Annotated in this window: 59 protein-coding genes (2 of these 59 cut by a window edge); 23 read left to right on the forward strand and 36 right to left on the reverse strand. The window is 64.1% G+C overall.

What is annotated here, in order from left to right:
* Both ABEA18_RS08870 and ABEA18_RS08875 read right to left on the reverse strand, forming a co-directional pair.
* Positions 1-56: the 5' portion of a pentapeptide repeat-containing protein gene (locus tag ABEA18_RS08870; RefSeq protein WP_345448981.1), read on the reverse strand. Its footprint begins 604 nt before the window's first position; the window shows 56 of its 660 coding nt (coding positions 1-56); it begins with the start codon at positions 54-56; its stop codon lies beyond the left edge, outside the window.
* On the reverse strand, positions 56-514 hold the full coding sequence (locus tag ABEA18_RS08875) for an SRPBCC family protein (RefSeq protein ID WP_345448982.1): 459 nt from the start codon (positions 512-514) through the stop codon (positions 56-58). Before ABEA18_RS08875 ends, ABEA18_RS08870 begins: the two co-directional genes overlap by 1 nt.
* Positions 515-587: 73 nt before the next feature.
* Between ABEA18_RS08875 and ABEA18_RS08880 the strand changes: the two genes are divergently transcribed.
* On the forward strand, positions 588-1328 hold the full coding sequence (locus ABEA18_RS08880; protein WP_345448983.1) for a dienelactone hydrolase family protein: 741 nt from the start codon (positions 588-590) through the stop codon (positions 1326-1328).
* Between the two features lie 127 nt (positions 1329-1455).
* Here ABEA18_RS08880 and ABEA18_RS08885 read toward each other — a convergent pair whose 3' ends face one another.
* Entirely contained in the window at positions 1456-2934 is a 1479-nt protein-coding gene (locus ABEA18_RS08885) for an amino acid permease (RefSeq protein ID WP_345448984.1), read from the reverse strand.
* 201 nt (positions 2935-3135) lie between these two features.
* Here ABEA18_RS08885 and ABEA18_RS08890 point away from each other — a divergent pair, with 201 nt between their 5' ends.
* The 5 genes from ABEA18_RS08890 to ABEA18_RS08910 all read left to right on the forward strand — a co-directional run bounded on the left by ABEA18_RS08890 (position 3136) and on the right by ABEA18_RS08910 (position 7442).
* Entirely contained in the window at positions 3136-3864 is a 729-nt protein-coding gene (locus ABEA18_RS08890; RefSeq protein WP_345448985.1) for a CPBP family intramembrane glutamic endopeptidase, read from the forward strand.
* A 67-nt stretch (positions 3865-3931) separates the two neighbouring features.
* Positions 3932-4369 (forward strand): VOC family protein, encoded by a 438-nt coding sequence (locus tag ABEA18_RS08895; RefSeq protein WP_345448986.1) that lies wholly within the window; start codon positions 3932-3934, stop codon positions 4367-4369.
* Positions 4370-4390: 21 nt separating this feature from the next.
* Entirely contained in the window at positions 4391-5356 is a 966-nt protein-coding gene (locus tag ABEA18_RS08900) for a 1,4-dihydroxy-2-naphthoyl-CoA synthase (protein ID WP_345448987.1), read from the forward strand.
* Between the two features lie 9 nt (positions 5357-5365).
* A complete protein-coding gene (locus ABEA18_RS08905) occupies positions 5366-6499 on the forward strand; it encodes an AMP-binding protein (protein WP_345448988.1) in 1134 nt (377 codons plus the stop codon).
* A 61-nt stretch (positions 6500-6560) separates the two neighbouring features.
* Positions 6561-7442: a 1,4-dihydroxy-2-naphthoate polyprenyltransferase gene (locus tag ABEA18_RS08910; RefSeq protein WP_345448989.1), complete on the forward strand. Its 882-nt coding sequence runs from the start codon at positions 6561-6563 to the stop codon at positions 7440-7442.
* A gap of 194 nt (positions 7443-7636) precedes the next feature.
* On the opposite strand, the gene ABEA18_RS08915 is transcribed toward ABEA18_RS08910, so the two are convergent.
* Positions 7637-7945, reverse strand: coding sequence for a DUF4229 domain-containing protein (locus tag ABEA18_RS08915; protein WP_345448990.1), 309 nt, complete (start codon positions 7943-7945; stop codon positions 7637-7639).
* Positions 7946-8026: 81 nt separating this feature from the next.
* Here ABEA18_RS08915 and ABEA18_RS08920 point away from each other — a divergent pair, with 81 nt between their 5' ends.
* Positions 8027-8404: a PLD nuclease N-terminal domain-containing protein gene (locus ABEA18_RS08920; RefSeq protein ID WP_345448991.1), complete on the forward strand. Its 378-nt coding sequence runs from the start codon at positions 8027-8029 to the stop codon at positions 8402-8404.
* A 134-nt stretch (positions 8405-8538) separates the two neighbouring features.
* On the opposite strand, the gene ccsB is transcribed toward ABEA18_RS08920, so the two are convergent.
* The 5 genes from ccsB to ABEA18_RS08945 are packed head-to-tail and all read right to left on the reverse strand — an operon-like array spanning position 8539 to position 13451.
* A complete protein-coding gene (gene ccsB / locus ABEA18_RS08925; protein WP_345448992.1) occupies positions 8539-9603 on the reverse strand; it encodes a c-type cytochrome biogenesis protein CcsB in 1065 nt (354 codons plus the stop codon).
* A complete protein-coding gene (gene resB / locus ABEA18_RS08930) occupies positions 9603-11366 on the reverse strand; it encodes a cytochrome c biogenesis protein ResB (protein WP_425550498.1) in 1764 nt (587 codons plus the stop codon). The genes ccsB and resB overlap by 1 nt, the downstream gene beginning before the upstream one ends.
* Positions 11366-12121, reverse strand: a complete 756-nt coding sequence (locus ABEA18_RS08935; RefSeq protein ID WP_345448993.1) for a cytochrome c biogenesis CcdA family protein — start codon at positions 12119-12121, stop codon at positions 11366-11368. The genes resB and ABEA18_RS08935 overlap by 1 nt, the downstream gene beginning before the upstream one ends.
* A gap of 14 nt (positions 12122-12135) precedes the next feature.
* Complete coding sequence (locus tag ABEA18_RS08940; protein ID WP_425550499.1) at positions 12136-12786, reverse strand: TlpA family protein disulfide reductase; 651 nt, start codon at positions 12784-12786, stop codon at positions 12136-12138.
* A 2-nt stretch (positions 12787-12788) separates the two neighbouring features.
* Positions 12789-13451 (reverse strand): histidine phosphatase family protein, encoded by a 663-nt coding sequence (locus ABEA18_RS08945; protein ID WP_345448994.1) that lies wholly within the window; start codon positions 13449-13451, stop codon positions 12789-12791.
* A 203-nt stretch (positions 13452-13654) separates the two neighbouring features.
* On the opposite strand from ABEA18_RS08945, the gene ABEA18_RS08950 reads away from it, so the two are divergent.
* The 3 genes from ABEA18_RS08950 (at position 13655) to ABEA18_RS08960 (ending at position 16142) form a co-directional block, all read left to right on the forward strand.
* Positions 13655-14203, forward strand: a complete 549-nt coding sequence (locus ABEA18_RS08950; RefSeq protein WP_345448995.1) for a YceI family protein — start codon at positions 13655-13657, stop codon at positions 14201-14203.
* A gap of 199 nt (positions 14204-14402) precedes the next feature.
* Entirely contained in the window at positions 14403-15077 is a 675-nt protein-coding gene (locus tag ABEA18_RS08955; protein WP_345448996.1) for a hypothetical protein, read from the forward strand.
* Between the two features lie 243 nt (positions 15078-15320).
* A complete protein-coding gene (locus ABEA18_RS08960) occupies positions 15321-16142 on the forward strand; it encodes a hypothetical protein (protein ID WP_345448997.1) in 822 nt (273 codons plus the stop codon).
* A 71-nt stretch (positions 16143-16213) separates the two neighbouring features.
* On the opposite strand, the gene ABEA18_RS08965 is transcribed toward ABEA18_RS08960, so the two are convergent.
* Positions 16214-16921 (reverse strand): redox-sensing transcriptional repressor Rex, encoded by a 708-nt coding sequence (locus ABEA18_RS08965; RefSeq protein WP_425550500.1) that lies wholly within the window; start codon positions 16919-16921, stop codon positions 16214-16216.
* A 51-nt stretch (positions 16922-16972) separates the two neighbouring features.
* Positions 16973-17227: a glutaredoxin family protein gene (locus tag ABEA18_RS08970; protein WP_345448999.1), complete on the reverse strand. Its 255-nt coding sequence runs from the start codon at positions 17225-17227 to the stop codon at positions 16973-16975.
* Between the two features lie 77 nt (positions 17228-17304).
* On the opposite strand from ABEA18_RS08970, the gene ABEA18_RS08975 reads away from it, so the two are divergent.
* Complete coding sequence (locus ABEA18_RS08975) at positions 17305-18123, forward strand: HAD family hydrolase (protein WP_345449000.1); 819 nt, start codon at positions 17305-17307, stop codon at positions 18121-18123.
* A 330-nt stretch (positions 18124-18453) separates the two neighbouring features.
* Here the strand turns inward: ABEA18_RS08975 and ABEA18_RS08980 are convergent, their stop codons facing one another.
* The 3 genes from ABEA18_RS08980 to ABEA18_RS08990 form a co-directional block, all read right to left on the reverse strand.
* The gene (locus tag ABEA18_RS08980; RefSeq protein ID WP_003792170.1) at positions 18454-18552 is read right to left on the reverse strand and encodes a 30S ribosomal protein bS22; all 99 of its coding nucleotides are present in this window, start codon (positions 18550-18552) and stop codon (positions 18454-18456) included.
* 173 nt (positions 18553-18725) lie between these two features.
* Positions 18726-18938, reverse strand: a complete 213-nt coding sequence (locus ABEA18_RS08985; protein ID WP_078107672.1) for a helix-turn-helix domain-containing protein — start codon at positions 18936-18938, stop codon at positions 18726-18728.
* Between the two features lie 158 nt (positions 18939-19096).
* Positions 19097-20239: a 3-deoxy-7-phosphoheptulonate synthase gene (locus ABEA18_RS08990; protein ID WP_345449001.1), complete on the reverse strand. Its 1143-nt coding sequence runs from the start codon at positions 20237-20239 to the stop codon at positions 19097-19099.
* A gap of 324 nt (positions 20240-20563) precedes the next feature.
* On the opposite strand from ABEA18_RS08990, the gene ABEA18_RS08995 reads away from it, so the two are divergent.
* Complete coding sequence (locus ABEA18_RS08995; protein ID WP_345449003.1) at positions 20564-21577, forward strand: LacI family DNA-binding transcriptional regulator; 1014 nt, start codon at positions 20564-20566, stop codon at positions 21575-21577.
* Here the strand turns inward: ABEA18_RS08995 and ABEA18_RS09000 are convergent.
* Complete coding sequence (locus ABEA18_RS09000) at positions 21567-22271, reverse strand: FadR/GntR family transcriptional regulator (protein ID WP_345449004.1); 705 nt, start codon at positions 22269-22271, stop codon at positions 21567-21569. The two genes, ABEA18_RS08995 and ABEA18_RS09000, sit on opposite strands and share 11 nt — an antisense overlap.
* A gap of 79 nt (positions 22272-22350) precedes the next feature.
* Here ABEA18_RS09000 and ABEA18_RS09005 point away from each other — a divergent pair, with 79 nt between their 5' ends.
* The gene (locus tag ABEA18_RS09005; protein WP_345449005.1) at positions 22351-23655 is read left to right on the forward strand and encodes an alpha-hydroxy acid oxidase; all 1305 of its coding nucleotides are present in this window, start codon (positions 22351-22353) and stop codon (positions 23653-23655) included.
* Between the two features lie 28 nt (positions 23656-23683).
* Here ABEA18_RS09005 and ABEA18_RS09010 read toward each other — a convergent pair whose 3' ends face one another.
* Together ABEA18_RS09010 and ABEA18_RS09015 are read right to left on the reverse strand one after the other, a co-directional pair.
* Positions 23684-24265, reverse strand: a complete 582-nt coding sequence (locus tag ABEA18_RS09010; RefSeq protein WP_345449008.1) for an ArsR/SmtB family transcription factor — start codon at positions 24263-24265, stop codon at positions 23684-23686.
* Between the two features lie 96 nt (positions 24266-24361).
* A complete protein-coding gene (locus ABEA18_RS09015; RefSeq protein WP_345449009.1) occupies positions 24362-25510 on the reverse strand; it encodes an acetoin utilization protein AcuC in 1149 nt (382 codons plus the stop codon).
* A 175-nt stretch (positions 25511-25685) separates the two neighbouring features.
* Here ABEA18_RS09015 and ABEA18_RS09020 point away from each other — a divergent pair, with 175 nt between their 5' ends.
* Both ABEA18_RS09020 and ABEA18_RS09025 read left to right on the forward strand, forming a co-directional pair.
* Positions 25686-27119, forward strand: coding sequence for a TrkH family potassium uptake protein (locus ABEA18_RS09020; protein ID WP_345449010.1), 1434 nt, complete (start codon positions 25686-25688; stop codon positions 27117-27119).
* A gap of 40 nt (positions 27120-27159) precedes the next feature.
* Positions 27160-27798, forward strand: coding sequence for a potassium channel family protein (locus tag ABEA18_RS09025; protein WP_171983496.1), 639 nt, complete (start codon positions 27160-27162; stop codon positions 27796-27798).
* 44 nt (positions 27799-27842) lie between these two features.
* Here ABEA18_RS09025 and proC read toward each other — a convergent pair whose 3' ends face one another.
* The 8 genes from proC to ABEA18_RS09065 all read right to left on the reverse strand — a co-directional run bounded on the left by proC (position 27843) and on the right by ABEA18_RS09065 (position 36889).
* On the reverse strand, positions 27843-28673 hold the full coding sequence (gene proC / locus ABEA18_RS09030; protein WP_345449011.1) for a pyrroline-5-carboxylate reductase: 831 nt from the start codon (positions 28671-28673) through the stop codon (positions 27843-27845).
* A gap of 252 nt (positions 28674-28925) precedes the next feature.
* Entirely contained in the window at positions 28926-29762 is an 837-nt protein-coding gene (locus ABEA18_RS09035) for a sugar phosphate isomerase/epimerase family protein (RefSeq protein WP_059389509.1), read from the reverse strand.
* A gap of 1 nt (position 29763) precedes the next feature.
* Positions 29764-30828 carry a Ppx/GppA phosphatase family protein gene (locus tag ABEA18_RS09040; protein ID WP_345449012.1) on the reverse strand — a complete coding sequence of 355 codons (1065 nt, stop codon included), beginning with the start codon at positions 30826-30828 and terminating at the stop codon, positions 29764-29766.
* A 71-nt stretch (positions 30829-30899) separates the two neighbouring features.
* Complete coding sequence (locus ABEA18_RS09045) at positions 30900-31391, reverse strand: SseB family protein (protein WP_345449013.1); 492 nt, start codon at positions 31389-31391, stop codon at positions 30900-30902.
* A gap of 177 nt (positions 31392-31568) precedes the next feature.
* The gene (topA, locus tag ABEA18_RS09050; protein ID WP_345449014.1) at positions 31569-34298 is read right to left on the reverse strand and encodes a type I DNA topoisomerase; all 2730 of its coding nucleotides are present in this window, start codon (positions 34296-34298) and stop codon (positions 31569-31571) included.
* A 119-nt stretch (positions 34299-34417) separates the two neighbouring features.
* The gene (locus ABEA18_RS09055; protein ID WP_345449015.1) at positions 34418-35059 is read right to left on the reverse strand and encodes an ArsR/SmtB family transcription factor; all 642 of its coding nucleotides are present in this window, start codon (positions 35057-35059) and stop codon (positions 34418-34420) included.
* Between the two features lie 36 nt (positions 35060-35095).
* Positions 35096-36757, reverse strand: coding sequence for a DUF7059 domain-containing protein (locus ABEA18_RS09060; protein ID WP_345449016.1), 1662 nt, complete (start codon positions 36755-36757; stop codon positions 35096-35098).
* Positions 36758-36766: 9 nt separating this feature from the next.
* Positions 36767-36889 (reverse strand): hypothetical protein, encoded by a 123-nt coding sequence (locus ABEA18_RS09065; protein WP_345449017.1) that lies wholly within the window; start codon positions 36887-36889, stop codon positions 36767-36769.
* On the opposite strand from ABEA18_RS09065, the gene ABEA18_RS09070 reads away from it, so the two are divergent.
* Entirely contained in the window at positions 36888-37325 is a 438-nt protein-coding gene (locus ABEA18_RS09070) for a hypothetical protein (protein ID WP_345449018.1), read from the forward strand. The genes ABEA18_RS09065 and ABEA18_RS09070 overlap by 2 nt on opposite strands.
* A 43-nt stretch (positions 37326-37368) precedes the next feature.
* Positions 37369-37905: a hypothetical protein gene (locus tag ABEA18_RS09075; RefSeq protein WP_345449019.1), complete on the forward strand. Its 537-nt coding sequence runs from the start codon at positions 37369-37371 to the stop codon at positions 37903-37905.
* Between the two features lie 9 nt (positions 37906-37914).
* Here the strand turns inward: ABEA18_RS09075 and trhO are convergent, their stop codons facing one another.
* Positions 37915-38808, reverse strand: a complete 894-nt coding sequence (gene trhO, locus ABEA18_RS09080; protein WP_345449020.1) for an oxygen-dependent tRNA uridine(34) hydroxylase TrhO — start codon at positions 38806-38808, stop codon at positions 37915-37917.
* 125 nt (positions 38809-38933) lie between these two features.
* Between trhO and ABEA18_RS09085 the strand changes: the two genes are divergently transcribed.
* Positions 38934-39629 carry a GNAT family N-acetyltransferase gene (locus ABEA18_RS09085; RefSeq protein WP_345449021.1) on the forward strand — a complete coding sequence of 232 codons (696 nt, stop codon included), beginning with the start codon at positions 38934-38936 and terminating at the stop codon, positions 39627-39629.
* Between the two features lie 85 nt (positions 39630-39714).
* Positions 39715-42039, forward strand: coding sequence for a DEAD/DEAH box helicase (locus tag ABEA18_RS09090; RefSeq protein ID WP_425550505.1), 2325 nt, complete (start codon positions 39715-39717; stop codon positions 42037-42039).
* A 17-nt stretch (positions 42040-42056) separates the two neighbouring features.
* On the opposite strand, the gene ABEA18_RS09095 is transcribed toward ABEA18_RS09090, so the two are convergent.
* From ABEA18_RS09095 to ABEA18_RS09105, 3 genes are all read right to left on the reverse strand, one after another.
* Positions 42057-42434: an Rv3654c family TadE-like protein gene (locus ABEA18_RS09095; protein ID WP_345449024.1), complete on the reverse strand. Its 378-nt coding sequence runs from the start codon at positions 42432-42434 to the stop codon at positions 42057-42059.
* Positions 42431-42949, reverse strand: a complete 519-nt coding sequence (locus ABEA18_RS09100; RefSeq protein WP_425550506.1) for a TadE family type IV pilus minor pilin — start codon at positions 42947-42949, stop codon at positions 42431-42433. Before ABEA18_RS09100 ends, ABEA18_RS09095 begins: the two co-directional genes overlap by 4 nt.
* A 122-nt stretch (positions 42950-43071) precedes the next feature.
* A complete protein-coding gene (locus ABEA18_RS09105) occupies positions 43072-43434 on the reverse strand; it encodes a DUF4244 domain-containing protein (RefSeq protein WP_345449026.1) in 363 nt (120 codons plus the stop codon).
* 478 nt (positions 43435-43912) lie between these two features.
* Here ABEA18_RS09105 and ABEA18_RS09110 point away from each other — a divergent pair, with 478 nt between their 5' ends.
* Positions 43913-45271, forward strand: a complete 1359-nt coding sequence (locus ABEA18_RS09110) for a hypothetical protein (RefSeq protein ID WP_345449027.1) — start codon at positions 43913-43915, stop codon at positions 45269-45271.
* Positions 45272-45318: 47 nt separating this feature from the next.
* On the opposite strand, the gene ABEA18_RS09115 is transcribed toward ABEA18_RS09110, so the two are convergent.
* The 4 genes from ABEA18_RS09115 to ssd are packed head-to-tail and all read right to left on the reverse strand — an operon-like array spanning position 45319 to position 49231.
* Positions 45319-45969 carry a type II secretion system F family protein gene (locus ABEA18_RS09115; protein ID WP_345449028.1) on the reverse strand — a complete coding sequence of 217 codons (651 nt, stop codon included), beginning with the start codon at positions 45967-45969 and terminating at the stop codon, positions 45319-45321.
* Between the two features lie 3 nt (positions 45970-45972).
* A complete protein-coding gene (locus tag ABEA18_RS09120) occupies positions 45973-46761 on the reverse strand; it encodes a type II secretion system F family protein (RefSeq protein ID WP_345449029.1) in 789 nt (262 codons plus the stop codon).
* Complete coding sequence (locus ABEA18_RS09125) at positions 46758-48023, reverse strand: TadA family conjugal transfer-associated ATPase (protein WP_345449030.1); 1266 nt, start codon at positions 48021-48023, stop codon at positions 46758-46760. The genes ABEA18_RS09120 and ABEA18_RS09125 overlap by 4 nt, the downstream gene beginning before the upstream one ends.
* The gene (gene ssd / locus ABEA18_RS09130; protein ID WP_345449031.1) at positions 48020-49231 is read right to left on the reverse strand and encodes a septum site-determining protein Ssd; all 1212 of its coding nucleotides are present in this window, start codon (positions 49229-49231) and stop codon (positions 48020-48022) included. Before ssd ends, ABEA18_RS09125 begins: the two co-directional genes overlap by 4 nt.
* Positions 49232-49460: 229 nt before the next feature.
* Between ssd and ABEA18_RS09135 the strand changes: the two genes are divergently transcribed.
* The 3 genes from ABEA18_RS09135 (at position 49461) to ABEA18_RS09145 (ending at position 52473) form a co-directional block, all read left to right on the forward strand.
* Positions 49461-51155 carry a bifunctional 3'-5' exonuclease/DNA polymerase gene (locus ABEA18_RS09135; protein WP_345449032.1) on the forward strand — a complete coding sequence of 565 codons (1695 nt, stop codon included), beginning with the start codon at positions 49461-49463 and terminating at the stop codon, positions 51153-51155.
* 44 nt (positions 51156-51199) lie between these two features.
* Complete coding sequence (locus ABEA18_RS09140; protein WP_345449033.1) at positions 51200-52063, forward strand: CHAD domain-containing protein; 864 nt, start codon at positions 51200-51202, stop codon at positions 52061-52063.
* 209 nt (positions 52064-52272) lie between these two features.
* A complete protein-coding gene (locus ABEA18_RS09145) occupies positions 52273-52473 on the forward strand; it encodes a YegP family protein (RefSeq protein ID WP_345449034.1) in 201 nt (66 codons plus the stop codon).
* A 47-nt stretch (positions 52474-52520) separates the two neighbouring features.
* Here ABEA18_RS09145 and ABEA18_RS09150 read toward each other — a convergent pair whose 3' ends face one another.
* The 3 genes in view from ABEA18_RS09150 to ABEA18_RS09160 are tightly spaced (at most 11 nt apart) and all read right to left on the reverse strand, a layout consistent with a single transcriptional unit that may run on beyond the window.
* Positions 52521-53201 (reverse strand): NUDIX hydrolase, encoded by a 681-nt coding sequence (locus ABEA18_RS09150; RefSeq protein ID WP_345449035.1) that lies wholly within the window; start codon positions 53199-53201, stop codon positions 52521-52523.
* A complete protein-coding gene (gene nth / locus ABEA18_RS09155) occupies positions 53198-53989 on the reverse strand; it encodes an endonuclease III (protein ID WP_345449036.1) in 792 nt (263 codons plus the stop codon). The genes ABEA18_RS09150 and nth overlap by 4 nt, the downstream gene beginning before the upstream one ends.
* 11 nt (positions 53990-54000) lie before the next feature.
* Positions 54001-55080, reverse strand: partial view of an MFS transporter gene (locus ABEA18_RS09160; protein ID WP_345449037.1) — the 3' portion only. The gene runs 90 nt beyond the window's last position; only the last 1080 of its 1170 coding nucleotides appear in the window; the start codon falls outside the window, past its right edge — the gene reads right to left on this strand; it ends in the stop codon at positions 54001-54003.

Here is a 55080-nt window from a genome sequence, read left to right on the forward strand (position 1 = left end):
TCGTCGAGCCTGATCGGGGAAATGCGGGGCGCCGTCACTTTGGCGACAGCCGCCATCAGAGGGCCTCCGCTTTCGCCGCGATCTCGGCGAGATCCTTCGCGAGCGCCTTCCGCGTGACGCTCATCCCGAGCTTTCCGAACGCGGCCATCATGAGCTTGCTGAAGAAAGTCGGCTTGAGGACCTCCGCGCCGAAGAACAACACCAGTTCGGTCCCGCCGTCGCGCTCTTCGAGGGTGAAGCGGGTCGTGTAGTCGGCACCGCCCCGCCGCGCCTTGACCGTGGTGCCGCGCGGCGGTTCGCTCTGGGAAACGTGCATGACCACGGTTTCCTCCCTGCCCATCATGGAGCGGGTTTCCTTCCACCGCGTGCCCTCACCGTAGGGTCCCTCGCTGAGCATCTGAATGGCTTTGACGCCCGAGAGCGTCCTGGCCGAGCCCGGAATATCGCTGATGACGGCCCAGACTTTCTCCCGGGAGGCGTTGACGTGCTGGCTGAGAGTGGTGCTGTGGTCCATGCATCGAGCCTAGCCGCGACCGCCGACAAAAACAGCCGACAAGACACTTGCGGGGTCTGGCAGGATTGCACCCATGGTGCACATCGACTTGAGCGCGGACAGCGTGGCGGCAGGAGGCTCGCGGACCCTGCAGGGGTACCTTGCCGAGCCCGACGGCGACGGGCCGTTTCCCGGCGTCGTACTCATCCATGAGGCCTTCGGGCTCGACGACGTGATGCGGCGGCACGCAGACCGGCTCGCCTCGGCCGGTTACTTGACGCTCGCCGTCGACCTCTACAGCGACGGCGGCGCGAGGCGCTGCCTCGTGGCGACCATGCGCTCCCTGGGGTCGGGCACGGGCCGGGCATTCACGGATGTGTCCACTGCGCGGACCTGGCTCCGCAACGATGCCCGGTGCACCGGAAAAGTAGGGGTCATCGGTTTCTGCATGGGCGGAGCATTCGCCCTGCTGGCGGCCCACGACGACTTCGACGCCGCCTCCGTGAACTACGGCCAGTTGCCGCGGCATCTGGAGCAGGCTTTGGAGGGGGCGTGCCCGGTGGTGGCCAACTACGGAGGCAATGACCGGACGATGCCGGGAGCGGCCGCGAAGTTGGAGGCTGCTCTGACGAACCTCGGGATCGAGCACGACGTCAAGGAATTCCCGACGGCGGGCCACGCCTTTATGAACGACGTTCCGGTGGGGCCCCGGCCACTGCGGCCGTTGATGCGGGTGATGGGCATCAAGCCCGATCCGGTTGCAGCACCGGAGGCCTGGCAGCGGATCGAGGACCACTTCGCGAAGCACCTGAAGGGGTCATCGACTGCTCCGTAACTGCCGTTCTGAGCGCTCAAAACGGCAGTTACGGGGGCCCACGCCGGCGAGGGCCCCGGCCTGAGCTTGCGAAGGCTGGGAGCCGGTGGGGAGCAACGGATCGCGGGTGGGTGGGAGCCGGTGGGGACTAGCTAAAAAGCTCGCTCTTCGGCTCGTTGTTCTTGACCTTCTGCCAGCCCAGCCACAGCACCAAGGCGAAGAACGGAATGGTGGCCAAGGTCCAGAGGCCAAGGAGGAACACCTCGCCCGTGGCCTTGTCCGTCATGGTGTCCATGCCGATCAGCACGGTGATGGCCAAGAGGGCGACCAGGCCAACCCAGCTGGTCCACGGGGAACCCGGCATCGGCAGGCTGGAAACGTTGCCCTTCTTCTTGCGCAGCGCGATCTGGCTCGCGAAGATCGAACCCCACGTGAAGATGACGCCGATCGAGGCCGTGTTCAGCGCGAGGTCGAAGGCGTGCGAACCGCCCAACCAGATGTTGAGCAGGATGCCCACGAGGTAGACAGCGCCGATTGCCAGGATGGCCGCGTACGGCACGTGGCGGGTGGACATCTTGGTGAGCCATTTGGGGGCATGTCCGTTGTTGGCCATGGTGCGGAAGATGCGGCCGATCGAGTACAAGCCCGAGTTGCATGAGGACAGTGCGGCGGTGATGACGACCATGTTCATGACGTCGCCCATCCACGGCAAGCCCATCTGGCCGAAGACCGTGACGAACGGGGAGGTTCCCGCGTGATACTGGTCCGAAGGCAGCAGCATCGCCAGCAGCATGACGGAACCGACGTAGAAAACCACAATGCGGATCACGACGGCGCGGATCGCCTTGGGCACTTCGCGTTCCGGGTTCTGCATCTCGCCAGCGGTAATGCCGACCAGTTCAATGGCGTTGTAAGCGAAGATCACGGCGTTGAGGACCAGGATCATCACCAGGCCGCCCTTAGGGAACATGCCGCCGTCGGCAGCGAAGAGGTTCCCCACGGAAGCATGACCGGTGCCGACCTGTGCGTTCGTGACCACCATGAAGGTGCCCACGGCCAGGAAGATCAGGATCGCGGCGACCTTGAGGCAGGAAGCCCAGAACTCGAACTCGCCGAAGGCCTTGACGCTGAACAGGTTCACGGCCACCAGCAGCACCAGCGCGGCGATGGCGGACAGCTCAACGGGAACGTTCGGGAAGAAGAACTGGAAGTACAGGCCGATGGCAATGAGTTCGGCGATGCCCGTCATGGCCCAGTTGATGAAGTACATCCAACCGGAGAGGAAGGCGCCCTTTTTGCCGAACATTTCACCGGCGTAGCTGACAAAGGAGCCGGAGGTCTGGCGGTACATGATCAGTTCGCCAAGGGCCCGCATCAGCAGATAGGCAATGACGCCGGCAATGGCGTAGGAGAAAATGAGGGCCGGGCCGGTTGAGGCGAGGCGTCCACCCGCACCCATGAAGAGGCCAACGCCGATCGCGCCGCCCATCGCGATCATCGTGACATGGCGGCGGCTCAGGGTCTTCTGGTAGCCCTCGGCGCTGAGGTTTTCGGAAGTTGTAGAGGTACTGGGCGCAGCCAGGGTTCCCGGCTCACGCTGAAGGTCGGTTGTGGTGTTTTGAGGCACAGCTGTTCCTTGTGGGTTGAGGATATGCCGGTCCTGGCTTCACGCGCATCGGCACAAGCAATTCGAGCTTTTGGCTTGTTGGCAAGTCGAATCAGTGGCGAAAACACGGAAGCGTCGAAGGTAAATCCGGCAAAACCATCGTACCCGGTGATTTCGGCGGAGCGTGACGCGGGCAACAAACCGGGGCGCTACGCTGGACATATGGGCACCATTCCGCCAGCCGGCAGGCTATACCGTTTCACGGGCTTGGACGCTGCGGCTTTCGGACTCTATGTGTCATTGGCGGTTGTCCTGAGCCTCGCCACGGGCCCGGTGACGGGTTTCGTGCAGCAGGTCTTCCCCGACCCCGCAACCGCCGTCTTCGCCATCAACCTCGCTTTCTACGCTTCGGTGGGCCTGTTCGCCGTAGCCGCTGCGTGGCGCGTCATAGCCCGCGACCTCTTGATCCTGGCCACCCGTCCGTGGTTCACGCTTGCGATGATTCCGCTGTCCATCGTGGCAATGCTGGTGATCACCGCCATCCTGATGACAGTTACGGGCTCGGCCAAGGAGTCACAGAACCAACTGGGCCTGCAGTCCCTGGTCCTGCAACTGCCGGCCTGGTTCGTGGTGCCTTTGCTGGTGGTGTTGGGTCCCTTCGTGGAGGAGTACCTGTTCCGGCACCTCCTGATCGGCAAGCTGTCCCGTCGCGTCAATATTTGGCTTTGTTGCGTCCTGTCCGTACTTTGTTTCGCCGCTATCCACGTGGTGGGACGTGAAGGCCTGGTGCTTCCCGCCCTGGCGCCGTACCTCGGAATGGGAGTTGTCCTGGTGGCCGTCTACGTCTGGACGGGCAAGAACGTGATGTTCTCCTACTTCGTTCACGCCGCCAAGAACCTGTTGGCCGTGGTGCTGATCTACGCGATCCCGCCGCAACTCCTCGGCGGCTAACCAACCCGGACCGGAACTGTCCGCCAGGCACTTCCCCGGCCAAGCGCCGTCGTCGTAGGTTCAGTCCATGGCACTGAACTTTCAGGTAGTGATCGACTGCAAGAATCCGCACGTCCTCGCCGATTGGTGGGCCGAGACGCTCGAGTGGATCGTGGAACCCCAGGACGAGGCGTTCATCCGGTCCATGGTGGATCAAGGCTTCGCCACGGAGGAAGAAACCACCACCCACAACGGCAAGCTCGTATGGAAAGACGGTGCGGCCATCGGCCCCGAAGAAGACCAGGACAAGGACACCCGCCGCCGCTTCCTGTTCCAGACCGTTCCAGAGGACAAAACCGTCAAGAACCGGGTTCACTGGGACGTGCGCCTCAACGGACAGGACAAGGACGAGGCGCGCGCCGCCCTCGAAGCCAGGGGCGCAAAATACCTGTGGACGGCCAAGCAAGGGCCGCACGAATGGCACACCATGGCGGATCCCGAAGGCAACGAGTTCTGCATCAGCTGAGGGGATTACTAGACTCTGAGGGTGAGCAACGACTTCCCCGCCAAGGTATCCGACGTCTTTGACCCGTCCCGCTGGCGTACAGTGTCCGGTTTCGACGATTTCCAGGACATGACGTACCACCGGCAGGTCGAGCGGGACGCAGACGGAAAAGTGACGAGGGATCTTCCAACGGTCCGGATTGCCTTCAACCGCCCGGAGGTCCGCAACGCCTTCCGGCCCGGCACCGTTGACGAGCTCTACCGTGCCATGGACCACGCCCGGATGACTCCGGATGTCGCCACAGTGCTCCTCACCGGGAACGGCCCCTCCCCCAAGGACGGCGGCCATTCATTCTGTTCCGGCGGGGACCAGCGGATCCGCGGGCGCGATGGCTACCGCTACGCAGTAGCGAATGCAACCAACGAGACGCAGGAGAGCATCGACCCCGCCCGGGCCGGGCGCCTGCACATCCTGGAAGTCCAGCGGCTCATGCGGACCATGCCCAAGGTGGTCATCGCCGTCGTGAACGGTTGGGCCGCTGGCGGCGGACACTCCCTTCACGTCGTGAGCGACCTCACCATCGCCTCGCGCGAGCACGGCAAGTTCAAGCAGACAGACGCCACCGTGGGAAGTTTCGACGCCGGTTACGGCTCGGCGCTGCTCGCCCGCCAGATCGGGCAGAAAGCCGCCCGCGAGATCTTCTTCCTGGCCCGCGAGTATTCCGCGGAGGACATGGTCCGCATGGGGGCCGTCAACGAAGCCGTGGACCACGAGCGACTCGAGGAAGTCGCACTGGAGTACGCCGCGGACATCGCGCGCCAATCCCCACAGGCCATCCGCATGCTCAAGTTCGCCTTCAACCTGGCCGACGACGGCCTGGCCGGCCAACAGGTCTTCGCCGGGGAGGCCACGCGCCTGGCCTACATGACGGACGAAGCCGTCGAGGGCAAGGAAGCCTTCCTCGAGAAGCGCGATCCGGACTGGTCCAACTTTCCGTACTACTTCTAGGACTCGCCCGTGAACATCGATCCCGTTCTCAAAGCCCTGGCCGCCGCCCTCCACGATGAGGGCCCCGCCGTCGAAATCGTCGTCCCGGAGGACGGCACCCCGGTGGCGGTCCCCGTTGAAACGCCCGGTTTCGAGGACGCCGCGGTGGTGGTCCGCACGTCCGGTTCCACCGGTACACCCAAGGCCACGGTGCTCACGGTCGATGAGCTCGCCGCTTCTTCCATGGCCACCGCCATCGCGCTCCGGGGCGAGGGCCAATGGCTCCTGGCCCTGCCGCTGCAATACGTTGCCGGGGTCCAGGTGCTGGTCCGCTCGCTCTTCGCGGGCACGCGTCCGTGGGCCATGGACCTTTCGAACGGCTTCACTCCGGAGGCCTTCACCGCCGCCGCCGAAGAGCTGACCGACACGATCCGCTTCACCTCCTTGGTGCCGACGCAGCTGCAGAGGCTCCTGGACTCACCATCGCCGCAGACCCTCGCAGTACTTCGCCGTTTCAACGGCATCCTCCTGGGCGGCGCGCCTGCACCCGCCTCACTGCTGGACGCCGCCAGGGAGGCCGGACTGAAGGTCGTGACCACCTATGGCTCCGCCGAGACGTGCGGCGGTTGCGTGTACGACGGAAGGCCGCTTGAGGGCGTCCAGGTCATGCTCGACGACGACGGCCGGGTCCTGCTGGGCGGCGACACTGTGGCTTCCGGTTACCTGGACGCGCGGGAGGCGAACGCCGAAGCGTTCTTCGAGGAAGACGGCACCCGCTGGTACCGCACCAACGATCTCGGCGAGCTCGCCGACGACGGAACCCTCACGGTGCTGGGGCGCGCCGACGACGTCATCATCACCGGTGGCGTGAAAGCCTCTGCGGCGTTCATCCAGGCGGAGCTTGAAAAGTTCGACGGCGTCACGGCGGCTTTCGTGGCCGGGGTGCCTTCCCGCGAGTGGGGCCAGGCGGTGGCCGCCTATGTTGCCGTCGAGGACAGCTCCCCGGAAAGCATCGCGGACTACAAGGCCCGCTGCCAGGAATCGCTGGGCACCCTCGCTCCCAAAACGGTGCTGACGACGGATGGCCTCATCATGCTCCCCAATGGAAAGCCGGACCGGCTGGCGATGATCGAGCTGCTCACCGAGGTGCATCAGGGAGAATAGACACGTCCTCCCTGACCGTCATTTGCCTTCCCCCAACGCGAAACAACACGAGGTACTGAACGTGGCAACAGCTGCACAATGGATTCAAGGCGCCCGCCTGCGCACCCTGCCGGCGGCGATCGCTCCGGTGCTGATCGGCACAGCGGCCGCCTACGAGCTGCAATCTTTCCGGCTCTTGAATGCCATCCTCGCCGCCCTCGTGGCGCTGCTCCTGCAGATCGGGGTCAACTACGCCAACGACTACTCGGACGGTATCCGTGGCACCGATGAGGACCGCGTGGGTCCGCTCCGGCTGGTCGGCTCCGGTGTAGCACGCCCGGCACAGGTCAAGTGGGCTGCCTTCGGTGCGTTCGGCCTGGCCATGATTTTCGGCCTGGTACTGGTGCTCATCACGCAGAGCTGGTGGCTGATCCTGGTGGGAATCGGCTGCGTCCTTGCTGCGTGGGGGTACACCGGCGGCAAGAATCCGTACGGCTATATGGGCTTTGGCGACCTGTTCGTGTTTGTTTTCTTCGGCCTGGTGGCAACGCTCGGCACCACCTATACGCAAGCCGGTCAAGTGAGCCTTCCGGCCGTCATCGGCGCCATCGGCACGGGATTGATTGCGTGTGCCTTGCTGATGGCCAACAACGTGCGGGATATCCCCACGGATACGGCGGCGGGCAAGCGGACGCTGGCCGTGCGGCTAGGCGACCGCCACGCCCGCGAGAGTTACGTCCTGATGCTGGCCGTGGCGATCCTGTTGGTCGTGGTGCTTGCGCCCACGAAGCCTTGGATGCTGATAGTGCTGCTGCTGATTCCCGCCTGCCTCATGCCGGCCTGGCTCATGGTCAACGGCCGGAAGCGCAAGAGCCTTATCCCGGTGCTCAAGCAGACCGGAATGATAAACCTTGGCTACAGCGTGCTGTTCTCACTGGGCCTCATCCTGAGCCACGGATTCTAACCCTCGCTCACATATAGCCCGGTTTCCCCGAACGCCCGCTCACTTATAGCCCGGTTTTCGCCAGCCCTCGCTCACATATAGCCCGGTTTCCCCAAACCCTCGCTCACATCATGTGAGCCGGCGTCGGTCGAAAGTGCCACATATGTGAGCGGGCGTCCTCCCCCAACCCTCGCTCACATCTGGGCTTTGGGTTTCTAGGCTTCCTTGGGGCGGCGGTCGTTCTCGACCTTTACCGCGGGGTTTTCATCGACCAGTCTGTCCTCGATCGAGGCATCTTCAATCTCCAACGCAGAGCGGATGGGCTTGGCCCGCCCGGAGAAACGTTCGCGCATGGCGGCAGTGGCGGCGTCGCGCTGCTTCTGGAAGAACAGGTAGCTGAGGGCGAACGCGATGAGGCCCGCGAAAATCGCCGCCAGGAACAAGCCCGTCTGCAGGAGGGCGAAGAGGACGAAGAGCGGTACGAAGATCGCCAGACGGATCAGGGAGTATTTGAGGAAAGCCACGGATCAAGTTTAGCCTCACAGCCTGATTGCACCCTGATCGCGCAGCTATCACCAGGCCCGACGGCGACTAGACTTGACGGTATGCTCCGCGTTGTTGCAGTAGTCGCCGTCCTGCTTGTGTTCGTCTATGGGCTGGTGGACGTCATCCGCACCGACCGCCGCTCTACCCGGGGAATTTCCAAAACCGCATGGATTGTGGTGATGATCCTGTTGCCGGTTCTCGGCGCGGTTCTCTGGTTCCTTATCGGCCGCCCGTACAACATCCGGCCCACCCCGCAGCCTGCGAACCATCCCACCGCGCCCGACGACGACCCCGACTTTCTCCGCAACCTGGAGGTCCGCCGTCGCAACCAGGCCGAAGCCGAACGGCTGAAGAAGCTCAAGGCCGAACTCGAAGCCAAGGAACGCAAGCTCAAGGGCGAATCCAAGGCCGACGACAGCGGCGACGTCAACAGCTGACCGCTTTGAAGGCCGCCCTTCCTGACCTCTTTTGAAACGCGAACGACGGCGACACGCCCGCAAGTGCGGAGTGTCGCCGTCGTCGTCAATTCAAAAAGGGTCAGGACGGCACGGCGCCCTTCGGAAGAGCAGCCCTACTGCGAGAGACCCGAGTAAGAGTGCAGGCCGTTGAAGAATACGTTGACCACCGTGAAGTTGAAGATCACGCACAGGTAGCCCGCAATCGACAACCAGGCCGCACGGGTTCCCGTCCAGCCGCGGGTCGCGCGCGCGTGCAGGTAGCCGGCGTAGACCACCCAGATCACGAAGGTCCAGACTTCCTTGGTGTCCCAGCCCCAGAAGCGGCCCCAGGCTTTCTCGGCCCAGATGGCGCCGAACATGAGGGTGAAGGTCCAGCCCACGAATCCCACAGTGTTGATGCGGTAGGACAGGTTTTCCAGGCTCAACGCGTTCGGTACGAGCCGCATGAAGCCCAGTTTGTCCACGCCGCCGGCCGCCAGAGTCTTCTGCCGGTGCGATTGCAGCAACTGCAAGGCTGACATGGCGAACGTCAAGGTGAACAGGGACGCGGACATCACTGCGATGGAGACGTGGATGACCAGCCAGTAGCTCTGCAGCGCCGGGACCAAGTGGCCCACCGGGGTCCAGTACGTCACGGACGCGGCCACCATCATGATCACGGCGAGGCCCAGCACGAAGGTGCCCAGGAAGCGCAGGTCGCGGCGGATGAGCGAGAGCAGGAAGACTGCAACCACCAGGAAAGCGCCGGTGGTCAGGAACTCGTACATGTTGCCCCACGGCACGCGGCCCGCGCCGATCGCGCGGGTGATGACTCCGGCACCATGGATTGCCACGCCGATGATCGCGACTGCCACCGCCACGCGGGCGGGAATGCGGCGCTCGGCGGCGTACTTCATGTCGCCGCCGGCGGTCTGGCTGACGGAGGTGATCGCCGACGTCGGACGCTCAGTACGGCCGGCCGGTCCCCCGACGTCGTTTCCGCCGGCACGGCCGGCAGCCACCGGAACCTTGACCTCGGCTGCCACCGAAGAGGCCGCCTTCAGGTCCACTGCCTTCAGCATTTTGCTGCTCTTGGCGAGGTCCCACGCGAAAGCGATGAACGCCACCGTGTAGGTGCCGGCCGCGAGCAGCATGAAAAGCTCGCTGTACTGGCCCATGGTTTCGTTGATGGGGAGCATTACTGGTCCTTCGAGGTTGAGGAAGAAACGGTGTCGGTGGACTGCTCTGTGTGGAGCAGCCATTCTCGTTGCAGCAGTTCGCGGATCGCGGCAGCTTCGCCGGCCAGCCTGTGGTCCTCGCCGCGGGCAAGGAGACCGTACTCCACCATTGTGCGCCCGTCGTCGTGGGTTCCGGTGCGCACCCAGACGCGGCGGCGGTTCAGGTAGAGGGAGAGAATCAGTCCGGCGACCGCCAGCAGGGCGAACACGAGCGCGGTGGCCTGGCCCGGATTGTGGTGGATGTCGACGCCGACGTACTTCTTGACGCCGTCAAAAGTGATGCTGCCCTTGCCGTTAGGAAGCTTGTAGGTGCCTCCAGGGGCGATCGCGATGGCCTTGTCCGCCATGCCGCGGCCGTTGAGCGGGGTCAGCTTGGCTACGTCTAGCTCGAAGACGTTCTGCGGGGTGCCCTTGTTCAGGCCGAGGTCGCCGTAGTACGAGTTGAGGTTCAACTGCGGGTTGATGAGTGAGGGATCGCCGCTGTAGGCGAGGCCCTTGTCCGTCACCATCGCAGTGGGAAGGAAGAACCCTGCGAAGCCGAGCTGATCGGGCTTGGCATCAGGAACCTTGATGACCACCGAGGAGTAGTAGTTGTCTCCTTGCAGCTTGGCCACGACAGGTCCCTGCATGGCGACGTTGCCGGCGCCGTCCCGGACGGTGACCACAGGAGCGTAGCCGTTGCCTGTCAGGTAAATGCTGGTATCGCCAAGCGTCACGGGATCGTTGACCTTGAGGACCTGCTTCTTGGCGGGCGCGTCCGGGGTGTCCTTGGTAGTGACGTCGGCCGTGAAGTCGATGGGCTGGCCGAAGTGCGCCGGCGATTCCCGGTCGAACTGCACGTCGAACTTGTTCAGCTGGATTGAGTACGGCTGCAGCCAGCTGCTCTGGAAGTTGGTGCCCGGGCTGAACTGGTCATAGCCCACCAAGGTGTTCACGAAGGTATCGCCTTCCACCAGGATGCGCTGGCCGCTATAGCCGAACAGCCCGCCGACCGCCACCGAAACCAACACTCCGATCAGCGAAGCGTGGAACACAAGGTTGCCCACTTCCTTGAGGAAGCCACGCTCGGCACCCAATGAAGGCATGGCGGCGTCGACGTCGCGAACCTCCACGCGGTAGCCGCGCTTCTTCAGTACAGCGGCGGCGTCCGAGATAGCCTTCGACGCCGGGATCCCGGCGTCCGCGGGCAGCACAAGCGTGCCGTACTCCGGGAGGCGGGAAAGACGCTTCGGGGTCCGCGGCGGCTGGGAGCGCATCGCCTTGTAGTGGGCGATGGCCCGTGGCGTGACACAGCCAATCAGGGAGATGAACAGAAGAATATAGATCGCCGAGAACCAGGCCGAGGAATAGACGTCGTAGAGCTGCACGGAGTCCAGGAGCTTGCCGTAGTCCGGGTGGTCGCTGATGTACTGCGTCACGATCGAAGGGTTCGCCGGGCGCTGCGGGAACAGCGAGCCGGGAACCGCCGCGACGGCCAGGAGCAGCAGCAGGAAAAGCGCAGTACGCATGCTGGTCAGCTGGGTCCAGGCCCAGCGCAGCATGCCTATGATCCCCAGGACCGGCAGTGCCGCCTCGGCCTTCGCCTTGTCGATGGCCTTGCCTGCCGCCTTGCCTGCCGCCTTGCCTGCCGCCTTGCCAGTGGCGTTGGCATCGGCCTTGTCAGCTTCCGCGGATTCGCTGGCGGACTTGTTGGACTTCTTTTTACCTTGCACGGGCTCGCTCATCAGATCGGCAACTTCACATCGGTTTGGAACCAGTACTGCAGCCCGGTAACCCAGGCACCCCACACTCCCGTGGCCATCAGGATTCCCAGGAGGATCAGGATGCCCCCGCCCATCCGCTGGATCGCGAGGCGATGCTGGCGGAAGAAGGACATCACACCCATCCCCCGGCGGACTGCGAGGGCTATCAAAAGGAAGGGAATGCCCAAGCCAAGACTATAGACAAACGCCAGGAGGGCCCCCTTCGCGGCGGACGACCCCCCGGAAAGGCTCAGCAACTGGACGGCGGAATAGGTGGGACCAATACAAGGGGCCCAGCCGAGTCCGAACGTGATGCCCAACAAGGGAGCACCCCACAATCCGGCTGGCGGCTTGGCATGGATTTTGGCGTCACGCTGCAACCAACCGAAGCCGCCAAGGAACACGACGCCCATGATGATCACCAGAATGCCCAGTAATTGCGTGATCCACGCATTCTGCGGGCCGGTGATGAGTGTTCCCAATTGGCCGAACGCGCCACCGAGCAGGACAAAAATCGAGGAGAATCCGAGGACGAACAGGCCGATTCCCGCGAGCATGCGCCCGCGCCTTTGCTTCTGGAGGTCGACGCCGGTCAGCCCGGTCACGTAGCCAAGGTAGCCAGGTACCAGCGGCAGGACGCATGGCGACAGGAAGGACACGAGTCCGGCCAGCAAAGCCACGGGGATGGCCAGCAGCAAGGAACCGCTCAGGATTGTCTCGGCGAAAGGGCTGTTCACGCTGTCCGGGCCATCTACTCGGCAACCGCGGTGGTGATGAGGGCCTTGAGGGTGCTCTTCTCGATCTCGCCCAGGACGCGGGCGGCAACCTTGCCTTCTTTATCCAGCACGAGCGTGGTGGGCACTGCACCGGGAGGGACAATACCGGAGACGGACAACAGCACGGCGCCGTCTTTGTCGTTGAAGCTGGGGTACGTGAGCTTGAACGTCTGGTCGAACGCGTCGGCCGTAGCCTTCTCGTCCCGGAGGTTCACACCGTAGAACTGGACACCTTTGCTCTTGAACTCCTGGTGCAGTTCCTCGAGGATCGGCGCTTCAACCCGGCACGGCGCACACGCGGCGAACCAGAAGTTGAGGACGGTTACCTTGCCCAGCAGGTCCTGCGGGGTCACGGCAGTTCCGTCAAACAACGTGCCCTTGATCCCGACGGCGGCCTTACGGTCGGCCTTCGCAAATTCCGTCACCGAGCCGTCCCCGGCGACGTAGTTCTTGTTGTCGCCGGCTTTGGCTTGCTGGGCAAGGGCGTCTTCCTGGGCACAGGCGGACAATCCCATGGTCAATGCAGAGAGTGCCACACCCCCGACAGCGAGGAAGCTGCGGCGGGAGGTCAAGGCTGCGTTGGTCTTCTGGCCGCTGGCATTGCGGCTCGTGGTTGTGCGGTCCATTGTCATGCCCCGGGCGTCTTCGCGGCACCGGGCAGCAGCACGGCGGCGGGTTCGCTGTATTCCACCCGCGCGACCTCGCCGGCGTCGAACACCAGGGAAGTCACCGAAGTCAGCGTGCACTCGCGCTTGCGCGGATCGTGCCACAGGGGCCGGCCTTCCGCGCTGAGGCGCATGGCGTAGATGGGGAGCTGGTGGCTGACGAGGATGGCTTCAGCGCCATCGCCGCCGAGTTCGATCGCTTTCAGTCGGGCGTCCTCGACGGCGGCACGCATGCGGGTGACCTGGTCCTGGTAAGACTCGCCCCAGGACGGACGCAGCGGGTTGCGGTACTCACGCCAATGCTTGGGCTTGATGAATTCGGAGATGTTGGCCTTGAGCCCTTCGAAGTGGTTTTCCGCCTCGATAATCCGCGGTTCCGTGTGGATCTGGAGGTCCAGCGCCTGGGAAGTGGGGAGGGCGGTTTCCTGTGCGCGGGTCAACGGCGAGGAGACAAGGTAGACGATGTTCGCCCCCTGGGCGACGCGGGCAGCGAAGTGGTCCGCGAGCATCTTGGCCATCTCGCGGCCGCGTTCGGAGAGGTGGAATTCGGGCAGCCTGCCGTACAGAATGCCGTCGGGATTGTAGACCTCGCCATGGCGGAGCAGATGGACAGTTGCTTGGGGCATGTTTACCAGTTTCTCAAAGAAGGCGGGCGATCTGAAATCTTCTACGTTTCGTAGAACTGAAAGTTTCTTCAGAATGTTCCCTGAAGGTGGAATAAAAGATGCATTTGCATGTTTATACTTGACACAAGGTTCGGTTGACACTTCAACTAAGTACGGCCGAACGACCGATGAAGCTACGATCACACCTTCCCAAGGAGAACCCCATGACTCTTCCCGCAAACGTCACCACCGGCGTCTGGACCCTCGACAACTCCCACAGCGAGATCGGCTTCACCGTCCGCCACGCAGGCATCAGCAAGGTCCGCGGCCAATTCACCGAGGCCGAGGCCACCCTGGAACTCGGCAGCAGCCTGGCTGACTCCAAGGTCGCCGCAACCATCCAGACCGCCAGCTTCGACTCGGGCGACGCCAACCGCGACGGCCACGTCAAGGGCGAGGACTTCTTCGACGTGGAGAAGTTCCCCGAAATCACTTTTGTCTCCCGCCACGTCAAGGCCAACGGCGACAGCTTCGACCTCGTTGGCGACCTGACCATCAAGGGCGTCTCCAAAGAGGTCACCATCGAGACTGAGTTCAACGGCGTGGCTGTTGACCCGTTCGGCAACACCCGCGCAGGCGTCTCCGGTGAGACCACCATCAGCCGCAAGGACTTCGGCCTGACCTGGAACGCAGTGCTCGAGGCCGGCGGCGTGCTGGTCAGCGACAAGGTTGTCATCAACCTCGAACTGGCTTTCATCGCACCTGCCGCCTAATCCATCGGATTTCCGATGCTCCGGGTTCCCGGACTGAATGGCGCCGTCGGGGCCGCACACGATCACGTGTGCAGCCCCGGAGGCGCCATTTTTTGCTTGCGGTGTCACCCGCCTATTGTTCGGGGAAAAGCCGATACTTAGCGGCGAATTAGCCAAGAATTTCCTATGAATCCTTAAACCTCAGGTCTAAAGTGATGCCATGAGTAACCCAAACGAAGCTCCTCAGCCTCAGCAGCCCGGAGCCCAGCCACCGCAGCCCGGCAATGTCCCTCCTGCGGGTTACCAGCCTCCGCAGGGATACCAAGCACCTCCTTCTTACCAAGCGCCCCCCTCTTACCAGCAGCCCGCTCCCGGATACCAGCAGCAGGGCCAACCCGGGCACGGCGAAGGTTTCCGTTTCGAGATGCCTACCGACGGTCCCAAGAACTTCAATGATGTCCTGCCCCGGGGCGGTTTTTCCGGCATGTTCAAAGTGGCCGGAATGCCGACAGAGTTGAAGGTCTCCTACTGGATCTGGCTCATTGGCGGACTCCTGGCCCTCTTGGGCGGCTTGCTCGGCCTCTTTGGCTCCATTGTGCTCTTCACGCTCGCGCCGGGAATCGCCGTCGTCGTCCTCCTTTTGGTACTGATAGCTCTGGTTGTGGCGGCCGCCCAAATCGTCTTCGCGATGAAGATGAAGGAAGGCAAGGAGTGGGCCCGCCTCGCGCTGACCGTCGTTGCGGGAATTTCCCTGATCCTCTCGATCGTGGGCGGAGCGATGGCAAATGGACAGAGCAATAACTGGTTCAGCTTCGTCATCAGCCTCATCGCAACGGTCCTGATGTGGCTGCCCAATTCGCAGGCCTGGTCCAAGTCAGTGAAGGGCGCCGTCTAGCCACTCCGTTCCAAGCCTGAATTTCATAGCTGAAGGCCGCGGCCGGTCCCTGGAGGACCCCGCGGCCTTCCGTTTGTCCTCGCTCCATTCACGGGGGATCCGCCGAAGCTTGTTCGGCGAGAATTCTTCCCGTGAATCATCACCAGCACTGTGCCGTCGGGGTACGGTGGAATTAAGCCGAGCTGGGGGCAGGGCACGTTGCACCCGGCAGCCGTATCTGCAGTCGACACGCAAAGGAATGCCATGAGCACCCCTCCGTACCCGCCGTCCACTCCCGGCGAGAATCCCACCCCTGAGGAGCCGAAATACGGCCAGCAGTCACCTCAGCAGGGTCAGCAGCCGCAATACGGCCAGCAAACGCCCCAGTACGGCCAGCCTTCCGCACCGCAGTACGGGCAGCAGGCTCCGCAGCAGGGTCAGCAGCCCCCTTACGGCCAGCCTTCCGCGCCGCAGTACGGGCAGCAGGCTCCGCAGTATGGCCAGCAGGCTCCACAGTACGGCCAGCAGGCACCACAGCAGCCGCAGTACGGCCAGCCTTCCGTCCCGCAGTACGGCCAGGGCGGACCGGTCGCCTGGCCGAGCCAGCAGCCCGCTGCGACGTCGGGAGTCCCGCAACTGGTCAACATCTCCTTCTGGCTCATGATTGCCGCCGGTGTACTGACCTTGATCGGCATTCCCTTCACAATCGCCACGCTGAACTCGCCGGCGGGCAAGAGCATGCTGGATCAGGCCTTGTCGGCGCAGGGAACCAGCGCTTCAGGCATAGACACCAGCAGCTTTATCAACATTCTGGTCACCGTCTTGGTTATTTTCTCGGTGATCTTTGCCGGACTCTACGCACTGGTTGCGTTCAATGTCCGCAAGGGGAAGAACTGGGCACGCATCCTGGGCACGGTTTTTGCCGGAATTTCCCTGCTGGGCCTGACCCAGATCGGCATGGGCACCATCACCATCCTTCTGGGCATCGCCGCGATCGTGCTGCTGTACTTGCCGGCCTCGGCGCCGTACTTCCGGAAAGCCCAGCCGTTCGCGAACCCCTACGGCCAGGCGCCTTACGGCCGCTAGGCCATACGGCGAACGGCCACAGGGCCTATAGCTAGGAACAAAACCAACAACGGGCGCAGACCCGGCTTCGCCTAGAGGGCTTGGCCTGGGGTCTGCGCCCGTTGTGCGTGATACGCCAGGATCTGAAGCTCAGTGGCCATGTCCACCTTCCGCAGATTCACGTAGGGCGGAACCTGGAGCAGCACTGGAGCAAAGCTGAGGATGCTGCGGATACCGGCGCTGATCACGCGGTCGCAGACATCCTGTGCCACCGCTGCGGGAAGGGCCAGGACAACCATGTTGGTGCCGGTCCGCTGAAGGACCGTTTCAAGATTGGCGGCGTCGCTGACCCGCAGCCAGCCGACTTCGTTCCCGATGATCATGGGATCGGCGTCGAGGATCGCCACCACGTCGAACCCACGCGACTCGAATCCGCCGTACCTGGCCAAGGCTTTGCCAAGGTTTCCGGCGCCCACAATGGCCACTTTCCAGTCGTGGGTCAGGCCGAGCGCCGCCGCGATGTGCCGGCTCAAGTACTGGACCTCGTACCCCACGCCCCGCGTTCCATAGGAGCCGACGTAGGAGAGGTCTTTGCGCAACGTAGACGAACTGACTCCCGACGCCTCAGCCAAAGCCTCGGAGGAAACCCGTTCCACGCCTTCGCCCAAGAGGGAGTTAAGAGCGCGCAGGTAAAGCGTCATCCGGGCCACAGCCGCGGGCGGTATCTGCTTCGCGGCAGAGTCCTTGTCCCCGGGTACAGCTTCGGCGGACGGTTCCAGCGCAGTCACGTTCTTCTCCATTGCGTCGCTTTGTTTTCCCACTCTATTGCCAACAAAGCTCTGCACGCATGTTCAGGCGGCGATGGCCTTCTTCAGGACCCGCACCAATCGTGCCTCGTCGATTTTCCAGAAATCCCTCTGAATTCCGTCCACCAATACCACCGGGATCTCCTCGGCGTAGCGCTCGCGCAGGACCGGGTCAGTGTCGATCGACTGTTCCGTCCACGTGAGCCCAAGGCTTGAGGTCACGCGTTCGACGGCGTCACGCGCCGCGGCGCAAAGGTGGCAGTCAGCTTTGGTGAGGAGTACGACGTCGGGATTTGGCATGGTTCAACGTTATCGCTTCAACGTCGGCACGGCCGTCGCGAACGGCAGGGGGCCGGGCGATTGACTAGACTCAAGGCATGCCCGTCGAGAAGAACGCCGTTGTGGCCACCGCGCCGACTGCAACGCAGCAACACGGCGAAGCCGCATTCTTCGACGTCGACAACACCCTCATGAAGGGTGCCAGCCTCTTCCACGTCGCCCGGAAGATGTATGAACGCAAGGCCTTCACGCTCTCGCAAGCCGCGGGTTTTGCCTGGAAGCAGTTCAAGTTCGTCCTGCGGGGCGAAAAAATGGAGGACGTCCATTCCGTCCGGGATTCCGCGCTGATCCTCGCGGCCGGTATCAAGGTGTCCGATATCAAGGAGCTGGGCGAAGAGGTCTACGACGAGATGATCGAGTCGCGGATCTGGCCCGGCACCAAGGCCCTGGCAGAACAGCACCTGCGTGTTGGCCGGAAGGTCTGGCTCGTGACCGCCACGCCCATCGAAGTTGCCACTGTCATTTCCACGCGGCTCGGCCTGAGCGGGGCCCTGGGTACCGTCGGCGAAGTCGAAGATGGCGCATACACGGGGCGGCTCGTGGGCGAGATCCTCCACGGACCGGCCAAAGCCGTGGCTGTGCAGCGCGTTGCGGACGAAGAAGGCCTGGACTTGAAGCGCTGTTGGGCGTACAGCGATTCACATAACGACATCCCGCTGCTCACTTTGGTGGGCCACCCGGTGTGCATCAATCCCGACGCCGGGCTTCGCCGCCATGCGCGGGAGAACAACTGGCCCGTTTACGACTTCCGGTCCGGCCGCCGGGCAGCCACACTCGGCCTCAAAGCCGCGACCGTCGGTGGCGCCGTCTACGGTTTGTGGCGGGGCTTCTCCAAGTTCCGCAGCCCGAGGGCCTAACCCCCAGGCAACCCTCGCTCACATATAGCCCCCTCTCCAGCAACCCTCGCTCACATATAGCCCCCTCTCCAGCAACCCTCGCTCACATATAGCCCCCTCTCCAGCAACCCTCGCTCACATATAGCCCCCTCTCCAGCAACCCTCGCTCACATATGAGGTAAGAATCGCCATGTGCCCACATACCTGAGCGAGCGTCATCGAAACGGCCCACATACCCGAGCGAGCGTCATCGAAACGGCCCACATACCTGAGCGAGCGTCTCCGGGGAATGGACGCAAAAATGCCCGCCGCCTTGAGAGGCAACGGGCATTCACGCTGTAGGAAGTATCTCTACTTCTTATTGCGACGCTGGTGGCGGGTCTTACGAAGCAGTTTGCGGTGCTTCTTCTTGGCCATACGCTTGCGGCGCTTCTTAATAACTGAACCCACGTAAGTTCCTTACCAAACTAGATTGAGATTCTGTCTGCTGGGTGAGGTCCTTGAACTGAGCAACAGACTTTACAACTGACAGATTCTTACAATGACGTAAAACGTTCCTTAACAGGGTACCGCTTATCGGGGGCACCCGATGACCGCCGGCCCCTTCGGGAACCGGGCAGGACTCAAGCCGTCTCCGAGTGTCCGTCGACGACCGCGCCCTTGAGGTACTGGCTCACGGCTTCTTCGGGGACCCGGAATGATCGTCCAAATCGGACGGCCGGCAATTCTCCCGAGTGGACCAGACGGTACACGGTCATTTTGGAAACCCGGAGGACTTCGGCAACTTCAGCCACTGTCATGAAACGCGCGTTCGAGAAGTTAGTCTCTGCGGACATTTCTCCATATTCCTTTGCTCTCAGCGGTTAGCGGCGAACCCCAGCATTCATTACCTGGTGTGCCGATGCTGAGCCATCAAACAACCATGTGCTAGATACTCTAGAGGCTGCTGGTACCAAAGTGAAAGTCTTTCGGCCAACTGGAGACTAGGTTTCACTTAGTTGGAAGCAGCCACCCGACGCTTGCGGGCCGAGGCCGCCAACTGGTTCAGGACGGACACCGTGACGTCCCATTCCATGCAGGCGTCCGTGACGCTCTGGCCGTACACCAGCTCTTGTTGGCCAGCAGACTGCTGCTCCACATCCAGGTTCTGCGCCCCGCCGACAAGGAAGCTCTCCAGCATGACGCCGGCGATCGGCGAAGCCACGTCATCTTCCAACTGCGCACCGATCTCCAAAGCGACTTCGGCCTGCCGATGGTGGCTCTTGCCGCTGTTGGCATGGCTTGCGTCAACAATGAGCCGCGGGTTCAACCCCTTCGCCGAGAGCTTCTCCGACGCAACTGCGACCTGCTCGGCGGCGTAGTTCGGACCCTTGCGGCCACCGCGCAGGATCACATGCGTGTCCGGGTTGCCCGCAGTCGCCACTAGGGCGGCGCGGCCATCGCCGTCGATCCCCAGGAACGCCTGGGGCGCGGCCGAAGCACCGCAGGCATCGATCGCGACTTGCAGGTCGCCGTCGGTCCCGTTCTTGAAGCCGATCGGCATAGACAGTCCGGAGGCAAGCTGGCGGTGGATCTGGCTCTCGGTGGTCCGCGCACCGATGGCGCCCCACGCCACGAGGTCGGCCATGTATTGCGGGCTGATGGGTTCCAGGAATTCGGTGGCGGTCGGCAGGCCCAGGGCCGTGACTTGCTGAAGGAATCCACGCGCCGCACGGAGTCCGGCCGCGATGTCGTGGCTGCCGTCCAGGTGGGGATCGTTGATGAGGCCCTTCCAGCCAACCGTGGTGCGCGGCTTCTCGAAGTACGCCCGCATGACGATCAAAAGGTCTTCTTTGTGCTTCTCGGCCTGGCTGACCAGCCGGCGCGCGTATTCCAGGCCGGCCTTCGGATCGTGGATGGAGCAAGGGCCTACGATCACCAGGAGGCGATCGTCCACGCCGTCCATGATGGCGCGGACTCCGTCGCGTCCGCGCTCGACGACGGCGGCGGACTTGGCGTCGAGCGGCAGTTCCGCGCTGATTTCCTGCGGGGTGGGGAGCGGCTCGAAGCGGCTGACGCGCAGGTTCGACGTCGACTGGGCGCGGGAATTCTCGACGTCGACGTTATGTGTGGTGGGCTCTGCGGCGATGCTGGTCATGAAAGTGGTCCTGTTCCGGAGAGGAGCGGACCCTGCTCAGAGCCCGCCTGGAAATGGCGAAGGGCAGAGAATCATCTCTGCCCTGTTGGCTCTGAAGGAAAGTTGGATGCGTGTCAGTTAGACGCGGGCCCCTCCAGAGCCAACGAAAAATACGCATACCAACGCTTAGTCATAGCGAAACCATAACCTCAGGCTCCGGATGTCCGCAAATTGAAATGCAACGACATCAAGGGAAACCGTTTCCCCACGCAATATAAACTTCACCTCAGAACAAATGTCCCCGCCGCGTTGGAACAGGGCGGCCCCAGCTCCAGGAAGGAAACCATGCCAGGCAGAAGGAACACCCGGCGGGTGGGCATCGCAGATGTGGCATCCATGGCCGGTGTTTCGCATGCCACGGTTTCCCGCGTCATGAACGGAAACACAACCGTGGACGCGGACATTGCCGCTCGCGTGCGCGCAGCCGCCTCCGAGCTCAAATACAAGCCAAACCCGGTGGGCCGCAGCCTGGCCCTGGGAAAGACGGACACCATCGGAATCGTGGTGCCGGACCTCTCCAACCCCACGTTCCAGGCCATTCTTCGCGGGCTGAGCATCGCTGCCGCCCGCGACGGCTACCGCGTGCTGATCGCCGATTCCTCCGAGGTCCGAAGCGAAGAGGCGATCCTTGCAAGCGAAGCCCGGAGGCGATGCGACGGCGTCGTTCTTTGCGCCCCCCGGATGAGCGACGCGGAACTGGAAGAACTCGCCCCCACTCTCTATCCGCTCGTCCTCATCAACCGGACCACCGAGTCGGTGCCGACTCCCAGCCTCGTGGTGGATTACGGCCAAGGCATCCAGGAGCTTGCCGCCCACTTGGTGGAATTGGGCCACCGCAAACTGGCCTACCTGACCGGACCGGACCGAAGCGCCTCGAACGTGCAGCGCCTCCGCGGGCTCGAGAAGTTCACCGCAGAATTTCCGAATGTCGAGTTGCAGTTCATTCCTGGAGGCAACACGTTCGACGCCGGATTCGAGTCAAGCGATGCCGTCGCCTCGTGCGGGGCCACCGGCATCCTCGTCTTCAATGACGTCGCGGCGATGGGCCTCCTGAGCGGACTAAGCCAGCGCGGTATCCGCGTGCCGGAAGACTTGTCGCTCACCGGCTTCGACGACATGCCCTTCGCTCGGTACACCATGCCTCCACTTACCACCGCCGCGGTGCCGATCTCCGATCTCGGAGACCTTGCGTGGCGCCGCATGCGGGAGCAGATCCAGACCAACGACGCCGCATCCCCCACGAACTACTTTCCGCCCCGAATTGAGCTCAGGGGCAGCACCGGACCCGTCAAGGCCTAGCTTCAGCAGGGGCTTGGCCCAGCCCGGCTTCCCGGTAGTACCCCTCGATGTGCGCGGCAACCAGCGTCGCTGCCCGGCCGCCGTCGCCGTCGTTCACTGCCTCCAAGATGGCGCGGTGCTCGGACCGCAAGCGACGGGCGGTGCTTTCCCAATCCGGCAGGTTCGCCGTGAGCGCCGCGGCGTACCCCTCAATCGCTTCGCGGAGCGAGCCCATGATGGTGCTCACCACGGCATTTCCGGCGGCTTCCGCCAGCGCCAGGTGGAAGGCGACGTCCAGCGCGAGGAAGTCGTCGACGGCGGAGCTTGCGTCCATCTCGTCCAGGAGCCTCGCTGCCTCCCCGAATTCGGGGGCGTCGGCCTTGGCGCGGGACACAGCCCACGATTCGAGCAGGACCCGCGTTTCGACAATGTCGGCGACGGGCAAATGCTGCGTGGCGACATGGAGGCGGAGCGCGGCGCCGAGGGCCATGGCCGGTTCCGCGATGACCACCGTCCCGGCGTCCTTGCCGGAGCCGACACCTGCCCGCACCAAGCCCATGGCTTCGAGGATCCGGATGGCTTCGCGGACCGAGGTCCTCGAGACTTCCAGCTGCTCTGCCAGCGCCCGCTCGGCGGGAAGCCGCCCACCAAGCACCAAATGCCCGTCGGACAATTGCTTTTCGATCCAACCCAGGACGAGCTCGTGCGTTCGCATGGATAAATAGTAGTTGATGTGGTTGGACCACATGGCATAGAGTGTGGTCTAACCACACAAGTCCACGGGAGACAGCATCATGACGCAGACCGTCCAGCCGAGCAACACCCCTTCCCTTGAGGTGCCCGCGAACGTCCCCACCGCCGTCGGACGCCCCGCAGCACTGAAGCGCCGGGTTCCCAAATACTCGGACCTCGCGCCCCTCATGAAGTTCAAGAAGCCCGAGTTCAGCAACGCGGCGAAGCTGCGCCGCGCATCAACCATTTGGGAACTGCGGGACATGGCCAAGCGGCGCACTCCCCAGGCCCCGTTCGACTACACGGACGGTGCAGCGGAAGCGGAGATCACCCTTCGCCGGGCCCGCCAGGCTTTCCAGGACATCGAGTTCCGCCCGGGGATCCTGCGCGACGTCTCCAATATCGACCTCAGGACCGGGATCCTGGGCAAGGAATCCCGGCTTCCGTTCGGCATCGCGCCGACGGGGTTCACCCGGATGATGCAGTCGGAGGGAGAGTACGCGGGCTCGCAGGCGGCCGAAGCGGCCGGTATTCCGTACACCCTCTCCACGATGGGCACGGCTTCCATCGAGGACGTGGCCGCGGCGGCTCCGAACGGCCGCAACTGGTTCCAGCTCTACCTCTGGACGGACCGGGACCGTTCCCTGGAGCTGATCGAGCGAGCCGCCAAGGCCGGAAACGACACCCTTATGGTCACCGTGGACACCGCCGTCGCGGGCGCCCGGCTGCGGGACGTCCGCAACGGCATGACCATTCCGCCGGCGCTCACCGTGAAGACCGTCCTGGATGCCTCGTACCGGCCCGCATGGTGGTTCAACTTCCTCACGCACGAGCCGCTGACTTTCGCCTCACTCTCCCGCTACACGGGAACCGTGGCCGATCTGATCAACTCGATGTTCGATCCCACCCTGACCTTCGACGACCTCGACTGGCTGCGCGAAACCTGGAAGGGCAAGCTCGTAGTCAAGGGCATCCAGACGGTGGAAGACGCCCGCAAGGTGGTGGACCACGGCGCAGACGGCGTCGTGATCTCAAACCACGGCGGTCGCCAACTGGACCGGGCACCGATTCCGCTCCACCTCGTTCCGGAGGTCTCCGCGGCGCTGAAGGCGGACAACAGCGACGCGGCCATCATCCTGGACACCGGCATCATGAGTGGCGCCGACATCGTGGCAGCCCTGGCCCTCGGTGCCGGCTTCACATTGATCGGCCGCGCGTACCTCTATGGGCTCATGGCCGGCGGGCGCGCGGGCGTGGACCGCACCATCCAGATCCTGGAGAAGGACATGGCCCGCACCATGGCCCTGCTCGGAGTCACGAAGATTTCGGAACTCAACCCGGACCACGTACGCCTGCTGGGCGCATAACCTTACCCGCCGCCGGCGTGGCTTGCCGCTACTTCTTCCGCCCGAATTTCGGCAGGTTCGGCAGGTTCGGCAGGTTCGCCAAGAGGTCCGCAGCCTTGGTGGCGGCACGGCCAACCGTCCTGCCGATCTGCTGCGGCCTGGTGTCGTCCATACCCGCGACGGGGGCAACAGCTCCGGTGGCCGCAACGGTTTCAGGCAAGCGCTCGACGTCGGTGCTCGCCGGAGAAGCGAGCGGCTCGCCGTCGGGCTGGTTCCGCGCCGCACCCGGCTGGCCCGCTGCACCCTGCCCAGCCGTACGGGACCGCGGGCTGCGGGCCGGTGTGGCGGCTTCGGTTGCAGCCTTCGCGGGACCGACGTCGAACGTCTCCAGCCAGCTGGCAACCCCGGCGAGCGGCTTCGGGTTCAATGCGTAATAGCGTTTCTGTCCCTGCGCGCGCATGCTGACGAGATCCGCCTCGCGGAGTACCTTCAGATGCTTTGAAATGGTGGGCTGGCTCGCTGCGAGCTCCTCCACCAGTTCCCCCACAGCTTTATCCCCAGAGCGGAGGGAAACCAGAATGTCACGCCGGGTTGCCTCAGCAATGACGGCAAATACGTCGTCAGTCACCATGCCTCCCACCCTAGCGACATATACGCCAAAAGGCATCAACTATTTCGCCTATGCGCGCGGCGTTGACCCAGCCTTGCGTGGCCGGCCGAGCAGCTATCAGTCGAACCAGGGATCCAGACCGTAAAGCGGAAAGATTTCCTTGCGGGTGGCGATGATGGTGCGGTCCACGGCGTCGGCGGGGTCATACCCGACCTCCCACGAACGCCACCAGGTGTCCACGCCGTCGCCCATGAGTTCGGGCACGGATTCCCCGTACTTCTCCCTGACATAGCTACGGAAAGCCTCCGGGACCGGAGCCGTCAGCTGGACGGGATGTTGGGCCACGATACCTATCAAATGACTCCACGTGCGTGGTACGACTCCCGTGATTTCGTAACCCCCTCCCCCGGTGGCGATCCAACGGTTTTCGCAGAACCTGGCGGCGAGGCCCCCGACGGCGGTGGCCGCCTCGCGTTGGCCGTCGACGCTGAGGTTGAGGTGCGTGAGGGGATCGAGTTTGTGGGAGTCGCAGCCATGCTGGCTCACGATGACTTCCGGTTCGAAGGCCTGCACGAGTTGAGGTACCACGGCGTGGAACGCGCGCAGCCACCCGGCGTCGCCCGTCCACGCAGGCAACGCCACGTTGACGGCCGTGCCCAGGGCGTCCTGTCCGCCGATCTCGTTGGCGAATCCCGTTCCGGGGAACAACGAGAGGCCGCTTTCGTGCAGGGAAATCGTCAGGACCCTGGGGTCGTTCCAGAAGATGCTTTGGGTGCCGTCGCCGTGGTGAGCATCGACGTCGATGTACGCGACCCGCCGGACACCGCCGTCGAGCAGCCTCTGCACGGCGAGAGCGGCGTCGTTATAGATGCAGAAGCCGCTGGCGCGCTCGCGGGAGGCGTGATGCATGCCGCCGCCGAAGTTGACGGCGCGGACCGCGGTCCCGGAGAGGATCGCTTCGGCCGCGAGCAACGACCCTCCGGCAAGCCGGGCGCTGGCTTCGTGCATCCCGGCAAAAGCGGGATCATCCTCGGTGCCGAGCCCGCGTTCCGGGTCAGGCGTCGTCGGGTCTTCGCTTGCACGGCGCACTGCGGCGACATATTCGGCACTGTGCACTGCCAGGAGTTCGACGTCGGACGCGACCTCGGGCGCTTGGACAGACACATGCTCAAGGTCGAAGAGTCCGAGCGCCGTGGCGAGCCTGGCCGTCAATTCAAGCCGCGCGGGGGCCATCGGATGCGAGGAACCGAAATTGTATGCGGTCATGGCGGGATCCCACGCCACCGTCGTTGGCAGCGGGGACGGACGGGGGCCTGCCCAGGAAGTCATCAATGACAGGCTACCCGAGCGGCGGGAAGGTGCTTGCCCCGTTACAGCGTGCGATTAGTGGTTTACTACTCAGGAAAGCAGAATCAATCGACCAGAAGCGAACAGCACCGCCATGACTCAGAGCCAGTCGAGGTCCCAAGACCCGGCCAGCTGGCAAACCGTCCAGCCGGAGCGGGGAGGCCTGTGGATTTTCACGGGTCTCCGCGACTTCATCGACAACATCGCCAACACCACGCCTGCGCGATTGGCGCTGACGGCGTACGTCTTCGCGATTCTCTTGTTCACCGGGCTGCTTTCCCTGCCGGCGGCATCGGCCGACGGTTCGGTCACTCCTATCCACCAAGCCCTGTTCACCGCTGTCTCCAGCGTGTGCGTAACTGGCTTGACGGTTGTGTCGACGGCGACGCACTGGACCTTTTTCGGCCAGCTCGTCATTCTTCTGGGCATCTTCGTGGGTGGCTTGGGCGCCCTGACGCTCGCTTCCCTCCTGGCACTCATGGTCAGCAAACGGCTGGGAGTGCGGGGCAAACTCATCGCCCAGGAGGCCTTGAACAACGCAGGACGCCTGGGCGAAGTGGGCACCTTGTTGCGGATCGTCATCTCGACGTCCGTGACCATCGAGGCCATACTGGCCGTTGCGATGATCCCCCGGTTCCTGACACTCGGAGAGGACTTCTGGCAGGCCGTATGGCACGGGGCCTTCTACTCGATCTCTTCCTTCAACAATGCCGGTTTCACACCCCATTCCGACGGCATTGTGCCGTACGAGGCGGACTTGTGGATTTTGGTGCCGCTCATGCTCGGCGTGTTCCTCGGCAGCTTGGGCTTCCCCGTGATGCTGGTGCTCCGGAAGCACGGCCTCAATTGGAAGAAGTGGAGCCTCCACACCAAGCTCACCATCCAGGTTTCGCTGATTCTCCTCGTTGCCGGCGCAGTCCTTTGGGCCCTGATGGAATGGGACAACACCAACACCATCGCCAACATGAGCTTTGGGGACAAGATCACGCATTCCATTTTCGCCTCGGTGATGACGCGCTCCGGTGGCTTCAACCTGGTTGACCAGAGTCATATGGATTCCACCACGAGGCTCCTGTCAGACGCGCTCATGTTCGCGGGCGGCGGTTCGGCGTCGACGGCGGGCGGCATCAAGGTGACCACCATCGCGGTCATGTTCCTCGCCATCGTCGCTGAGGCCCGGGGCGACGACGACGTCAAAGTTTACGGGCGCACGATCCCCGAAGGCACCATGCGGGTAGCCATCTCGGTGATCGTCGCCGGTGCCACCTTGGTGTGCGCATCCGCATTCCTGCTGTTGGCCATCAGCGGCGCCAGCCTGGACCGGGTGCTCTTCGAAACCATTTCAGCCTTTGCAACCGTGGGACTCAGCACGAACCTCAGCGCCGAGCTGCCGCCGTCGGGCGTCTACGTTCTCGCCATCCTCATGTTCGCCGGCCGCATCGGCACCATAACCCTTGCCTCCGCCCTGGCCCTCCGCCAGCGCAGGCAGCTATTCCATTATCCGGAAGAGAGGCCGATCATTGGCTAATTCAACAGGCGCCCCCAACCGGCCGGCGCACAATGCGCCCGTGCTGGTGATCGGCTTGGGCCGATTCGGTGCTGCCACCGCCGAGCAGCTCGTCAAGCAGGGACGCGAAGTCCTGGCCATCGAGCGGGACCGCACGCTCGTCCAGAATTGGGCTTCCGTGCTGACCCACGTCGTCGAGGCGGACGCCACCAACATCGATGCCCTCCGCCAGCTGGGCGCGCAGGAGTTCAGCTCTGCGGTGGTGGGCGTGGGAACGTCGATCGAGTCCTCGGTGCTCATCACGGTGAACCTCGTGGATCTGGGCATTGAACACCTCTGGGTGAAAGCGATCACTGCCTCGCACGGCAAGATCCTCACCCGCATCGGCGCCAACCACGTCATCTACCCCGAGGCCGACGCCGGCGTCCGTGCGGCACACCTGGTCTCCGGGCGCATGCTGGACTTCATCGAGTTCGACGACGATTTCGCCATCGTGAAAATGTACCCGCCCAAGGAAACCGTGGGCTTCACCCTGGATGAATCCAAGGTCCGTTCCAAGTACGGTGTGACCATTGTCGGCGTGAAATCCCCGGGCGAGGACTTCACCTATGCCCGGCCGGACACGAAGGTTTCCGGCCGCGACATGTTGATTGTCTCCGGGCACGTGGACCTGCTGGAACGGTTCGCGGCGCGGCCGTAGCCGCGGTGCGAATAGAGCCGTAGCCGCGGTGCGGCCGCCTGGACCTAGGCGAGCTGCTGTGTGATCTCCGCAGCCCGGGCTGCTGCTGCGCGGGCTCCGTCGGCGATGATCGCGGGGATGCCGCCGTCGTTGAATGCCGCGATGGCACGTTCCGTGGTGCCGTTGGGGCTGGTCACTGCGATGCGCAGCGCAGTGGGGTCCGCACCCGGCTCGGCAAGCATGAAACCCGCGCCTGCCACGGTCTCGCGGGAAATCATGAGGGAGAGCTCCGGATCCAGGCCAAGCTCGACGCCGGCGGCCGCCATGGCCTCGGCAAGGTAGAACACGTACGCAGGGCCCGAGCCGCTGATGGCGGACAATGCATCCACCTGCTCCTCTGGTATCTCCACCACGGTGCCTGCGGCGGCGAGGATGTCCTTGGCCAGCTGGAGCTGCTCGGGAGTGCAGTTGGTCCCGGGCGAAACGGAGACTACGCCTCGTCCGAGCTTGGCAGGAGTGTTGGGCATGGTGCGGATGACCGGCTGACCTGCGGGAAGGGCTGCTTCCAGCTGTGCGATGGACACGGCCGCGGCAACGCTCATCACAATGGTGTTTTTAGCCAGCGAGGGCGAGATTTCCCGTGCGAGATCGGCAATGCCGACAGGCTTGACGCCAAGTATGACAACCGAGGCGCCCTTCGTAGCCAGCTTGTTGTTGTCTGGCTCCTCGGCTCCGGCGATGGTCATGACATGGTGGCGCTCAGCCAGTTCGGCGGCGCGCTCTGCTCGACGTACGGTTGCGACGACGTCCGAGGGATCCGTTCCGGCGGCAAGCAGGCCACCCAGGATGGCCTCGTTCATGGACCCACAGCCAAGGAATGCGATTCGGTTGCTCATGGCTCCATGATGCCAGTTCAGCCGCGCCACCGCAGAACCAGTGCAAGGCTTTCCGGGGCCGCGCAGGATTCCCAGCTAGTTCCCAAGGTTATTGCAGGCTGCACCCAAAATCGCTCCGTAACTTAGTAATTACCTCATTGAGGGTGCGAGTGATGAGGCGGGCATGGGGATGTCCGCCACAAGCACCGGTGGTCGAACGGGTTTCCCCCCATTTTCCCGTATCGACCGCCGGTGCTTTCTCGTTTAAGGAACCTAGATCTCGAAAGCTCCCACGAGCGGCGCCCCCAGGTGCTGGCGCGCGAAGCGCAGCGTTTCGGCGAGCCATTCCTCGCGTTCACCGGCAGCTTTGGCTTTGCGCGTTGAAATCTCGGCAACCACGGTGCCCTCGAATCCGTTGGATGCGAGATACTGCAGCGCCTCGGCGCACTGTTGGGTTCCGTAACCGGGGATCAAGTGTTCGTCCTTGCCCGAGCCCGAACCGTCCGTGAGGTGGACGTGGCGCAGCTTGCTCCCGAGCGCCCGTATCGCCTCAAGGCTGTTGGCACCCGCTGTGGCCGCGTGCGAGAAGTCCCAGGTCACGTCGTCGTAATCCTGGCCCATCGGATCCCAGTGCGGAAGGTAAGCGAGCGCCTCACGGCCGCGCACGCGCCACGGGTACATGTTCTCAACCGCAATGTGCACCTGGTACATCGCCGCGATCTCGCGCACACCGGCAGCGAAGTTCTCCGCGTAGTTCGACTGCCAGCGGAACGGCGGATGGACCACTACAGTGTTGCAGCCGACTTCGCGCGCCATCTGACAGGACATCTCGATCTTGTTCCACGCCGGACCCCAAACCTGCTGGGTCAGGAGCAGGGTGGGGGCGTGGATGGAGACGATCTGCTGGTCGTATCGATGGCTTAGCTGGATGAGGGCATCCGGGTTCTGGCTGGTGGCGTTGTTGGTCACCATCACCTCGACACCGTCGTACCCCAGGTCCTGGGCCACGGCAAAGGCGTCATGGACGCTGAGCGGATAGACGGAAGCGCTGGATAGCGCCACCGGGATCCTCGGAGTGTCTTCTTCGGAATGCTCGACGTCGGTGCTCATGTTAGTTGGCCTGCCTCCCGGCGATGGGGATTGGTAAAGATACTGCCGCGGGCGCGGCCGTTCCGGCGTTGGCGCCCAGGCGTGGTACCGGTACCGCGCCTCCGAGCCCGACATGCGGGGCCGGGGCCAGCGGGCCGTCGAAGATCAGCTGGTCGAGCCGGCGCAGTATCAATCCCTCGCGCAGGGCCCAGGGGCAGATCTCCATGCTGGGAAACTCGAACATTTCCAATGCGGCCTCAGCGACGAGCGCACCCGCAAGGATCTGCGCCGCCCGCGCATCTGAGACGCCCGGGAGGTACAGCCGGTCCTCGACGGTCATGGCCGAGATCCGCTGCGCCCAGAGTCCCAGGTCCGTGGCGTGGAGTTCGCGTTTGACGTACGGACCGGCGCCGCTCGGTGCCGCACCCGCGATGCGGGCAAGCGATCGGAAGGTCTTGGACGTTCCGGCCACCAGGTTGGCCCGGCCCAATTGCTTGAACTCACGCACCACCGGCTTGAGGGTATGGCGGATGTACTTGCGCAGCTCTTTGACGCTCTTGGCCGTGGGAGGGTCATAGTGGAGCCAGTCCCTGGTCAAACGGCTGGCGCCAAGCGGTACGGACACTGCGAGCTCGGGCAGTTCGTCCTGGCCAAACGCCATTTCGAAGGAGCCGCCGCCGATGTCCAGGTCCAGGATCGGGCCGGCGCCCCAGCCGTACCAGCGCCGGACCGCGAAGAACGTCATGGATGCTTCTTCGCTGCCGGTCAGTTCCTGCAGGGTCACGGTGGTCTCGTGCTTCACCCGGGCAAGGACCTCGACGCCGTTGGTGGCTTCGCGGATGGCCGAAGTACAAAAAGCCAGGAGGTCCTCGGCCTTGTGACGGGCTGCGAACTCCCACGCTTCGAGGACGAATTCGATCAACTCGTGTTGTCCGGCGTCGTTGATGTTACCGTCGGCGTCCAGGAACTGAACGAGCGAAAGTGGTCGCTTATGGGAGGCAAACGCGACCGGGCGTGCGCCTGGATGCGCGTCCACCAAAAGCAAATGGACGGTGTTGGAACCGATGTCTAGGACGCCAAGACGCATTCTGCCATTATTCCCCGATTCGAAGCGTGTGAAGCAAGTTCGACTGCCGATTCGTGCCGGCGGTTAGTCAATTAGTCCCGGGGTCCGTCGGTGCGTGCTTCCACGGTCGCGTCTGCGGCCGGGCGGTCGGCTTCGGCGGCTTCGTCGGCTTCGTCGGCGCGGGTGAAGTCGCGGCGGACGTTAGCGATGCCTTCCGGGCCCATCTCGAAGCCGTGCTCGCTGCCGGGGTTGATCACGAGGCCCAGCTCGTCACCGATACTGTCCAGAATCGCAGAGCCGTGGGTGCCAAGGACGTTGGGCGCAGCCTCGAGGAAGTGCGACTCCACCCGGCTGGGGTGGCTGAACACGGCGAGGACAGGCTGGCCCTCTGAGTTCGCGAGGACAAGCGGCTCCACGGCGGCGTCAGGCTTATCCAAGGAGTCGGTGCTCAGGATGTAGACCTCGTTGTTCAGGAAGGCCAGGATGACGTCCACCGGGTTCGCGTCGGGTTGCCCGGACTTTGCGAGCTTGGACTCAAGGTCGTTCAAGGGCAGGGAATCCGGGGCTGCAGGCTGATCTGTCATGGTTCCACTCGATCACGGTTCCCCTGCCCGAAGCAATTCCCGGGCCGCTCTCCGCCCTCTCTGCACTGAGGACACGGACAATTCCCCGGGACACAGATATTTCCTGAGGACGCCCGAATTCCGGTGTCCTCAGGAAATATGCGTGTCCTGAGCGCGCTGGCGCGTCCACGGCAACAGTTACTTCTTCGCAGCAGCCTTCTTCGCAGGCGCCTTGCGGGCCGTCGTGGTGGTCCGCTTGACCGGGCCTTTGGCGCGCTTCTCGGCAAGCAGCTCGATGGCCTGCTCCCGGGTCAGCTCCTCCAAGGACGTGGCGCGCGGAACCGTGATGTTGGTGACGCCGTCGGTGATGTACGGGCCGAAACGGCCTTCCTTCACGACGATGTTCTTCTCCGAAACAGGGTCCGGACCGAACTCGGCCAGGGGCGGTACGGCTGCACGCGCACCACGCTGCTTCGGCTGGGAGTAGATCTCCAGCGCCTGGTCCAGGGTGATCGTGAAGATCTCTTCCTCGGATCCGATGGAACGCGAGTCCGTGCCCTTCTTCAGGTAAGGTCCAAAGCGGCCGTTCTGCACCGTGATGGGGTTGCCTTCGGCGTCCGCGCCGAGGACACGGGGCAGGCTCATGAGCTGAATGGCTTCATCGAGCGTGACCGAATCAACGGACATCGACTTGAAGAGCGAACCCGTACGCGGCTTGGCCTTGACGGGCTTCTTCGCCGGCTTGGGTTTGCCGTTTTTGTAGTACTCCACCGGCTGGTTTGCCAGCTGCTCTTCCGTCATCTCGGGGATGATCTCCGTGACATAAGCGCCGTATCGGCCGTTCTTCGCAACCACGGTGTGCCCGGTGTGCGGGTCTGCACCCAGGACACGTTCCTCGGGGGCGGCCGTTTCCATGAGCTCCACGGCCTTGGCCGCAGTGAGCTCGTCCGGTGCGAGGTCCTCGGGGACGTTGGCACGCGCCGACTCCACGACCTCGCCGGTCTTGGGATCGATAGTGGGGATCGAGCTTTCCAGGTACGGGCCGAACTTGCCGACGCGCAGCGTAATGCCTTCGGCGATCGGCACCGAGTTGATCTCGCGGGCATCGATTTCACCGAGGTTGTTGACGATGCTCAGGAGACCGGGATCGGCGTCTTCACCGTAGTAGAAGTGCTTGAGCCAAGCAGCACCGACGGCCTGGCCGTTGGCGATCTTGTCCAGGTCACCTTCCATGTCCGCCGTGAATTCGTAGTCCACGTAGTCGGTGAAGTGCTGCTCCAGCAGGCGGATCACGGAGAAGGCGATCCAGCTGGGAACCAGCGCAGACCCTTGCTTCCGGACGTAGCCGCGGTCCTGGATGGTGGAGATCGTGGACGCGTAGGTGGACGGACGGCCGATGCCACGCTTTTCCAGCTCTGCCGTAAGCGATGCTTCCGTGTACCGCGGCGGTGGCGAGGTCTCGTGGCCAACGGCAACGATTTCCGAAGCGGTCAGGGAATCGTCCTTGGCCACGTTGGGCAGGCGCCGGGCTTCGTCGGAATCGTCGTCGCCGCGGCTCTCGTCCTTGCCTTCTTCATAGGCCGCGAGGAAGCCCGGGAAGGTGATGACCGTTCCGGAGGCCGAGAATTCGGCGTCGCGGCCATCGCTAGCCACTGCGCCGAGGCGGATGGTGGCGGTGGAGCCCTTGGCGTCGCCCATCTGGGAGGCAATGGTGCGCTTCCAGATGAGTTCGTAGAGGCGGAAGGCGTCCCCGGTCAGATGGTTGGCCACCTGGGCCGGGGTGCGGAAAGAGTCACCCGCGGGGCGGATGGCTTCGTGGGCTTCCTGCGCGTTGGCGGCCTTGTTGGCGTAGACGCGGGGAGACTGGGGCACGTACTCGGGACCATACAGTTCGGCGGCCTGGCGGCGTGCGGCCGTGAGGGCTTCGTCGCTCAATGCGGACGAGTCCGTACGCATATAGGTGATGTAGCCGTTTTCATACAGGCGCTGGGCGATCTGCATGGTGCTCTTGGAGGTGAAGCGCAGCTTGCGGCCGGCCTCCTGCTGAAGGGTCGACGTCGTGAACGGCGCCGCAGGACGGCGCGTGTAAGGCTTGGTGTCGACCGAACGGACGCGGAAGTCCGCGTTCTCAAGTCCGGCGACCAACGACGTCGCGAGTTCCTCGTTGAGGTGCACCGCGTTCGCGGAGGTGAGGACACCGTTGTCGTTGAAGTCACGGCCGCTGGCTACCTTCGCGCCGTCGACGGCAGCAAGCTTCGCTTTGAACGTCGCGGAGCCGGTACCGAACTGGCCCGTCAGGTCCCAGTACGATGCGGACTTGAAGGCCATGCGTTCGCGTTCGCGGTCGACCACCATGCGGGTCACCACGGACTGCACACGGCCGGCCGACAGGCCACGGGCAACCTTGCGCCACAACACCGGGGAGATTTCGTAACCGTATAGGCGGTCCAGGATACGGCGCGTTTCCTGGGCGTCCACGAGGGCGCTGTCGACGTCGCGCAGGTTGTCCATGGCGCGGTGGATGGCTTCCTTGGTGATTTCACCGAAGGTCATGCGGTAGACGGGAACCTTGGGTTTCAGGACCTCCAGGAGGTGCCACGCGATGGCCTCGCCCTCGCGGTCCCCATCGGTTGCGAGATAGAGCGCGTCAGCGTCTTTCAGCTGGGCCTTAAGTTCGGCGACTTTTTTCTTCTTGTCCGGAGACACGACGTAATACGGTTTGAAGTCGTTTTCGATGTCGACGGCGAACTTGCCAACCGAGGTCTTCTTCAGTTCTGCAGGGAGGTCCGAGGGCTGTGGGAGGTCGCGGATGTGACCGATCGAGGCCTCGACAATGAAGCCTTCGCCCAGGTACTTGGCGATGGTCTTGCTCTTGGCCGGAGACTCCACGATCACGAGTTTCTTGCCGGTTTTTGCCTTGCTGGGCACGGTTCTCCTACAGAAAAATGAATTGCTTGGGCTCGTGCCCATATTGGCCTAGTTCACCATATTTTGCAGAATCGTGCGTTTCCATGTGCACAAGTGCTGTGGAGGAACAGTGTTCTGGGTTAGCTTGAAGACGGCGTCCGGTCGTCCGGAATCATCGACCACATCGTAGCGATACGCACTGCCCCTTCGGGAATCCGCGTGGGATCTTCGAGTTCATATGACCTGATGAGGTTCTGGAATTTGGCCTTGAGATCCGTTCGCTGATCCGGGGTCAAGTACAGCAGGTCACTGGACAGCACCATGGCGGCTGCCTCGTTCGCGGCCTCTCCGCGCTGGCGCCGCTCGCCCCGGGCCCGGGTAAACGCGGTGGCCCGACGCCGGAAAGCGTCCAGTTCGAGTTCGACGACGGCGATCTCCGGGCTCGGAGCGTTGCCGCCGGATTTGATAGTGAAGTCCGAACCCGCGGCCTTCCAACGGCGTTCGCGCGCATCGCCCTCGTTGTCTGCAGCCGTCACAATCCCCCATTTCTGGAGGGCCCGCAGGTGGTAGCTCATGGCGCTCGGCGTGAGCCCGGTCTGCGCGGCGAGCTCTGTGGCCGTGCGGCTCAGCTGCGTGGAATACAGCTCCGAGATCACCTCAAGCCGGGCGGCATGCGCAAGGGCACGGATCGCTTTGGGGTCGGTGATCTCCACCGTCTTCTCGGGCCGTTTCCGGCGCTTCGGGGATGCCAGCCCGGTGGGTACCCCATTGTCTTCATTCACCGGAACAGTTTATCCGCCGGTGCCGGCGCAAATGTCCTATGCCGCGGGAAGCAGGAAGCCGTCGCGGACAAGGTTCTCCACGTCGGAGAGCAGCCCGGCGCGGAATGCGTCGTCGTCGAAGTCGTCCCCTCCACCCAGCAGTGCGGCCAAGGCACCGATCAGCTGGCGGACGGACAACTCGCCGTCACATGCCGACACGAAGCCGGCGAGCTCGGTGCTCAGTAGATTCGTCCGGCGCAGCCCCGCGCCTTGGCGCAACAGGATGACGCCTGGGTGTTCCGCGCCGGGCCGCTGGTGGCGTTCCTCGGTCACGTCTTCGGCCACCACCAGGTGGGCGTCGGAGAGCTCGTGGGTGACCAGCCAGTCGGCGCGTTCGACGGCGGCAGCAAGGTGCGGGCCGATCGGTTGCTCGATGGGGTAGGTGATTTCTTCGAAACGGGTCGGCGCAGCTCCTGGACGCTCGCCCAGCGGCCGCCGGAGCAAGATCATTCCGAAGCCAATTGCCTCCACGTTGCGGGACGCGAAGTCCTCCAGGTAGGCCGCGTAAGCATCACGGTAGAGCTTACGGTCGCGGCCTTCGGAGGCGTCCTGCAACCAGGTCTCCGCGTAGAGCTCGGGACTCACCTGTTCCCGCTGGATGAACCAGGCCTCCGTGCCGGACCCCGCCAGCCACGACGCAGGCCGTTCGCTCCAGCCGCTGCCCGCGGGGATCTCCCAGTTGCCGAGCATCTGCGCCGTGCCGCCTGGCGCGAGGACATCGGGAAGGGTGCGGACGAGGTTGGCGACGATGTCGTCGCCGGGTAGCCCGCCGTCGCGGTAGGTGAACTGATCCGAAGAATGCTCGCCCGCACTTCGCGGGGTTATGACGAAAGGCGGATTGGACACCACCAGATCGAACGTCTCACCCCCGACGGGTTCCAGCAGCGAGCCCAGCCGCAAGCTCACCCGGGCCTCGAGATCGGCCGGGTCGAGGTGCAGGGCCTCCGCATTGAGCATCAGGTTAAACCGGGTGAACGCGAGGGCCCTCTCGGAGATGTCCGTGGCCGTGACGTGCTCGGTGTGGTGCAGGAGGTGGAAAGTCTGGATCCCGCAGCCCGTCCCGAGGTCGAGGGCGCGTTTCGAGTGCCGCCGGATGGTGGTCTGGACAAGCGTGGTGGATGCCTGCCCGATGCCCAGCACATGGTCATGCCGGAGCACGCCGGGCTGCTGGTGGGCGGCAAGATCGCTGGAAACCCACAGCTCGGCGCCGCCGCTGCCATCTTCACTGGAATCCCAGCCGTACGGCCGCAAATCCACTTTCGCGGCGACAGCACCGCCGTCGTTCTTCTCCACCAGGCCAAGCTCCATCAGGCCCGCGGTGCCGATGCGCGGCAGGGCGGCGTCGAGGTCGCCTTCGGTTTGCGGTACAGCGAGAAGCCACAAGCGGACGACGACGGCGAGCGCGGCTTTCGCGCGGTCCGTCGCAGGGTCTCCGGTCAAGGCAGCCGGTTCGGTGACGATGAGTGCAGGGATGAGCTGATCCCGGGCGAGGGCCGCGTGAGCGGACCCTCCCAGAAGTCCTGCCACGCCGTCCACGGTGTAGCCAACGTTCCGCAGGTCGTCAGCGAGCGCAGTGAGCAGCTCGGGAAGATCGCTGCGGGGAGCGTCGAGGGTGGTGGGGGCGGTCCCAAAGATGGCGGGCGTTGCGGGATCAGTCACCGTTCAAGTCTATTGGGGCCGGTGGGCGGCTGCGTCGGCGCCTGCGTGGGCGCCTGCGTGGGCGCCTGCGTGGGCGCCTGCGTGGGCGCCTGCGTCGGTGGGGATGCATTCGAGCAGGTAGCGTTGAATCATGGCATTTCACCCCTCCACTTGGCGTCGCGCCGCACTTTTGGTCATTGGCGCAGCCGCCCTGGCGATGGCGGCGTGCTCCTCCGCGGGATCTGTCTCCAACGCCGACGTCCCCGCCTGGAAGGCGACCACAATCCCCTCGGCGGCCGGGGTTGTCCTGGAGGACTCCGGGAAGATCCCGAACCGCGACCCCTTGGTCAAAAGCTTCGCGAACGTCGCCGCGGGTAGCTACACCTTGACCGTGGCCTGCGATGGCGGCGGCAAGGCATTCTTCGACGTTTCCTCGGGCAGTACGCAGATCACAGAGGCCGGGGCGGCATGCAATGGCAGCCGCGAAACGTCCCGTATCCAGATTCCCTCGACCGGTCCGCTGAGCATCAGCGCAAGCAGCGTCGATGCTCCCGTGATCTACGCGTACCAACTGGTACCGACTTCGTAACCCGCCCCTCGTTCGGGCCTACAGCCCGGCGTAGAGTCGGATCATGGGGTGGGCACGCGCCCTGAAGGTAGCGACGACGCGGCAGGCGATTCCCGCCGTCGTGCTTTGCGGTGTGCTGGCGTGCGGCACGATGGCGTCGTGCGAATACAGCTACGAGGACGGTCGTGCGGCGGCAAGCAGTCCGCCGTCGGCGGCCATCACGGATCCGGTACTGACCCGCGACCCTGGGCTGGGACAAACCGTCACGGGCGACGCGCTGAAGGCTTGGGCGCAGGACGTGCTTCCGGACGTGAACGGGCTGTCCTTCTATAGCAGCTTCGGCGTGTTGTCGGCCGGCGAATCCCGCGACGAAGAGACCACCCAGCTGCCAGGGGGAACGTACGCAGTGACGCTGGCGTGCCGAGGTGCCCGCAGCGCCGAATTCACCGTGCGGAACGGAAGCGAAGTCCTCACCGATGTGATGCTGCGGTGCGGCACCACGCGGGTCAAGGTCCTGAAGCTGGAGACGGACGCCATCCTGGCCATCACGATCACCGCCAATGCACCGGCGAATTTCGCGTACCGGGTGAGCCGGATCTGACGACCGGGGCTAGGCAGCGCAGCCTTCCGGGCAACGCAACGTTTCCGGGCTCGAGGCGCATTCGGCGCAGTACAGTGTGAGGTTGCGGCAGCTCAGATTGGAGCAATTTTCAAATTTATTGGTGGGCGCCTGGCAGCGGACGCATTGGCCGATGGTCTTGGCGTCCTCACTGAATTCCAGGTGCATGCGCTTGTCGAAAACGTACAAGGAGCCTTCCCACAAGCCCTGGTCCTTGTAGGTTTCGCCGTAGCGGACAATCCCGCCGTCGAGTTGGTAAACCTCCTTGAAACCGCGGTTCACCATGAGGCTGGAAAGGACTTCGCAACGGATTCCGCCTGTACAGTAGGTGACGACAGGCTGGTCCTTGAGATCGTCGTATTTTCCCGAGTCGAGTTCCTTGATGAAGTCGTGGGTCGTGGCAACGTCGGGAACAATCGCGTCCTTGAACTTGCCGATCTGGGCTTCGAAGGCGTTGCGTCCGTCGAAGAACTTCACATCCTTCCCGGCCGCCCTCTTTTCCTCAAGGAGCGCGTGGAGCTCTTCAGGCTGAAGGTGGGTGCCGCCGCCGACGACGCCGTTCTCATCCACCTTCAGTTCGCCGGGGGCGCCGAAGGACACGATCTCATCGCGAACCTTGACGCTGAGCCTCGGAAAGTCGTCGGCTCCGCCTTCGGACCATTTGAAGTCGATACCGTGGAAGGCTTTGTATTCCTTGGTGGTCTTCACGTACTGCTTGACGTTGTTCAGCTCCCCGCCAACTGTGGCGTTGATGCCGTCGCGCGAAATAAGGATGCGCCCGGTCAGGCCGAGCTTCTCGCACAGGGCACGTTGCCAGAGCCGAACGGCGTCCGGGTCCGCGATCGGAGTAAAGCCATAGAAGAGCACAATTCTGTTTAAAGCCACGTATTTAAGGGTACTTGGTGGCCCCAAACCCAGCTGTCGGGCCGTCGTCGGGCTGCTCTAAGTGTTAATGGAGCTGTTACTGACCGCCCCTGTTGATTCCCAGACCGCTGGCATAGTCTCTCTACATGAGTCACGACGCCTTGGTTGAAGACATCGCCGAGCTGCTCGAAGTCTGGGTGGCTGGCTGGTCCGGGTCCCGGAGCTACGAAACGCGAAAGGAAGGCCGGTTCCCGGCGGCCCTGCGTGCGGACAAGACCGGCGATTGGGAATACTTTGCCTACGACCCGTCGGATGCCGAGTTCGCCGACCTGGCTGCCAAGACTGCCCAGGCGGACACTCGTATCCTGACGATCCTCACGAACGACATAGGACGCTACACCCAATTGGCCCGCGAGAACGGGCTGAACGTCACTTCCGATTCCCAGACCATGATGATCGTGGACATGGGGACTCAGGACGCCGAAGATCCGTGGCTCTCGGATGACGACCTCAAGCTCACGACGTCCGAAAGCAAGGGCGTCCACTACGCGGTGGTCCATGCCGGCGAAAAGGTGGCGGCCAGCGGTCAGGTGTTCGTGGTCGGGCAGACAGCAGTGTTCGACAAGATCGTCACCGAACCCAACTACCAGCGCCGGGGCCTGGGCAGTTTCATCATGAAAGCCCTCGCCGCGCAGGCATTTCAATACGATGTTGAAAGCGGTCTCCTCCTGGCTTCCTTGGACGGACAGCACCTCTATTCGCACCTTGGCTGGAAGCACGTGTGCCAGGTACTCATGATGTCCACCAACCGGGTCGACGAGACTGACCTGTCTGTGGCGTAGCCGACCTTTCTCAGGCGTAGCCGACCTTCGGCGCCGGTCGGTTCCGGCGCGGTGACAGAATGTTCAAGTGAACGCAACTGAATCGATGATCTCCCTTCTGGGCAGGAGCCCGGACCCGGAGCAGTTGCGACACGTCCGCACTATTCCGGCACGCCAGGCGATCCATGAGCCATGGCCGGCCTGGACCCATCCAGATGTCGTTGCCGCTTACGGAACCTTGGGCATCCACGAACCGTACCGGCACCAGATCGAAGCAGCCGAGCTCGCCCACTCCGGCCAGAACGTCGTCATCGCCACGGGGACCGCCTCCGGGAAGTCGCTGGCCTATCAGCTGCCTGCCCTCGATGCGATCCATCGTTCCGAGTTGCGGGTGCTGTCCGAGCCGGGCAAGATCCACGACGATGGCGCGGTCACCTTGTATCTCTCTCCCACCAAAGCACTTGCAGCCGACCAGCTGGCAGCGATCCGCGCGCTCAAGCTCCCCACGGTCCGGGCGGAAACGTACGACGGCGACACCGAGCAGTCCCAGCGCCGCTGGATCCGCGATCACGCCAACTTCATCCTCGCCAACCCCGACATGCTGCATTTCGGGATCCTGCCCAACCACACGTGGTGGGCCCGCTTCTTCCGTAGGTTGCGGTACGTCATCGTGGACGAGGCCCACAGCTACCGCGGGGTCTTCGGGTCCCATGTCGCCAACCTCATGCGGCGGCTCCGGCGAATCTGCGCCTACTACGGTGCCGGCACCTCCTTTCCTGAACCGGTCTTCATTGCGGCCTCGGCGACAGCGTCGGACCCAGGCACATCCTTTGCGCGGCTCATCGGCACTCCCGTCCGCGAAGTTTCCGAGGACTGTTCACCGCATGGCTCCACTACGGTGGCTTTTTGGGAACCTGCCCTGACCGAGCTGAAGGGCGAAAACGGGGCGAAATCCCGCCGGACCGCCGTGGCCGAGACCGCCGACTTGCTGGCCAATCTGGTGTCCTCCCGTGTCCGTACCATCGCCTTCATCAAGTCCAGGCGTGGCGCGGAAACAATTTCGTCGATCACCAAACGGCTCCTCGATGAGGTGGACCCCAGCCTGCCCCAGCGGGTTGCCGCGTACCGCTCCGGCTATCTCCCCGAGGAGAGACGGGCTTTGGAAAAGGCATTGCGTTCCGGTGAGCTGCTTGGCGTCTCCAGCACGTCGGCATTGGAATTGGGTATCGACATTTCCGGACTCGATGCAGTGCTGGTAGCCGGCTGGCCCGGTACGAGGGCGTCCCTGTTCCAACAGATCGGACGAGCGGGGCGTGCAGGCCAAGACGCCATTGCGGCCTTCGTGGCAAGCGATGATCCCTTGGACACGTACCTCGTCAACCATCCGGAGGCGATCTTTGATGTGTCAGTCGAGGCCACCGTCTTCGATCCCGGAAACCCCTATGTGCTCGGGCCCCACCTGTGCGCGGCGGCCGCCGAGCTCCCGATCGGCATGTCCGAACTTGAGCTGTTCGGGCCAACGTCCGAATCCCTGCTGAATCAGCTGGTGGAACAGGGTTACCTGAGGAAACGGCCTGCGGGTTGGTTCTGGACCCATCCCGAGAGCGCCGCGGCCATGGTGAACCTCCGGGCAGATGGAGGCGGCCCCGTAAGCATCGTGGACTCCGAGACTGGCTCCCTGTTGGGCACCATGGACTCGCCACAAACCCACTACCAGGCGCACACAGGCGCGATCTATGTGCACCAGGGCGACAGTTACTTGGTCGAGGAACTGAACGAAGAGGACCATTGTGTAGTGGTTCGTCGAACCAACCCGGACTACTACACCACAGCACGGGACGTGACCCAGATCGAGGTCCTACAGACTCTCCGGACCATGGAATGGGGGGATATCGCGGTCCACTTCGGCGAAGTGAAGGTAACAACACAGGTGGTCTCCTTCCAGCGCAAGGCACTGATTTCCAATGAGGTTTTGGGGGAAGAACCGCTGGAACTCGGGGCCAGGGATCTTTTCACCAAGGCGGTATGGTTTGTGGTTCACAACCGTTCGCTGACTGGGGCAGGCCTTGTCGAAGCCCAGTTCCCGGGTGCGCTTCACGCCGCCGAGCACGCCGCCATCGGGCTTCTCCCGCTGGTAGCTTCGAGTGACCGCTGGGATATCGGTGGGGTCTCAACAGCGCTCCACGCCGACACCGGAGTTCCCACGATCTTTGTCTACGACGGCCATCCAGGCGGTGCCGGATTTGCCGAACGTGGCTTCGAAAAGGCCAAAGTGTGGTTGACCGCCACAAGGGACGCCATCAAAGCATGCGAGTGCGACACCGGCTGCCCTTCCTGCGTCCAGTCCCCCAAATGCGGCAACAAGAACAATCCGCTGGACAAGGACGCCGCGGTCACGCTGATCAACGTGCTCCTGCGGGACGCGGCTTAGACGCTGGTCCGGCTGTTCTAGGGCGGCGGCCCGGCGCGAGAGCGGCCGGTCGCGGCCCCGAAGACTGCGCCGCGGTCCACCTCAGTGCGGATCTCCACAATCCCGCCTTCGCCCACCGTGCAGGCCGACAACGAAACTCCCTGACGCGCGGCCGTTTCGCTGGCGACCACGCAAGGATCTCCCGTGGTCAGGCCGCGGGCTGCGTCGGCTCCTGCGAGCGCCGCGAGATCGGCAGCAGATGCTGCGCGGTGCCCCATCGCCACGGCCTGGGCCAGCATGAACGCCGCCGCCATGCAGATCATGACAACAAGGCCCAGGGCAACGGCAAGGATGGTTCCCGAACCGTATTCCGCAACACGCCCGCCATCGCCGGCGCGGGCGCTCCCTGCCCTCACGCCGCGACCTCTTCCACAGCGGCTTCGAGCCCAAGCAACGGCACAGCACCTCTGAAATCCACAACGCCGGCCCGGGCGGCGAAGAAAGGAACGGTGGCCGCCGACGACTGCGGGGCCTCTCCCCTTGCCGATGCCGTCGCCGAAAGCCTCCACGGGATGAGGGAGCCCAACGGGCCAACGACCCGGGCGGAGACTGTGACCTTGATCCACTCGCCGTCTTCCACAACGACAGCCGAGGCTGCATCGCCCGCGAGTCTTCGAACGATTCCGTTCACGGCCGCGTGGCCATCTCCGCGGGCGAGGGCCCGGGCTCCTGCCCTGGCCGCCTCTTCCAAGCGAAGCTGCGTAATTCCCGCGGCCGATCCGGCCAGAAGCAAGGCCAAAAGAAGCAGGACAGCGGGCAGCGCCACGGCGAACTCCGCAGTGACGGCACCGTGGTTCCTCTCAGTAAAAACATCTCGCCGGCTGCGCCCCCGCTGGCTATCCGGTTTCTCGGCCGGAGGAGGTCGTCTGATCGAAGGAGGCCACTGCCGCACACTTCCCGAAGCGGAACGTGGTTGCTTCGCGGCGAACCGCCAAGCCAATGCCCGCTGACGCATCCAATTCCCAGCACGGCGCTTTGAACCCCACCGCGGCGTCATGGCAGGGAGAGCGCGCTACGAATGAGGTTGAGGAGGAAGCCACGTACTTCCTCACTGCGAAGGATGACCACCAAGAGTCCGGCGAAGCCCACCGCGGCAAGCGTGGCGATTGCATATTCGGCCGTTGCCATCCCAAGCTCGGATCCCATGAGCCGCATCTTCGACCGTTTCGGAGCGGCAGAATCGTCGCTGGGCCGCGCACGGCCTGTTTCAACGCTGGAATGCAGGCGGTTTGGCAGCCGAACGGGCTTCCTTCCCGACGAGCCCGGGAACAGTTCAAGGACCTCGGCCTCCGGCCGAGGAAGGGATACTTGCGCAAGGGCCAGAGCGGTATGGGCGGTATCGACGGTTGCGTTCATTTCAGTTCCTTTCTTCGCGCCGGCTTGGCTGCCGGCCGTACTCCGACTCTTCCGTTGGCATCCGGGCTTCGAAAGGCCCCAAGTCTCCTAAGTGGAAAACTCGCTTCTGACCTTTCCTGTGGAGGGAAACTGGCATGTGCAGCAACGCTCAGGCCGACCCGGGCGGGGCTACCGGCTATCCCCTGGATTGAAGCGTGGCCAGCAGCACCAGGACGACGCCAAGACCGGGAGGCAACGAACACAAACCCAGTGGAATCAAGAGTTTCACTCCGAGCGCCGGGAGGGATTCAGAACCGGAGGAATCTCAATGATGTTGTCAGCGGGTTGCATAGGCTTGATCGGGTGTGCCGTGTCCGGCGTGACGTCCGAGGTGACGGGTGGTTCGATGAGTAGGCTCCGTAGCATGATGGGGACTTGGGGGAAAGCGCTAGGGTGTCGCAGTCTGATTAGCCGCGCACGGGCTTGGAGGGCGCGCCGGATGTCGTGGCAGCTGGCATGGCTGGCCATGGTGCCCGTCGCGCTGATAAGAGCTGGAACCCTCGCCGAAACGGACACCTTTTGGCAGGTCCGTGCAGGACTCCTCACCCTTGACGAGGGAACGATTCCCTCAACGGACCCGTTTTCGTGGACGGTCCATGGGCAGGCGTGGACGCTCAATTCCTGGGGCTTCAACGTCTTGGTGGCCGGGGCCTACCGGTTAGGCGAGTTGCCGGGGGTCGCACTGGCTTGCGCAGCGTTGTCCGCGGTAGCTTTCGGACTCGTCTTAGTCTTGGCTCGGCGGCTCGGCGCCTCTGCCGGCGTCGCCGGCACCTTACTTCTCTTGACGTCGCCGCTGCTGATCTCGTGGCTTTCGGCACGTCCCCAGCTGGTGGACTACATTGCGGTTCTGGCCCTTGTCTTCCTCCTTCACCGATTGGTGTCGGGCGACGCCTCCGCTTGGGTCCTGCCAGCTATCGGGCTCCTGACGATTGCGTGGGTCAACCTGCACGCTGGTGCGTTGCTCGGGGTCGCGATGATCGCGGCCACCACCGTGCTGGTGTTTTTCAGGAGCAGCACCCGGCATCGCGGCCCGTGGTGCCTCGGTGCACTGGTCATCGCCGGCGCCTGCGCGCTGGTCAACCCCTACGGGGTCCACTTGCTCGATCAGACCATGCATGTCCAATCTTCCTCCGCCGGGGTCGTGGCTGAGTGGCAGCCGATTAACCCCGCCGATCCCTTGCTGATGACCATGCTCATTCTCGGTCTTATCGCGCTGGCAGTTGCGGCGCGCCGCAACGACGTTGTTTTCACTGCAGCCATTGGTGTTGCCGCAGTCGCGTCCGTCACGGCAATCCGGATCCTTCCCATTCTCCTGCTGCTGGCGTTGCCGGTTCTCGTGTCATTCGCGTCGCACCGAGTTGTCCTGCAATACCTGCACAATCGCCGTGTCGTGTTCCTCCCCGCAGCTGTGGCCGGAGTCGCGGTAGTTGCGGTAATGGCGGTCATGAGCCTGGGACACGTCGGTCGTCCCGATCCGGCCCAGTATTCAAGCGCAGTCGTCCAAGCGATCCCACAGAACTGTAAAGTGTTCAATTCCTACTCGCTCGGCGGATTCATCATTCTGCAACGGCCGGATGTACAGGTTTCGCTTGATTCAAGGAACGACCTCTACGGCTCCCACCAGGTCCTGGCATCCAAACAGGTGCTGGACGGAATAGGCGACCTGAACCAGGAGCTGACCGGTGCAGACTGCGTCCTGGTGCCCCCAGCCAGCGGTTTGGCTCAGAGTCTGACCAGCAACCAGGCATGGGACCTCAGGGCAGCGGACACGGCGGCGGAACTATTCATACGCCGTTGAACCAGTCACGCGACGCCGGGCCTGCGCCCCATGAGCGGGGCTGCCGGCTATCCCCGGGACGGAAGCATGGCCAGCAGCACCGGGACGACGCCAAGACAAATGAAGGCAGGCAAGGAACACAAACCCAGTGGAATCACGAGTTTCACTCCGAGCGCGGCAGCGCGCTTTTCCGCCATCCTGAACTGTTCACGCCGGAGGCGAGCTGCCTGGGCATAAAGGATGGTCGAGGACGGCGCGCCGGTCAGGGCAGCGAACGTGAGCGCATCCTTTAGCTTGCGCGCTTCAACGCACAGCCGGCCCGGACTCCGCCATGCCGTCTCCCAGTCCGTTCCGATGTCGAGCGCAGCAACCACCGTCCGCAGGGCTCGGCCAAGCTGAGGGGAAGCGCACCCGGCGATCAACTCAAGGGCCCGTCCGAGCCCCGCCCCTGATTCGAGCATGGCAGCCACCAACTCCAGGATCATCGGCACATTGCGCAAGCCTTCCTGGCTTTCGGGATTCGGGTGAGCGCCCACCGCCTCGCTTCTACGAGCGTTCTTCAGCGGGCCGCTGCTCCCGGGCGTGCCGTTGCCCCCGGGTGAGCCGCGAAGCATCCGCAGGGCCGTGCGCCGCCAGGTTCTTCCCTGATACGCCAGCCCGAGAATTGCTGCGAAAATCAACGTCAGGGACACCGCGATGGCTGGGAAGGTCGAGCCCATCAGTCAACGCCCCGCTGCGGCATGCACCAATCGAGATGACCAGATCCTGCCGGTGACGGTCAGGACGCCCCCAGCCGCGAGGGCTGCCAATCCGACGCCGTTGGCCAGCAGGACCCCCAGCGGGTCCACACCAAGCATCATGCCCAACCCCAAGCCGAACACCGGCAGCCACGTCAGAAGGCGCACAGTGGCTTTCGGACCGGCCAACGCAGTTTGCCGCGCATCACCGGCGTCGTCCTCGGCCTCAAGCTGGGCGGCGAACCGGGTCAGCACGTCGGCTAAGGGACAACCACTCGCCTCCGACACATCCAAGCAGGCGGCAAGCTCTCCCCAGATTCTGCGTTCCACTGGGTTCCCGCCCTGAAGATCCTTCGCTGACGACACCCTGATGGCTCCGGCGACCGACGTCCCCATCATCGAGGCCGCCCGCGCAGCCGCGAGAACTTGGAGAGACCCAGACGACAACTTTCGTCGCGCATTGAGGACCTCCGGGTCGCCCGAACCAAGGCGGTGTTCCCCGCCTCCATGCACCATCCAGAGTTCCTCCCAGAGCCTCGACGTCGAACGGCCTCCCCGAAGGAGAGCGGCCAACTGCTGTACGAGTACCGTGAGCGGCAATGCGTCCGCGCGAGAGCGTCTCCGCAGCGTGCGCGCCTCAGCCCCGGCCCCGGCCGCTGCCGCAGCCGAGGGAGCATGCGGCAGGGCATGCACTACCCGTGTGCCAAGTCGCCAGGACGGTTGGAAGACGATCCACGCAGCGGCCGCCAGGACGAGGACGAGGAGTCCGCTCACGCGAGCGCCCCAAGGTGATCTGAACGGGAAATCGGTCCTTCTGACCCGGGCAGCGGCCCGGGCAACAGCCCGGGATCCAGCTCAAGACGCGATGCGAGGTCACGCCACGCGGGGCCGGCAACGGCGACACCCGCCCGCAGTTCGACAGCGGGCACGATCGATTGGCCTGACGCATCCTCCGCCAACAATCCAATGCAGGAAACTCTTCTGCCGGCCGGCGTCCGCTCGACATGAACCACTGCGTCCAATGCCGTTGAAAGCTGCAATTGAACGGCTTCCCGGCTCAAGCCGGCGAGCGCGCCCAACGCCACAAGCCTGGCCGGGACGGCGGAGGCAGTGTTTGCGTGGATTGTGCCACCGCCACCCGTGTGGCCGGTATTGAGTGCCGTCAACAGCTCACGGACTTCTGCACCGCGGCACTCGCCCACGATCAAACGGTCCGGCCGCATCCGCAGCGCCTGGCGGACGAGTTCGCCGAGGTCGAGTGCGCCACTGCCTTCAAGGTTTCCGTGCCTGGACTCAAGGGAGACGACGTGCGGGTGCACCGGGTTCAGCTCCGAAGCGTCCTCAATCAGGACGAGCCGATCGCGCGGGCCGCTCAAACCGAGCATCGTGGACAGCAGTGTGGTCTTCCCGGAACCGGTGGCCCCACTGATCAGGAAGCTCAACCTGTGGTCTACGATGGCCTGCAGCATCTGTTGGACCGGCATTCCGAACATGCCTCCATCACGCAGCTCATCCATGGAGAAGACCTCCTCGCGCCGGATCCGAACGGACAACAAAGTTCCGGCGGCGGAAATCGGAGGCAGCACTGCGTGCACCCGGTATCCGCCGTCGAGGCGGACATCGACGCACGGCGAACCGTCGTCCAAACGACGCCCACCGGCGGCCACGAGCCGGGAGGCCAAGGCCCGGATCTGAGGTTCGCCGTCGAAATGCACCCGTGCCCGTTCGAGCCCCTTGCCACGGTCGATCCACACAGAGTCCGGGCCATTCACGAAGATGTCCGTCACCGAGGCATCGCGTGCAAGCTGTTGGAGGGGTCCAAGTCCGCTCAGTTCGGCGCTGATCGATTCGACGGCGGCAAGCGCCCCTGCGGTTCCGAGCAGCCTTCCCGTAGCGTGGACGGCCGCTGCCACGCGCGATGGGGTGACCGGTCCGGCGTCGGCCATGACGGTTTCCCGCACAGTTTCAAGGAGCGCGGCGTCCACGAGCCGGGTATTGCGTCGGCGCTCGCCGCTTGGGAATGCAGGGGTACTCATGCCGCGCCGTCGTCGAGTAATTGGAGGACGGATTCCGCAAAGCGACGCACGGACTTGCGCTTGCCGAATTCCAGAAGGCGTCCAAGTTCAGCCGCCGCGGCAGTACCGCGGAGTTCGGGGAGCACCCCGTGAAGCGGCAGTCCCAGCGATTCGGCGATGAGGGGTCCGTCGAGCGCCGAACCGGCATCACCCCGGACCACCAGGGCTGTGTCCACGGGCGGCAGCTCCTGCAGAAGCCTGGCCGCAGCTACTGCCGCCCGGAGTTGGGCCGGTGCCACGAGAAGGATCCTGTCGCAGTCCCAGGCGAAGCCGCCAAGCGACTCTGTTCCGCGGCCGATGTCGACAATGACCAGTTCAAATCCCCGCCGCGCCGCATCAAGGACAGTCGCGACGGCTCCGGGCTCCACGTCTGGGGAACGGTCGCGACTGCCCGGCCAAGATAAGAAGGAGAATCCTCCGGCTATGGGCAGTGAGTCGCTCAGCTGCCCGGTGCCGATGCTGCCGCTGGCACCTGCAAGATCGGGCCAGCGCAGTCCGGGCGCATCTTCAGCGGCCAGGCAAAGCTCAAGGCCCCCTCCCCGGGGATCACCATCAACCAGCAGCGTCCGGACTCCGTGGACGGCCGCTTCCTGGGCCAGCCAGATGGCAGCCGTGGACGCTCCCGCACCCCCGCATCCTCCCGTCACCCCGAGCACCAGTCCTCCGGGGTCCGGATCACGGGACCTGCCGAGGTGCTCCGCCAACCAGGCTGCAGCTTCCGGCAATACAGCCACGCGTTCGGCCCCCAGCGCCGCTCCCAATTGCCACAAACTGTCCCCCTCGCCGTTGAGGCCCAGCAAGACGGAAGGTGCACGACGACGGGGCGGAAGTTCGCGGACATCGCTGCCAAGAAGCACAATCCCCGCGGTGTCCCACCTGGGCAAGGCAGCGGATGAATCGACGACTGTCCGGAGACTGACGCCGACGGCGGCCGCGATCCTTTCGGTTTCGGCCCGTAACCTGACATCCGCCGTCACCAAAAGGACTTCCCCGGAATTGGCAGGAAGCCAGGGCTCTCCGGACACCGGGTCCGGCTCGGCTCCGGACGATGGACCCGATCTTCCGGGCCGCGTGCGGCCACGTTGCAGCGCCGTCGGGCCGCGCACGCCGTGATACCCGACCCCGTTTCCCCGGCTGTTGTGGCTCCGCTCGAGATGTTGCCCGCTCATGAAGCCACTCTCTCCTTTCCGCCACGAGCGTTGAAGGCCCGTATAGGCGTATGTGGATAAGCAACGACAACAACCCCTGTGGGGGACGGGTCCCGCACCCCAGACGGAAGCACCCCGGACGGAAGCGGCACGGACGGAAGCACCCCAGACGGAAGCGTCAGCCGCATAGCGGACGGCAGCTGTCCGCAAAGTGCAAGGTTCCACGGATTCACAGGGCAGAATTGTCAGCATGTACCTGCTGCTCGCCGCCCATCCAGACGGCGCAGCCATTCAGGAAAGCAATGCTGCCGGAGTAGCCGTGGCGGAGCCGCGGGTCGTACGAAATGCCGATCTCGCCGGCGTCGTCAGCGTGTTGGAGAAGAGCCGTCCGCGCTGGGTCTGGAACCGGACCCAGGATTGGTACCCTGCGATGCTCCAATCCGGGGTGGAGCTGGAACGTTGCCATGACCTCACACTCTGCCGCGCCATCCTCGTCCATTCCGAGTTCACCGCCCACACGGAATACGCCCGCAGCGCGGAAAAACTCACTCAAGACGACGACATGCCGGTCCCGCCTCGGGTCCTCCAGCCTCCCCCGCCGCCCGCCGATCAGGACGCGCTGTTCGACGATCTGGTCCCACGAAGTACCCAGCCCGGGCTGGCCGAGATCCAGGCCGAGTTCGCGGCACAGCAACACGCGCTCGGCCAGGCCTCCAAGGAGGAAGGCCGGCAGCACCGCCTGAAATTGCTGCTCGCTGCGGAATCCGCCGGCGCGATGATCGCCGCCGAAATGCAGTTCACGGGTGTGCCGTGGCAGGAGGCGTTGCACGAAGACATCCTGGAAGGCCACCTCGGTCCCCGGCCTCCCGCCGGCCACCGGCCAGCACGGCTGGAGGCTCTCTGCAACGAGCTTCGCGGGATTCTGCAGTCTCCGAAACTGAATCCGGATTCACCCCAGGACCTCATGCGTGCCCTGCACCGGAACGGGATCGAGGTAAAGACCACCCGCCAGTGGGAACTCAAGGAATCCAAGCATCCGGCCATCGAGCCACTGCTGGAGTACAAGAAGCTCTCCCGCTTGTTCACTGCCAACGGCTGGTCGTGGCTGGACGCGTGGGTGAGCGACGGGCGGTTCCGTCCCGAGTACGTGGTGGGTGGCGTGGTTTCCGGACGTTGGGCGTCCAGGGGCGGCGGAGCGTTGCAGATTCCCCGCCAGATCCGGGGCGCGGTGCATGCCGACCCGGGGCACAAATTGATTGTCGCAGACGCCTCCCAGCTCGAGCCGCGGGTTCTGGTGGCACTAGCGCAGGACTCGAAGATGGCCGAGGCTGCGCGCGACAAGGACTTGTACGCGGGCATCGCCGCGCAGGGCTTCGGTGGCGACCGTTCGAAAGCCAAGATCGCCCTGCTCGGCGCAATTTACGGTGCCACCACGGGCGAGTCGGGTCGCCTCATGCCTCAGCTGACCCGCACTTATCCCCGGGCAGTCGGCTTCGTCGAACAGGCAGCCCGCGACGGCGAAGGCGGCCGCACCGTGACCTCAAGATTGGGCCGCAGCAGCCCGCCGCCGTCGGAACGCTGGATCCGCAGCCAGCAATCCACGACGGCGGAAGAACAGCGGCGTGCGGACAGCATCGCCCGCTCGCGGGGCCGTTTCACGCGGAACTTTGTGGTGCAAGGTTCCGCTGCGGACTGGGCGTCGTGCTGGCTTGCCGAACTTCGACGCCGGCTGCGTACCGCGCGTGCCGATGGCTTGCCTGCCGGGGAACTCGTGTTCTTCCTGCACGACGAGGTCATGGTGCACGCGCCTACAGAGTCGGTGGAAGCATGCATCAAGGCCATCGAAGAGGCCGCGGCCGCCGCGAAGGAGCTGCTGTTCGGGCGGGTCCCGGTGGAATTTCCGGTGAGCGTCGCCGTCGTCGATTCTTACGACAAAGCGAAGTAATCGGCGCTATTGCCCCGGGTGCAACAGCAGAGGACGATTGCCCCGTGGGACACAAAAGCCACGCACCGCTGGCTGCATACATCGCCTTCCAGCTGACCGAGTTGGAGGGACAATTACCGCTGATCGCAACGGCCGATCCGGAAGCCGTGCACAACGCCAGGCTTGCCCTTCGTCGGCTCCGTTCAGTCCTTAGCTGCTATCGCGGCATGGTCCCGAAACTCCCCCGGCCTGCCCGCGAGGAAGTCAGCTGGCTGGCAACTTCGCTCGGCGAGTCCAGGGACGCCTATGTCCTGGCGCAGAGAATACGGCTATCCCTCGACACAAAAAATTCCTGGAAAAGCCCCGAGGCCGTGCGCCTTGCCGTGGAGCAACTGGAAGCCTCCAGCGCCCGGCTCGCCGCTTCCCTTGGAGGCCACAAGCGCAGCGCACGCACTGTACGTGCCGCAAGGGCCGCGCTCTTGGAAGTCCCTGCCGCCGGGGAATACAAGCACCCGACGGCGGACCTCGCGGAGCGCCTCCAGGCAAGGTGGGAGCGGTTGCAGCACAGCCTCGCGGAGCAGGCGGGCAGCAGTGACCCGGACGTGCGTAACGCGGCGCTCCACCAGGCACGCAAAGACGTCAAATGCCTCCGCTACTCGGTCGAGGCAGTCGCGGATGCCTTCAGCCATCATGCTTCCGGGGTGATCCAGCCGGCGATCGGCCTGCAGCGGTTGTTGGGCGAACAGCATGACGCGGTCGTGGCCGGCGAATGGATCAAGGAACTGGCGAAAAACCCCGGCATTGACGCGGAAGATGCCCAGAGGCTGGAATCGATGGAAGTCCGGCGCAGACTCAACGCGGAGGAAGAGTTCCGGATGGCGATCGCCGAATATCCGGTGCCGGCGCCGAGGCGCGCACTGATCTTCTGAAGCCCGGAACCATAGCCCCCAACCGGGCCGAAAGCGAGTCAAAAGGCGGAATCGAACCCGGCATGACCCGGGCAAGTAATGTACCCCAAAGTAACTTCAGCGTCCCCGTTCTTCTCGATAGTCTCGAGTTATGGCTTCCGAAGTGAGGAACGCCACAGTGCAAGGACGCGCGAACTGTGCGAGGCAGTAACCAAGGGGGAACAGCAACGATGGCTGGACGATTCGAAATTCTCAAAGACGGCGAAGATGGCTACCGGTTTCGGTTGACCACTGCCGATGGAACCCTGGTGGCGGAATCGCCGCGGTTCAAACACCTGAAAGCCGTCGTCGCCGGAATCAACGCAGTGCGTGAAAATGCCGCTACGGGCATCGTCGTGGATCGCTCAAACACGGCCCGACGCGCAGCGTAGCTGGAGCCGGCTGCGCGGCCCGAGGCGCACGCAGTAATGGCGAGAGGCTAGATCTCGATTTCAAGCAGGCGTTCCGTGTCCCACGGAACAGTCCAGCCCAAGGCGTCGAACAGCCCGCTGAGCACCATCCCGGTGAAACCCCAGACCACAAGTCCGTTGACTTGGAAGACCGGGCTCGAGAAGGTCCGGCCGAGCCGCGTGAGCGTCCCGGTATATCGGTTGTCGGGATCCAGGAGGTCACGCACAGGAACACGGAACACTTGCGCGGATTCGGCGTAGTCCACTACCCTCACGGGCGACGGCGACGCCCACCAAGCCAGGACCGGAGTGACCACAAAATTGCTGCGGATCAGGCCGAGTTCAGGCATGACGCCGAGCACCTGCACGCCGCCACTGTCCAGGCCGGTCTCCTCCACGGCTTCCCTGAGGGCTGCCGCCACGGCTGACTCGTCCCCGGGGTCGATACTGCCGCCGGGGAACGCCACCTGTCCCGGATGGTCGTCCAGGGTGTGGGCGCGTTCCAGGAGCAGCACGTCCAGATCCGCCGGGGCCACCGGTTTCGCGGATTGGGCCGGAACGTCGTCCAAGACGCCGAAGAGCATGAGCACGGCCGCTTTCCGTGCCTTGTCCGGATCGACGGTTGCAGCGGCAATCCTCGGATCAGGGCCGGGATGCAGGCCCGAATCGATCCTGGTGATGAGGCTGACGAGGTCCTCGAGCGCGGTCATGCCGGTCTCCTTTGCGATTCCATCCGAATCTCCGCCGCGCGATGGGTCTCGGCCAGCAATTTCGCAAGAAGCACTTCGTTGCCTGGCGCCAATTCGTACTTGAGCAACTTGGCCGCTTTGACGGGATCCTTTTCGCCTTCGCCGAAACTTGGGCACCAGTTGGCCACCGCACACGCTCCACATGCCGGCCGGCGCGCATGGCAAACCCTGCGCCCGTGGAAAACCACGCGGTGGGACAGCATGGTCCAGTCCCTGGGCTCGAACAGCTCCGCAACGTCGAACTCGATCTTCACCGGATCCTCGGACGTCGTCCAGCCGAACCTGCGCGCCAGCCTGCCGAAATGCGTGTCCACAGTGATTCCCGGAACGCCGAACGCGTTGCCCAACACCACATTTGCCGTTTTGCGCCCGACGCCGGGAAGCGTCACGAGATCCTCCAGCCGGCCGGGAACCTCGCCGTCGAACTCGTCCACCAAGCGCGTGCTCAGTGCCAGGACGTTCTTTGCCTTGGCACGGAAGAAACCGGTGGGCTGCAGGATCGCCTCCAGCTCGGCAAGCTCGGCCTCGGCCATGCTCCGTGCATCCGGATAGCGTGCGAACAGGATCTTGGTGACCTGGTTGACCAGCACATCCGTGGTCTGGGCGGACAGCACCGTGGCCACTACCAGCTCGAACGGGTTCCGGAAATCAAGCTCAGCGTGGGCGTAGGGATAGAGCTCAGCAAGCGCTTTGTTGATTTTGCGCGCGCGCCGCTTCAAAGCCAGCGGGGTTTCGACGACGGTGTCCACGGCGGGCCGGGCTAGCCGCGTTCGATGTGGCTGAGATCGCGCAGGACGCCCACGCTGCCGTCAGTATCCTGCACGAGGAATTCCTCGCCGCGGTCTTCGAGGGCCAGGACCCACGCGCCCGGTTCGATGGTGAAGGCGGGCATGCCCGTGTGCTCGTCGACAACGACGCGGGGATGGGCCACGGCGAACCAGAATGCCTCGTAGCCCGAATCGTGCTCGGATTCGTCCTTTCGCGTGGCTGGGTCAACGGTGGCGCCGATGGGCTCGTGTTTCCGGGGCTGATCGACCGTGCCGATGTGCTGGGTAGCGGCCCCGACTCCCATATTCGGGCCGCCGACGATCGGCGTAGCCATAGTGGCAGTAGGAAGGTGCTTGGGCTCCTCGGGCGTAGGCGTGTTCGCATGCGCGTCCCGCGCGCGGTCGGCAACTGGAGCCTCTGCGGATTCGGCAGGTACGACGGCGGCGGGCACGGCTGCCGCGACGGCGGCCGCCTCGGTGGCCGCGGCCTCAGGGGCAGCGGCCTCAGGGGCAGCGACGGGTGCGGCGGGGGTCTCTACGGGTGCCGGGCTGGCAGGCGCCGGCTTGGGCTTGGCCGGCTTCGGCACCGCAGGCTTGCGGGTTGGAACGGCCGATTCCCGGGCCACAACGTGAGCTGGCTGTTCTGCCCGGTCCTGGAAATCGTCGCGGAGGAGCGGCAAGTGGGGAGCCAGGACCGTCGCTGCCAGAAGACCTAGCGAGCCGATAAGTCCGACGAGCACGAAGACGGTAAACGCGCCTGCAGCGGACAGGAAAAACAGGGTCAGGGCGAACGACGCCACGACCGAAGCGAACTGGTCGGTCGAGAGCGAACCGATTCTCACGATGTTCCCCGGCTGCAGGCGACGGGCAACGAACAAGGCGGTAACTACGAGGGGAAGAATGATCCCGAGTGCCAGGAAGAAAAGGTTGTCAAGGTTCCACAGGTTGTAGCGCCCGCCAAACATCGGCAAGAGGGACCCTACGAACATCAGGAGGGTGGAGCCGAAAACGGTCAGGTCCCGGATAGTGAATGGACCCAGCACGGCCTGGTACTTCGGGGAGGTCATGCTGCC

This window comes from Arthrobacter gyeryongensis, assembly GCF_039543785.1.
In the GTDB taxonomy this organism is placed as follows: domain Bacteria; phylum Actinomycetota; class Actinomycetes; order Actinomycetales; family Micrococcaceae; genus Arthrobacter; species Arthrobacter gyeryongensis.

What these genes read in the sequence shown, in the direction of transcription:
- ABEA18_RS08950 (WP_345448995.1), top strand. Translation starts at nt 13,655, where the DNA reads ATGACTCTTCCCGCAAACGTCACCACCGGCGTCTGGACCCTCGACAAC.
- ABEA18_RS09105 (WP_345449026.1), bottom strand. Translation starts at nt 43,434, where the DNA reads ATGAACGCAACCGTCGATACCGCCCATACCGCTCTGGCCCTTGCGCAA.
- ABEA18_RS09035 (WP_059389509.1), bottom strand. Translation starts at nt 29,762, where the DNA reads ATGAGCACCGACGTCGAGCATTCCGAAGAAGACACTCCGAGGATCCCG.
- ABEA18_RS08880 (WP_345448983.1), top strand. Translation starts at nt 588, where the DNA reads ATGGTGCACATCGACTTGAGCGCGGACAGCGTGGCGGCAGGAGGCTCG.
- ABEA18_RS08975 (WP_345449000.1), top strand. Translation starts at nt 17,305, where the DNA reads ATGCCCGTCGAGAAGAACGCCGTTGTGGCCACCGCGCCGACTGCAACG.
- ABEA18_RS08995 (WP_345449003.1), top strand. Translation starts at nt 20,564, where the DNA reads ATGCCAGGCAGAAGGAACACCCGGCGGGTGGGCATCGCAGATGTGGCA.
- ssd (WP_345449031.1), bottom strand. Translation starts at nt 49,231, where the DNA reads ATGAGCGGGCAACATCTCGAGCGGAGCCACAACAGCCGGGGAAACGGG.
- ABEA18_RS09045 (WP_345449013.1), bottom strand. Translation starts at nt 31,391, where the DNA reads ATGACAGATCAGCCTGCAGCCCCGGATTCCCTGCCCTTGAACGACCTT.
- ABEA18_RS09135 (WP_345449032.1), top strand. Translation starts at nt 49,461, where the DNA reads ATGTACCTGCTGCTCGCCGCCCATCCAGACGGCGCAGCCATTCAGGAA.
- ABEA18_RS09110 (WP_345449027.1), top strand. Translation starts at nt 43,913, where the DNA reads ATGTCGTGGCAGCTGGCATGGCTGGCCATGGTGCCCGTCGCGCTGATA.
- ABEA18_RS08875 (WP_345448982.1), bottom strand. Translation starts at nt 514, where the DNA reads ATGGACCACAGCACCACTCTCAGCCAGCACGTCAACGCCTCCCGGGAG.
- ABEA18_RS09020 (WP_345449010.1), top strand. Translation starts at nt 25,686, where the DNA reads ATGACTCAGAGCCAGTCGAGGTCCCAAGACCCGGCCAGCTGGCAAACC.
- ABEA18_RS09010 (WP_345449008.1), bottom strand. Translation starts at nt 24,265, where the DNA reads ATGGTGACTGACGACGTATTTGCCGTCATTGCTGAGGCAACCCGGCGT.
- ABEA18_RS08940 (WP_425550499.1), bottom strand. Translation starts at nt 12,786, where the DNA reads ATGGACCGCACAACCACGAGCCGCAATGCCAGCGGCCAGAAGACCAAC.
- ABEA18_RS09070 (WP_345449018.1), top strand. Translation starts at nt 36,888, where the DNA reads ATGGCATTTCACCCCTCCACTTGGCGTCGCGCCGCACTTTTGGTCATT.
- ABEA18_RS09065 (WP_345449017.1), bottom strand. Translation starts at nt 36,889, where the DNA reads ATGATTCAACGCTACCTGCTCGAATGCATCCCCACCGACGCAGGCGCC.
- ABEA18_RS09090 (WP_425550505.1), top strand. Translation starts at nt 39,715, where the DNA reads ATGATCTCCCTTCTGGGCAGGAGCCCGGACCCGGAGCAGTTGCGACAC.
- ABEA18_RS08990 (WP_345449001.1), bottom strand. Translation starts at nt 20,239, where the DNA reads ATGACCAGCATCGCCGCAGAGCCCACCACACATAACGTCGACGTCGAG.
- ABEA18_RS09000 (WP_345449004.1), bottom strand. Translation starts at nt 22,271, where the DNA reads ATGCGAACGCACGAGCTCGTCCTGGGTTGGATCGAAAAGCAATTGTCC.
- ABEA18_RS09115 (WP_345449028.1), bottom strand. Translation starts at nt 45,969, where the DNA reads ATGGGCTCGACCTTCCCAGCCATCGCGGTGTCCCTGACGTTGATTTTC.
- proC (WP_345449011.1), bottom strand. Translation starts at nt 28,673, where the DNA reads ATGAGCAACCGAATCGCATTCCTTGGCTGTGGGTCCATGAACGAGGCC.
- ABEA18_RS08895 (WP_345448986.1), top strand. Translation starts at nt 3,932, where the DNA reads ATGGCACTGAACTTTCAGGTAGTGATCGACTGCAAGAATCCGCACGTC.
- ABEA18_RS08965 (WP_425550500.1), bottom strand. Translation starts at nt 16,921, where the DNA reads ATGGAGAAGAACGTGACTGCGCTGGAACCGTCCGCCGAAGCTGTACCC.
- ABEA18_RS09085 (WP_345449021.1), top strand. Translation starts at nt 38,934, where the DNA reads ATGAGTCACGACGCCTTGGTTGAAGACATCGCCGAGCTGCTCGAAGTC.
- ABEA18_RS08970 (WP_345448999.1), bottom strand. Translation starts at nt 17,227, where the DNA reads ATGCCAAATCCCGACGTCGTACTCCTCACCAAAGCTGACTGCCACCTT.
- ABEA18_RS08955 (WP_345448996.1), top strand. Translation starts at nt 14,403, where the DNA reads ATGAGTAACCCAAACGAAGCTCCTCAGCCTCAGCAGCCCGGAGCCCAG.
- ABEA18_RS08920 (WP_345448991.1), top strand. Translation starts at nt 8,027, where the DNA reads ATGCTCCGCGTTGTTGCAGTAGTCGCCGTCCTGCTTGTGTTCGTCTAT.
- ABEA18_RS09015 (WP_345449009.1), bottom strand. Translation starts at nt 25,510, where the DNA reads ATGACCGCATACAATTTCGGTTCCTCGCATCCGATGGCCCCCGCGCGG.
- ABEA18_RS09005 (WP_345449005.1), top strand. Translation starts at nt 22,351, where the DNA reads ATGACGCAGACCGTCCAGCCGAGCAACACCCCTTCCCTTGAGGTGCCC.
- ABEA18_RS08890 (WP_345448985.1), top strand. Translation starts at nt 3,136, where the DNA reads ATGGGCACCATTCCGCCAGCCGGCAGGCTATACCGTTTCACGGGCTTG.
- ABEA18_RS09040 (WP_345449012.1), bottom strand. Translation starts at nt 30,828, where the DNA reads ATGCGTCTTGGCGTCCTAGACATCGGTTCCAACACCGTCCATTTGCTT.
- ABEA18_RS08960 (WP_345448997.1), top strand. Translation starts at nt 15,321, where the DNA reads ATGAGCACCCCTCCGTACCCGCCGTCCACTCCCGGCGAGAATCCCACC.
- ABEA18_RS09075 (WP_345449019.1), top strand. Translation starts at nt 37,369, where the DNA reads ATGGGGTGGGCACGCGCCCTGAAGGTAGCGACGACGCGGCAGGCGATT.
- resB (WP_425550498.1), bottom strand. Translation starts at nt 11,366, where the DNA reads ATGAGCGAGCCCGTGCAAGGTAAAAAGAAGTCCAACAAGTCCGCCAGC.
- ABEA18_RS09150 (WP_345449035.1), bottom strand. Translation starts at nt 53,201, where the DNA reads ATGACCGCGCTCGAGGACCTCGTCAGCCTCATCACCAGGATCGATTCG.
- ABEA18_RS08945 (WP_345448994.1), bottom strand. Translation starts at nt 13,451, where the DNA reads ATGCCCCAAGCAACTGTCCATCTGCTCCGCCATGGCGAGGTCTACAAT.
- ABEA18_RS08985 (WP_078107672.1), bottom strand. Translation starts at nt 18,938, where the DNA reads ATGTCCGCAGAGACTAACTTCTCGAACGCGCGTTTCATGACAGTGGCT.
- ABEA18_RS09125 (WP_345449030.1), bottom strand. Translation starts at nt 48,023, where the DNA reads ATGAGTACCCCTGCATTCCCAAGCGGCGAGCGCCGACGCAATACCCGG.
- ccsB (WP_345448992.1), bottom strand. Translation starts at nt 9,603, where the DNA reads ATGCTCCCCATCAACGAAACCATGGGCCAGTACAGCGAGCTTTTCATG.
- ABEA18_RS09145 (WP_345449034.1), top strand. Translation starts at nt 52,273, where the DNA reads ATGGCTGGACGATTCGAAATTCTCAAAGACGGCGAAGATGGCTACCGG.